General features: G+C 73.0%; 59 protein-coding genes and 1 pseudogene (2 of these 60 running past the window's edge). 25 read left to right on the top strand and 35 right to left on the bottom strand.

Annotated elements, in window-relative coordinates:
- Positions 1–250 carry the start of a DUF2125 domain-containing protein gene (locus tag EDD54_RS13405; protein ID WP_126539963.1) on the bottom strand. 740 nt of this gene lie to the left of the window's left edge, so only the first 250 of its 990 coding nucleotides appear in the window; it begins with the start codon at positions 248–250; its stop codon lies off the left edge, out of view.
- A gap of 96 nt (positions 251–346) precedes the next feature.
- On the opposite strand from EDD54_RS13405, the gene EDD54_RS13400 reads away from it, so the two are divergent.
- Positions 347–871, top strand: a complete 525-nt coding sequence (locus EDD54_RS13400; RefSeq protein WP_126539960.1) for a gamma-glutamylcyclotransferase — start codon at positions 347–349, stop codon at positions 869–871.
- Positions 872–890: 19 nt separating this feature from the next.
- On the opposite strand, the gene EDD54_RS13395 is transcribed toward EDD54_RS13400, so the two are convergent.
- The 4 genes from EDD54_RS13395 to ftsE form a co-directional block, all read right to left on the bottom strand.
- Positions 891–1,691 carry a lysophospholipid acyltransferase family protein gene (locus tag EDD54_RS13395; protein ID WP_126539959.1) on the bottom strand — a complete coding sequence of 267 codons (801 nt, stop codon included), beginning with the start codon at positions 1,689–1,691 and terminating at the stop codon, positions 891–893.
- A gap of 37 nt (positions 1,692–1,728) precedes the next feature.
- Positions 1,729–2,472, bottom strand: coding sequence for a YdcF family protein (locus EDD54_RS13390; RefSeq protein ID WP_126539957.1), 744 nt, complete (start codon positions 2,470–2,472; stop codon positions 1,729–1,731).
- A 106-nt stretch (positions 2,473–2,578) separates the two neighbouring features.
- Positions 2,579–3,526 (bottom strand): cell division protein FtsX, encoded by a 948-nt coding sequence (locus tag EDD54_RS13385; RefSeq protein ID WP_126539955.1) that lies wholly within the window; start codon positions 3,524–3,526, stop codon positions 2,579–2,581.
- Complete coding sequence (ftsE, locus tag EDD54_RS13380; RefSeq protein WP_126539952.1) at positions 3,523–4,182, bottom strand: cell division ATP-binding protein FtsE; 660 nt, start codon at positions 4,180–4,182, stop codon at positions 3,523–3,525. Before ftsE ends, EDD54_RS13385 begins: the two co-directional genes overlap by 4 nt.
- Positions 4,183–4,371: 189 nt before the next feature.
- Between ftsE and EDD54_RS13375 the strand changes: the two genes are divergently transcribed.
- The 3 genes from EDD54_RS13375 (at position 4,372) to EDD54_RS13365 (ending at position 6,420) form a co-directional block, all read left to right on the top strand.
- Positions 4,372–5,328: a zinc-ribbon domain-containing protein gene (locus EDD54_RS13375; RefSeq protein ID WP_126539950.1), complete on the top strand. Its 957-nt coding sequence runs from the start codon at positions 4,372–4,374 to the stop codon at positions 5,326–5,328.
- A 101-nt stretch (positions 5,329–5,429) separates the two neighbouring features.
- Positions 5,430–5,972 carry a hypoxanthine phosphoribosyltransferase gene (gene hpt / locus EDD54_RS13370; RefSeq protein ID WP_126539948.1) on the top strand — a complete coding sequence of 181 codons (543 nt, stop codon included), beginning with the start codon at positions 5,430–5,432 and terminating at the stop codon, positions 5,970–5,972.
- A gap of 40 nt (positions 5,973–6,012) precedes the next feature.
- Complete coding sequence (locus EDD54_RS13365; protein ID WP_126539945.1) at positions 6,013–6,420, top strand: response regulator; 408 nt, start codon at positions 6,013–6,015, stop codon at positions 6,418–6,420.
- 237 nt (positions 6,421–6,657) lie between these two features.
- Here the strand turns inward: EDD54_RS13365 and EDD54_RS13360 are convergent, their stop codons facing one another.
- The 4 genes from EDD54_RS13360 to EDD54_RS13345 all read right to left on the bottom strand — a co-directional run bounded on the left by EDD54_RS13360 (position 6,658) and on the right by EDD54_RS13345 (position 8,885).
- Complete coding sequence (locus EDD54_RS13360; protein WP_126539943.1) at positions 6,658–7,236, bottom strand: cob(I)yrinic acid a,c-diamide adenosyltransferase; 579 nt, start codon at positions 7,234–7,236, stop codon at positions 6,658–6,660.
- A gap of 17 nt (positions 7,237–7,253) precedes the next feature.
- A complete protein-coding gene (locus EDD54_RS13355; protein ID WP_126539941.1) occupies positions 7,254–7,445 on the bottom strand; it encodes a twin transmembrane helix small protein in 192 nt (63 codons plus the stop codon).
- Between the two features lie 90 nt (positions 7,446–7,535).
- Entirely contained in the window at positions 7,536–8,195 is a 660-nt protein-coding gene (locus EDD54_RS13350; RefSeq protein ID WP_126539939.1) for an alpha/beta hydrolase, read from the bottom strand.
- A 45-nt stretch (positions 8,196–8,240) separates the two neighbouring features.
- Complete coding sequence (locus tag EDD54_RS13345; RefSeq protein ID WP_245515763.1) at positions 8,241–8,885, bottom strand: DNA-3-methyladenine glycosylase family protein; 645 nt, start codon at positions 8,883–8,885, stop codon at positions 8,241–8,243.
- 51 nt (positions 8,886–8,936) lie between these two features.
- On the opposite strand from EDD54_RS13345, the gene gluQRS reads away from it, so the two are divergent.
- Positions 8,937–9,848: a tRNA glutamyl-Q(34) synthetase GluQRS gene (gene gluQRS / locus EDD54_RS13340; RefSeq protein ID WP_245515762.1), complete on the top strand. Its 912-nt coding sequence runs from the start codon at positions 8,937–8,939 to the stop codon at positions 9,846–9,848.
- A gap of 16 nt (positions 9,849–9,864) precedes the next feature.
- Here gluQRS and EDD54_RS13335 read toward each other — a convergent pair whose 3' ends face one another.
- Both EDD54_RS13335 and EDD54_RS13330 read right to left on the bottom strand, forming a co-directional pair.
- Entirely contained in the window at positions 9,865–10,812 is a 948-nt protein-coding gene (locus EDD54_RS13335) for an AEC family transporter (RefSeq protein WP_126539935.1), read from the bottom strand.
- A gap of 107 nt (positions 10,813–10,919) precedes the next feature.
- On the bottom strand, positions 10,920–11,378 hold the full coding sequence (locus EDD54_RS13330; protein WP_126539933.1) for a tautomerase family protein: 459 nt from the start codon (positions 11,376–11,378) through the stop codon (positions 10,920–10,922).
- 153 nt (positions 11,379–11,531) lie between these two features.
- Here EDD54_RS13330 and EDD54_RS13325 point away from each other — a divergent pair, with 153 nt between their 5' ends.
- Positions 11,532–12,401, top strand: coding sequence for a LysR family transcriptional regulator (locus EDD54_RS13325; protein WP_165645003.1), 870 nt, complete (start codon positions 11,532–11,534; stop codon positions 12,399–12,401).
- A gap of 140 nt (positions 12,402–12,541) precedes the next feature.
- Here EDD54_RS13325 and ureG read toward each other — a convergent pair whose 3' ends face one another.
- The 12 genes from ureG to EDD54_RS13265 form a co-directional block, all read right to left on the bottom strand.
- Positions 12,542–13,168: an urease accessory protein UreG gene (gene ureG / locus EDD54_RS13320; RefSeq protein WP_126539929.1), complete on the bottom strand. Its 627-nt coding sequence runs from the start codon at positions 13,166–13,168 to the stop codon at positions 12,542–12,544.
- The gene (locus tag EDD54_RS13315; protein ID WP_245515761.1) at positions 13,165–13,860 is read right to left on the bottom strand and encodes an urease accessory protein UreF; all 696 of its coding nucleotides are present in this window, start codon (positions 13,858–13,860) and stop codon (positions 13,165–13,167) included. Before EDD54_RS13315 ends, ureG begins: the two co-directional genes overlap by 4 nt.
- Positions 13,853–14,686 (bottom strand): urease accessory protein UreE, encoded by an 834-nt coding sequence (locus EDD54_RS13310; RefSeq protein WP_126539925.1) that lies wholly within the window; start codon positions 14,684–14,686, stop codon positions 13,853–13,855. The genes EDD54_RS13315 and EDD54_RS13310 overlap by 8 nt, the downstream gene beginning before the upstream one ends.
- Positions 14,683–15,921, bottom strand: coding sequence for an MFS transporter (locus EDD54_RS13305; protein WP_126539923.1), 1,239 nt, complete (start codon positions 15,919–15,921; stop codon positions 14,683–14,685). The genes EDD54_RS13310 and EDD54_RS13305 overlap by 4 nt, the downstream gene beginning before the upstream one ends.
- 17 nt (positions 15,922–15,938) lie before the next feature.
- Positions 15,939–16,412, bottom strand: a complete 474-nt coding sequence (locus EDD54_RS13300; protein ID WP_126539922.1) for a DUF29 domain-containing protein — start codon at positions 16,410–16,412, stop codon at positions 15,939–15,941.
- A gap of 9 nt (positions 16,413–16,421) precedes the next feature.
- On the bottom strand, positions 16,422–18,158 hold the full coding sequence (gene ureC / locus EDD54_RS13295; RefSeq protein ID WP_126539920.1) for an urease subunit alpha: 1,737 nt from the start codon (positions 18,156–18,158) through the stop codon (positions 16,422–16,424).
- 18 nt (positions 18,159–18,176) lie between these two features.
- Complete coding sequence (locus tag EDD54_RS13290) at positions 18,177–18,575, bottom strand: type II toxin-antitoxin system VapC family toxin (RefSeq protein ID WP_126539918.1); 399 nt, start codon at positions 18,573–18,575, stop codon at positions 18,177–18,179.
- The gene (locus tag EDD54_RS13285; RefSeq protein ID WP_165644733.1) at positions 18,572–18,850 is read right to left on the bottom strand and encodes an AbrB/MazE/SpoVT family DNA-binding domain-containing protein; all 279 of its coding nucleotides are present in this window, start codon (positions 18,848–18,850) and stop codon (positions 18,572–18,574) included. Before EDD54_RS13285 ends, EDD54_RS13290 begins: the two co-directional genes overlap by 4 nt.
- Before the next feature lie 77 nt (positions 18,851–18,927).
- Positions 18,928–19,233, bottom strand: a complete 306-nt coding sequence (locus EDD54_RS13280) for an urease subunit beta (RefSeq protein ID WP_126539914.1) — start codon at positions 19,231–19,233, stop codon at positions 18,928–18,930.
- Entirely contained in the window at positions 19,230–19,490 is a 261-nt protein-coding gene (locus EDD54_RS13275; RefSeq protein WP_126539912.1) for a DUF1272 domain-containing protein, read from the bottom strand. The genes EDD54_RS13280 and EDD54_RS13275 overlap by 4 nt, the downstream gene beginning before the upstream one ends.
- A 7-nt stretch (positions 19,491–19,497) precedes the next feature.
- The gene (locus EDD54_RS13270; protein WP_126539910.1) at positions 19,498–19,800 is read right to left on the bottom strand and encodes an urease subunit gamma; all 303 of its coding nucleotides are present in this window, start codon (positions 19,798–19,800) and stop codon (positions 19,498–19,500) included.
- A 22-nt stretch (positions 19,801–19,822) separates the two neighbouring features.
- Positions 19,823–20,674 carry an urease accessory protein UreD gene (locus EDD54_RS13265; RefSeq protein WP_245515782.1) on the bottom strand — a complete coding sequence of 284 codons (852 nt, stop codon included), beginning with the start codon at positions 20,672–20,674 and terminating at the stop codon, positions 19,823–19,825.
- Positions 20,675–20,988: 314 nt separating this feature from the next.
- Between EDD54_RS13265 and EDD54_RS13260 the strand changes: the two genes are divergently transcribed.
- From EDD54_RS13260 to EDD54_RS13245, 4 genes are all read left to right on the top strand, one after another.
- Entirely contained in the window at positions 20,989–22,167 is a 1,179-nt protein-coding gene (locus EDD54_RS13260; protein WP_126539908.1) for a D-alanyl-D-alanine carboxypeptidase family protein, read from the top strand.
- A 107-nt stretch (positions 22,168–22,274) separates the two neighbouring features.
- The gene (locus tag EDD54_RS13255; RefSeq protein WP_126539906.1) at positions 22,275–23,495 is read left to right on the top strand and encodes a CobW family GTP-binding protein; all 1,221 of its coding nucleotides are present in this window, start codon (positions 22,275–22,277) and stop codon (positions 23,493–23,495) included.
- Between the two features lie 68 nt (positions 23,496–23,563).
- Entirely contained in the window at positions 23,564–23,767 is a 204-nt protein-coding gene (locus tag EDD54_RS13250) for a hypothetical protein (protein WP_126539904.1), read from the top strand.
- A gap of 210 nt (positions 23,768–23,977) precedes the next feature.
- Positions 23,978–24,214 carry a hypothetical protein gene (locus EDD54_RS13245; protein WP_126539902.1) on the top strand — a complete coding sequence of 79 codons (237 nt, stop codon included), beginning with the start codon at positions 23,978–23,980 and terminating at the stop codon, positions 24,212–24,214.
- Between the two features lie 34 nt (positions 24,215–24,248).
- Here the strand turns inward: EDD54_RS13245 and tlpA are convergent, their stop codons facing one another.
- Positions 24,249–24,938: a thiol:disulfide interchange protein TlpA gene (gene tlpA, locus EDD54_RS13240; protein WP_425374998.1), complete on the bottom strand. Its 690-nt coding sequence runs from the start codon at positions 24,936–24,938 to the stop codon at positions 24,249–24,251.
- Between tlpA and argH the strand changes: the two genes are divergently transcribed.
- From argH to EDD54_RS13200, 8 genes are all read left to right on the top strand, one after another.
- A complete protein-coding gene (gene argH, locus EDD54_RS13235; RefSeq protein WP_126539898.1) occupies positions 24,937–26,316 on the top strand; it encodes an argininosuccinate lyase in 1,380 nt (459 codons plus the stop codon). The genes tlpA and argH overlap by 2 nt on opposite strands.
- A 99-nt stretch (positions 26,317–26,415) precedes the next feature.
- Complete coding sequence (lptM, locus tag EDD54_RS13230; RefSeq protein ID WP_126539896.1) at positions 26,416–26,637, top strand: LPS translocon maturation chaperone LptM; 222 nt, start codon at positions 26,416–26,418, stop codon at positions 26,635–26,637.
- 27 nt (positions 26,638–26,664) lie between these two features.
- Positions 26,665–27,936 (top strand): diaminopimelate decarboxylase, encoded by a 1,272-nt coding sequence (lysA, locus tag EDD54_RS13225; protein WP_126539894.1) that lies wholly within the window; start codon positions 26,665–26,667, stop codon positions 27,934–27,936.
- Positions 27,937–28,036: 100 nt separating this feature from the next.
- Positions 28,037–30,658 carry a TIGR02302 family protein gene (locus tag EDD54_RS13220; RefSeq protein ID WP_126539892.1) on the top strand — a complete coding sequence of 874 codons (2,622 nt, stop codon included), beginning with the start codon at positions 28,037–28,039 and terminating at the stop codon, positions 30,656–30,658.
- 89 nt (positions 30,659–30,747) lie between these two features.
- Positions 30,748–31,440, top strand: a complete 693-nt coding sequence (locus tag EDD54_RS13215; RefSeq protein WP_126539890.1) for a rhomboid family intramembrane serine protease — start codon at positions 30,748–30,750, stop codon at positions 31,438–31,440.
- A 181-nt stretch (positions 31,441–31,621) separates the two neighbouring features.
- Positions 31,622–32,371: an electron transfer flavoprotein subunit beta/FixA family protein gene (locus EDD54_RS13210; protein ID WP_126539888.1), complete on the top strand. Its 750-nt coding sequence runs from the start codon at positions 31,622–31,624 to the stop codon at positions 32,369–32,371.
- A 20-nt stretch (positions 32,372–32,391) separates the two neighbouring features.
- A complete protein-coding gene (locus EDD54_RS13205) occupies positions 32,392–33,324 on the top strand; it encodes an electron transfer flavoprotein subunit alpha/FixB family protein (RefSeq protein WP_126539886.1) in 933 nt (310 codons plus the stop codon).
- A gap of 79 nt (positions 33,325–33,403) precedes the next feature.
- Positions 33,404–34,282 carry a 3-hydroxybutyryl-CoA dehydrogenase gene (locus EDD54_RS13200; RefSeq protein WP_126539884.1) on the top strand — a complete coding sequence of 293 codons (879 nt, stop codon included), beginning with the start codon at positions 33,404–33,406 and terminating at the stop codon, positions 34,280–34,282.
- Between the two features lie 85 nt (positions 34,283–34,367).
- Here the strand turns inward: EDD54_RS13200 and EDD54_RS13195 are convergent, their stop codons facing one another.
- From EDD54_RS13195 to EDD54_RS13185, 5 genes are all read right to left on the bottom strand, one after another.
- A complete protein-coding gene (locus EDD54_RS13195; protein WP_126539881.1) occupies positions 34,368–34,619 on the bottom strand; it encodes a sulfurtransferase TusA family protein in 252 nt (83 codons plus the stop codon).
- A complete protein-coding gene (locus EDD54_RS23025) occupies positions 34,616–34,777 on the bottom strand; it encodes a hypothetical protein (protein WP_165644501.1) in 162 nt (53 codons plus the stop codon). Before EDD54_RS23025 ends, EDD54_RS13195 begins: the two co-directional genes overlap by 4 nt.
- A 9-nt stretch (positions 34,778–34,786) precedes the next feature.
- Positions 34,787–34,933: a hypothetical protein gene (locus EDD54_RS23020; protein WP_165644502.1), complete on the bottom strand. Its 147-nt coding sequence runs from the start codon at positions 34,931–34,933 to the stop codon at positions 34,787–34,789.
- A 68-nt stretch (positions 34,934–35,001) separates the two neighbouring features.
- Positions 35,002–35,616, bottom strand: coding sequence for an SCO family protein (locus EDD54_RS13190; protein ID WP_126539879.1), 615 nt, complete (start codon positions 35,614–35,616; stop codon positions 35,002–35,004).
- On the bottom strand, positions 35,613–36,137 hold the full coding sequence (locus EDD54_RS13185; RefSeq protein ID WP_126539877.1) for a copper chaperone PCu(A)C: 525 nt from the start codon (positions 36,135–36,137) through the stop codon (positions 35,613–35,615). The genes EDD54_RS13190 and EDD54_RS13185 overlap by 4 nt, the downstream gene beginning before the upstream one ends.
- Positions 36,138–36,384: 247 nt before the next feature.
- Here EDD54_RS13185 and EDD54_RS13180 point away from each other — a divergent pair, with 247 nt between their 5' ends.
- Both EDD54_RS13180 and EDD54_RS13175 read left to right on the top strand, forming a co-directional pair.
- Complete coding sequence (locus EDD54_RS13180) at positions 36,385–38,181, top strand: long-chain-acyl-CoA synthetase (RefSeq protein WP_126539875.1); 1,797 nt, start codon at positions 36,385–36,387, stop codon at positions 38,179–38,181.
- A 155-nt stretch (positions 38,182–38,336) separates the two neighbouring features.
- Positions 38,337–38,879, top strand: a complete 543-nt coding sequence (locus EDD54_RS13175; protein ID WP_126539873.1) for a DUF924 family protein — start codon at positions 38,337–38,339, stop codon at positions 38,877–38,879.
- Positions 38,880–38,898: 19 nt separating this feature from the next.
- Here EDD54_RS13175 and EDD54_RS13170 read toward each other — a convergent pair whose 3' ends face one another.
- The 3 genes from EDD54_RS13170 to EDD54_RS13160 all read right to left on the bottom strand — a co-directional run bounded on the left by EDD54_RS13170 (position 38,899) and on the right by EDD54_RS13160 (position 41,444).
- Positions 38,899–39,414: a disulfide bond formation protein B gene (locus EDD54_RS13170; RefSeq protein WP_126539871.1), complete on the bottom strand. Its 516-nt coding sequence runs from the start codon at positions 39,412–39,414 to the stop codon at positions 38,899–38,901.
- 270 nt (positions 39,415–39,684) lie between these two features.
- Positions 39,685–40,944: a TadE/TadG family type IV pilus assembly protein gene (locus tag EDD54_RS13165; RefSeq protein WP_126539869.1), complete on the bottom strand. Its 1,260-nt coding sequence runs from the start codon at positions 40,942–40,944 to the stop codon at positions 39,685–39,687.
- 284 nt (positions 40,945–41,228) lie between these two features.
- On the bottom strand, positions 41,229–41,444 hold the full coding sequence (locus tag EDD54_RS13160; RefSeq protein WP_126539867.1) for a DUF1674 domain-containing protein: 216 nt from the start codon (positions 41,442–41,444) through the stop codon (positions 41,229–41,231).
- Between the two features lie 142 nt (positions 41,445–41,586).
- On the opposite strand from EDD54_RS13160, the gene htpX reads away from it, so the two are divergent.
- The 5 genes and pseudogenes from htpX to purH all read left to right on the top strand — a co-directional run bounded on the left by htpX (position 41,587) and on the right by purH (position 49,064).
- Positions 41,587–42,555 carry a zinc metalloprotease HtpX gene (gene htpX / locus EDD54_RS13155; RefSeq protein ID WP_126539865.1) on the top strand — a complete coding sequence of 323 codons (969 nt, stop codon included), beginning with the start codon at positions 41,587–41,589 and terminating at the stop codon, positions 42,553–42,555.
- A gap of 614 nt (positions 42,556–43,169) precedes the next feature.
- Positions 43,170–44,507: pseudogene (locus EDD54_RS13150) on the top strand (RsmB/NOP family class I SAM-dependent RNA methyltransferase); the annotation flags it as partial.
- A 69-nt stretch (positions 44,508–44,576) separates the two neighbouring features.
- Complete coding sequence (locus tag EDD54_RS13145) at positions 44,577–45,422, top strand: alpha/beta hydrolase (RefSeq protein WP_126539861.1); 846 nt, start codon at positions 44,577–44,579, stop codon at positions 45,420–45,422.
- Positions 45,423–45,615: 193 nt separating this feature from the next.
- Entirely contained in the window at positions 45,616–47,355 is a 1,740-nt protein-coding gene (locus EDD54_RS13140; RefSeq protein WP_126539859.1) for a heparinase II/III family protein, read from the top strand.
- A 116-nt stretch (positions 47,356–47,471) separates the two neighbouring features.
- Complete coding sequence (gene purH, locus EDD54_RS13135) at positions 47,472–49,064, top strand: bifunctional phosphoribosylaminoimidazolecarboxamide formyltransferase/IMP cyclohydrolase (protein ID WP_126539856.1); 1,593 nt, start codon at positions 47,472–47,474, stop codon at positions 49,062–49,064.
- A 138-nt stretch (positions 49,065–49,202) separates the two neighbouring features.
- Here purH and EDD54_RS13130 read toward each other — a convergent pair whose 3' ends face one another.
- The 3 genes from EDD54_RS13130 to EDD54_RS13120 form a co-directional block, all read right to left on the bottom strand.
- Positions 49,203–50,588 carry an MFS transporter gene (locus EDD54_RS13130; protein ID WP_126539854.1) on the bottom strand — a complete coding sequence of 462 codons (1,386 nt, stop codon included), beginning with the start codon at positions 50,586–50,588 and terminating at the stop codon, positions 49,203–49,205.
- A gap of 80 nt (positions 50,589–50,668) precedes the next feature.
- Positions 50,669–51,664 (bottom strand): D-erythronate dehydrogenase, encoded by a 996-nt coding sequence (gene denD / locus EDD54_RS13125; RefSeq protein WP_126539852.1) that lies wholly within the window; start codon positions 51,662–51,664, stop codon positions 50,669–50,671.
- Between the two features lie 51 nt (positions 51,665–51,715).
- Positions 51,716–53,903, bottom strand: the final stretch of a protein-coding gene (locus tag EDD54_RS13120) for an NAD-glutamate dehydrogenase (RefSeq protein ID WP_126539850.1). 2,594 nt of this gene lie beyond the right edge of the window; the window shows 2,188 of its 4,782 coding nt (coding positions 2,595–4,782); its start codon lies beyond the right edge, outside the window; the stop codon is at positions 51,716–51,718.

Genomic DNA, 53,903 nt, shown 5'->3' with positions numbered 1-53,903 from the left:
AGCGCGCCGCGGTCAGCGTCGAGCCGTCCGGCAGCGTGGCGGTCGGCCGCTCGCAGGTGACTTCCATGCGGAACGGGAAGCCGCCGATCGCCCGGTCCGGGCAGGTGACGACGACGCCGTCGGCGGCGAGGCGGTCCAGCGCCCGGTCCATCTCGCTGCCGACCTTGCCGGCGAGCCAGTACCAGCCGCCGGTCCAGCCCGCCGCCACCACCGCCACGGTGGCCGCCAGTGCGATGATCCTGCCGCTCATGCCGTCCTCCGTGCGCGCCGTCCGAATCGGGGCCGCCGGGGCTTGCCCGGGGCGCGAGCCCTCTGCTAACCGCAGATCCTGGCGAGGGGAAGGACGATGGACGACGCGCTCTGGGTGTTCGGCTACGGCTCGCTGATGTGGAATCCGGGCTTTGCCCACCGGCGCGCGGAGAAGGCCCGGCTCGTCGGCGCCCACCGCTCGCTCTGCGTCTATTCCTGGGTCCACCGCGGCACCGAGGCCCGGCCCGGCCTCGTCTTCGGCCTCGACCGCGGCGGCGCGTGCACCGGCCTCGCCTTCGAGGTCGCGCTCGCCGACCGGGACGCCGTTGTCGCCTACCTGCGCGAGCGCGAGCAGGTCACCGCGGTCTACCGGGAAGTGGTCCGCCCCGTCCGCCTCGCCGACGGCACGGTCGTCCGGGCCATGACCTACGTCGCCGACCGCGCCCACCCGCAATATGCCGGCCGCCTCGGTCACGCCGCCATGGTCGAGATCGTCCGCCACGCCGCCGGCCGCTCCGGGCGCAATCCCGACTACGTCCGCGCCACCGCCGCCCATCTCGCCGACCTCGGCATCCGCGACCGCGGCGTCGAGGCGCTGGTCGCCGAGCTCGATGGCTGGTGAGGGGGGCCGTCCCCGGCCGTCAGGCGACCCGGCCCTCGGTGATCCGGGTGCCGGCGCCGGCGCGCAGTTCGGCGACGCGCCTGGCCGCCGTCGGCGACAGTTCGTCGCCGCGGTCGGCCGCCTCCAGCAGCAGCTGGTCGCAGGCCTCCTCGATCGAGAGCTGCAGGCGCAGGAAGGCGGTCTTCGGGTCGAGCCCGGCCGGGATCGGCTCCAGCACCTCGGCGACAATGGTGCCGCGGCGGTGGACGCCGCGGCGCGGCCACACCAGTCCGGCGTTGAGCGCCACCGGCACGATCGGCACGTCGAGGTCGCGGTAGAGCACGGCGACGCCGAACTTGTAGGCCGGTTCGGCGCCGGCCTCGCGGCGGGTGCCCTCGGGGAAGATCGCGATCTGCCGGCCCTCGTCCACGGCCTTCTTGGCGCGCTCGGTCATGGCGCGCAACGCGTCGCGGCCGCGCCCGCGGTCGACCGGGATCATCTTGGCGCGCGCCGCCCACCAGCCGAAGAACGGGATCCACATCAGCTCGCGCTTCAGGATGAAGGCGGGATCCTCGAGCAACGGGATCATCGCGATCGTCTCCCAGGTCGACTGGTGCTTCATCGCGACGATGCAGCCGGTCTTCGGCATCCTTTCGAGGCCGCGGATCTCGTGGCGGGCCCCGACGATGGCGCGGTGCAGCGCCATCTGGATCCGCGACCACAGCCGCACGAAGGCCATCTCGGTGCGCCGGCCGGGGATCATCGTCGGCGCGCCGACGATCATCATGACCAGCGTGGAGACGTAGAAGACGACGTTGTAGACGAGGGTGCGGAAGACCATTCTGGACCCGGGCGGTGGCGGCCCGGGCGGCCGGGCGTCATTGCGCCAGGCTGGCGAGGATGGACGAGCCGCCGTCGTCCGTAAGCGCCAGCCGGGCGCGCGTCGCCATATACTTCATGTACTCCTCGAGCAGAAGCGAGACCGTTTCGCCGCTGGCGTACCAGCGGTCGAGGTCGAGCTCCGGTCGGGCGACGGGATAGGGGATCAGCGTCATCTCAGGCATCGCCGAGCGCAACTCCGCCATCGAGCGCGGCATGTGGTAGGCGCTGGTCACCACGATCACCGAGCCGAAGCCGTTCTGGCGCGCCCACTTCGCCGCCTCGGCGGCGTTGCCGATGGTGTTGGCGGCGCGGCGGTCGAGGTCGACGCAGCAGTCGAACAGCGAGGGGCCGGCGTCGACCAACCGGCCGATCTGGCGGGCGCTGGTGTCGGGATGGACGCCGGAGATCAGCAGGCGGCGGGCGCTGCCGCGGGTCAGGAGGTCGACCGCCCCGGCGATGCGGTCGGCGCCGCCGGTCAGCACCACGATGCCGTCGGCGACGATGCCGTCCGGCGCCCGGCCGCGGGCGATGCCGTCGGCGAACACCAGGAAGCCCCCGAAGAACAGGCCGGCGGAGGTGAGGCCGAGGGCGATCGCCATGACCGCGAGCGCGCGCAGGCGCCGCATCCGCCGGGCGAAGGCACTCGGCGGCGAACGGTCGCGCGGAAGGGCGGCGCGGTCCGACCGGACGGTGTCGGCGCCGCGGTCTCCGGCCGGTGCGATCGACGGACTCGGCTTCATCACCGGATCATCCTATCCGATTGCGGCACGGGGGCGGCAAGTCCCCTTCCACCCGGATGCCCCCGGTCGCGGCCCGTCCGCCGGCGCGGACGGCACCCGGGCGGCCTCACTCGATCGCCGCCAGCGAGCGCCGCACCGCGAGGCGCGAGGTCGCGGCGGTCAGGCCGGCGACCGCGACCACCAGGACCGCGACGCCGGCGTAGGCCTGCCAGCCGATCTCGACGGCGCCGGCGAGGCCCTCGATCTGGTCGGCGCCGGGCAGGCCCGCAGAACCGCGGAACCACCAGGACGCCGCCGCGAACACCAACGCGGCGAGGCCGCCGCCGATCGCGCCGCCGCGGACGCCGAGCACCAGGAAGTGGCGCTGGAACTGACCGGCGACGAAGCGATCCTCGGCGCCGCAGAAGTGCAGCACCTCGATGATGTGGCGGTTGCCGGCCATGGCGGCCCGGGTCGCGAACACCACCGACAGCGTCAGTGCCACCAGCACCAGTGCCAGCACGGCGAGGCCTGCCAGCACCATCGACTGTGCCATCGCGCGCAGCCGGTCGATCCAGGCGGCGTGGTCGTCGACGGCGCCGCCGCGGATCTCGCGCTTGACCGAGGCGGCGAGCGCGGCGACGTCGAAGGCGCCGGGATCGTCGATGGTGACCACCACCAGCCGCGGCACCGGCAGGGCCGCGAGGTCGACGCCGGCACCGAGCCAGGGTTCGAGCAGTCGGCGCGTCTCGGCGTCGGTGAGGGCGCGCGCGCCGCCGACCCCGGGGAACTCCTGCGCCAGCGCCGCCGCCTTGTCGAGTTCGCCGGCGATGGCGACGCCGTCGAGCGGGCGCACTTCGATCGTCACTTCGCGGCCGATGTCGGACTGCCAGGCCCGCGCCGCCGCGTCGACCATGGTGACCGCGCCGATGGTGAGGCCGGCGAGGAAGGTCATGATCGCGACCACCAGCGCCAGCGTGCGGCCGGCGATGCTCTGCGGCGGCACGATCGGCGTCGTCCGCCGCCGGCCCTCGCCGTCGTCCCCGGCGGGATGCGGGGCGTCGGCCCGGCTCATTCGTAGATCTCCATCCGGCCGTCGACCAGCACCATGCGGCGGGAATCGACGAGGTCCATCAGGGCGATGTCGTGGGTGGCGACCACCACGGCGGTGCCGAGCCGGTTCATCTCGAGGAAGAGGCGCAGGAGCCGGCGGGCGAGCGGCGGGTCGACGTTGCCGGTCGGCTCGTCGGCCAGCAGCACCTCCGGCTTGGTGATCAGCGCCCGCGCGATCGCCGCGCGCTGCTTCTCGCCGCCCGACAGGATCGGCGGATAGACGTGGGTGCGGTCGCCGAGCCCGACCCATTTCAGGAGGTCGATCACGTCGGCGCGGTAGTTGGCCTCGTCCCAGCCCTGGACCCGGTAGGGCAGGGCGACGTTCTCGTAGGTGGTCAGGTGGTCGAGCAGGCGGAAGTCCTGGAACACGATGCCGATCCGCCGACGCAGCTTCGGCAGCTCCGCCGGCGCGATCCGGCTGGTGTCGCGCCCGAACAGGTTGATGAGGCCGCGCGTCGGTTTCAGCGACATGAACAACAGCCGCAGCAGCGAGGTCTTGCCGGCGCCGGACGGGCCGGTCAGGAACTGGAACGACTGCGGCGCGATCTCGAAGGTGAGGTCGCTCAGCACCTCCGGTCCCATCCCGTAGCGCAATCCGACGTTCTCGAAGCGTATCACGGCCGTCCTCGTCTCACCTTGCCGGGAGAACCTCGCCGGGGTGTTCGGCAGGATGATGGTGGTGCGCCGTTAACGTCGCATTAAGCACCCGCGTTAACCGATCGTTAACGGCGCCGGGCGTCCGCTGGAAGGGGTGCCCCCGCCGGGGGCGACCTTGATTCGATCGACCACGGCGAGCCGAACCGCGGCATGAAACTGACGTGCCCGTCCTGCGAGAGCAGCTACCAGCTGGCCGACGGCGCCCTCGGGGCGACCGGCCGCAAGGTCCGCTGCACGCGCTGCGGCACGGTCTGGCACGCGCGGCCCGGCGCCGACATGGACGCGGAGGACGACGACCCGGTCGCCCGCGCCGCCGCCCGGTTCCCCGAACCCACCGAGGACGACTGGAAGGCCGCCCTCGCCGAGGACGCCCCCGTCGGCCGTGCCGCCGAACCCGGCGCGGACGACGACTGGGCCGCCGCCGCGGCGGAGACCGTCGAGTCCGCCGGCGACGCCGCGGCGGACGACGTGGCGGCCGGCGGCGCCGTCGTCCCGTTCCGCCCGCGCGAGGAGACCGCCGGCGCGGCCCCGACCGCCGACGCGTCCCCGGGTCCCGCCGGCCCCACGATCGAGGCCGAGACCCCGTCCTTCGCCGAGAAGCGGCGCGACCGCCGCAAGGCCAAGCCGGCGCCGAAGACGAAGCCGAAGAAGCGTCGCGGCGCGCTCGGCGGCGAGTCCAACTCGACCATGGTCGGCGTCGCCGCCGCCTTCGTGTTCTTCTTCGCCGTCGGCGTCCTGTTCGGCCGCGAGCAGGTGGTGCGGCTGTTCCCGGACTTCGCCGGTCTCTACGCCGCGGTCGGGCTACCGGTGAATCTCCGCGGCCTCGAGTTCGGCGACGTCCAGACCTCGCGCGAACTCGACGGCGCGACGCCGGTCCTGGTCGTCGAGGGCACCATCACCAACGTCACCACCGGGGTGCGCCCGGTGCCGTCGCTGCGCTTCTCGCTGCTTTCCGCGCTCGACCGCGAGGTCTACGCCTGGACCATGGAGGCGCCGAAGGACCGCATCGGCGCCGGCGAGACGATCCGCTTCAAGTCGCGCCTGCCGGCTCCGCCGGACGCGGCCGTCGACGCCCAGGTCCGCTTCGTCGACCGGCGTGGACCATGAGTGCGCTTCGTGAAAAGATGGTGTCCGAGGGCCGGGTCCTCGCGGCGCCGGCGGTGTCGGACGACCGGCCGCGGGTGGGCCACGCAGCGGCAGGGGTATCGATGTCGGGCAGGAAGATCGACGTTCTCTATTCGGAAGACGCCATCGCCGGGAAGGTCGACTGGATCGCGGGCGAGGTGGCCGGTCGGGCGCCGCGCCGGCTGCTGGTGATCGCCATCCTGAAAGGCAGCTTCATGTTCGCCGCCGATCTCCTGCGCGCGCTGCACCGCCGCGACCTCGCCCCGGAGGTCGAGTTCATGATGCTGTCGAGCTACGGCACCGGTACGGTGTCCTCGGGCACCGTCCGCGTCGTCCGCGACATCGACACCGACGTCGCCGGCCGCGACGTGCTGATCATCGACGACATCCTGGAGTCGGGCCGCACGCTGGCCTTCGCGCGGGCGCTGATGATCGAACGCGGCGCCGCCCGGGTCGACGTCGCGGTGCTGCTCGAGAAGCCCGGCAAGCGCAAGGCCGAGATCGAGGCCGACCTGGTCGGTTTCGTCTGTCCGGACAAGTTCGTCGTGGGCTACGGCATGGATGCCGCCCACGCCTATCGTGAACTGCCCTTCGTCGGCGTCGTCCGCGAGGACGGCGACGGCTGAGGCCCGAGGAGCCCCCGGCGGGGCGAGGCGAGGAAAGGCCATGGCCCACATCCTGCTCACCGAGGACGACGACAGCGTCCGCGTCTTCGTCAAGCGCGCGCTGGAACTCGACGGGCATTCCGTGGATACCGCCGGCGACGGCGGCGAGGCGCTGGAGATCCTCGCCGATCCCGCCGCCGCCTACGACCTCCTCGTCTCCGACATCATGATGCCGGTGCTCGACGGCATCGCGCTCGCCCTCGCCGTGGCGCGCGACCGTCCCGAGCTGCCGATCCTGCTGATGACCGGCTATGCCGACCAGCGCGAGCGCGCCCACGGCCTCGACCAGCTGGTCGAGGACGTGCTGCCGAAGCCCTTCACCCTCGCCGAGATCCGCCGCGCGGTCGGAGACGCCATGCGCAACGGCCGCGCCCGCCGCGACGGGGACAGCCGACGCCTCGCCGGCTGACGGCGGCGCGCTCGACCGACGCCGGCGCCGTGCGTCGGCGTAGGCTTTTCCACCAGCATTTCGACGACTTGGTCCGCGCAGGCGGACCATCCACGTCCCTGCGGTCTGCGCCGCGGTCGACGCATCGGAGGCCGGCTCGGTCCGTCCCCTGCCGTGGAGAGTCCGCCGCCGCGGACCAAGGCCGTGGAGGGAGAGGTCCGGGGTGCGTGCCCGAACCGGCTCCCCGCCCCGCCGCCCTCAGCGGTTCTGGCCGGGCACCCAGAGCACGTCGGCGGCGCCGCGGTCGTTGATCCAGCGGGCGGCGACGAACAGGAAGTCCGAGAGCCGGTTGAGGTACTTCACCGTCTCCGGGTTGACGGTCTCCGCCGGATCGGCGGCGAGTTCCACCACCAGCCGCTCGGCGCGCCGGCAGACGGTGCGGGAGAGGTGCAGGTGCGCGGCCGCGGCGCTGCCGCCCGGCAGCACGAAGGAGCGCAACGGCGAGAGCTCGGCGTTGAGCGTGTCGATCTCGCCCTCGAGCCGTGCCACCTGGGCGGCGACGATGCGCAGCGGCTCCCAGCCGAGCGGCTCGGGGCGCTCCGGGGTGGCGAGGTCGGCGCCGAGGTCGAACAGGTCGTTCTGGATCCGCCCGAGCATCGGGTCGAGCACGGCCTCGTCGCGGGTGTGCAGGCGGACGAGCCCGATCGTGGCGTTGGTCTCGTCGACCGTGCCGTAGGAGGCGACCCGGAGGTCGTATTTCGCCCGCCGCTCGCCGGTGGAGAGGGCGGTGGTGCCGGCGTCGCCGGTGCGGGTGTAGATCCTGTTGAGGACGACCATCGCGATGTCTCCGAGGTTCAGCCGCCGCGGAACCAGATCGCCGCCATGATGACGACGATGGCGAGGAACTGCAGCGCGACGCGCCAGCGCATCAGCTTCTGCGACAGGTTGGGATTGCCGCCGCGCATCATGTTCCTGAGGCCGGCGAGCAGCACGATGCCGACGACGCCGACGGCGATCGGCACGGCGAAGCGGAAGAAGGTGTCCACGTCCGTCGAGACTCCGGGAGCTGGGTGGCGGGGCGGCGTGCGCCGACCCGACCGATCTGGGGCGGCGCGGGCGCCGGTCGAGGGCGGGCCTCAGCGCCGCGGCAGGGCGATGCCGAGCGCGCCGGCGACGGTCTCGAGGCCGAGCACGAGGCCGCGCTGGTCGATGCCGTGGCCGATGCCCTTGGAGACGTGGAATTCCGCCGGGATGCCGGCGGCGCCGAGGGCGCTGGCCGCTGCGAAGGTGAACTGGACGGGCAGCACCTGGTCCTGGTCGCCGTGGATCAGCGTGACCTTCGGCCGCGCCGTCGCCTCGTCGAGGTGCTCGGGGCCCGCGAGCAGGCCCGAATAGCCGACGATCGCCGCCAGCGCCGGCCGGCGCAGCCCGACGTGCAGCGCCATCATCGTGCCCTGGCTGAAGCCGACCAGCACGATGCGGTCGTCGGTGACGCCGAGCCGGTCGCGTTCGGCGTCGAGGAAGGCGTCGAGGGCGGGGCGGGCGTGGACGACGCCGCGCCAGCGTTCCGTGTCGTCCCGCAAGGTCAGCGGGAACCACTGACGGCCCATCGGCGACATCGCGCAGGGCTCCGGCGCGTGCGGGCTGACGAAGGCGACGCCCGGCAGGTGCGGCTGCCAGGCGGCGCCGATGTCGATCAGGTCGTTGCCGTCGGCGCCGTAGCCGTGCAGGAACACCACCAGCGCGGTGGCGGGTCCGCCGGTGGCGGGGAGGCGGGGGCCGTCGATGCGCGTCATGTCGTCGGGGATCCCTCGGGGTTCGGGCGCCGGCGCCGCGGACGGTCAGACCGGCAGCGCGGTGCGGCCCTCGCGGACGGCCTTGTAGTAGGCCCAGAGCAGCTTGGCGGCGACGCCGCGCCAGGGCGCCCAGGCGGCGGCGATCGCGCGCATGTCCTTCTCCTTCGGCCGCGCCGCCAGTGCAAGGCCCTCCATGGTCGCGACCTGGAGCGCGAGGTCGCCGGCCGGGAACACGTCGGCGTGGCGGGCGCAGAACAGGAGGAAGATCTCGGCGGTCCAGACCCCGATCCCCGGCAGCGCCGTCAGGGCCGCCGTCGCCTCCGCGGGCGGGGCGTCGGCGAGGGCGACGAGGTCGAGCCCGCCGACCGCCGCCTCGGCGACCGCCGTCAGCGTCCGGACCTTGCCGCCGGAAAGGCCGACCGCCCGGAGCCGCTCCGGCGCCGCGGCCAGGAAGGCCGGCGCGGTGACGGTGCCGAGTTCGGCCTCGAAGCGGCGCCAGATCGCGTCCGCGCTCGCCACCGACAGCATCTGCGCCACCACGATCCGCGCGACGCCCTCGAAGCCCGGCGGCCGGTGCCGGATCTCGACCGGGCCGGCGAGCGCCCGGATCGGCGTCAGCCGGGGATCGGCGGCGCAGAGCGCGTCGAGGCCCTCGGTCATGTCGGCATTCGAGAGCAGCAGGCGGGTCATGGGGACGATCCCTCGGCGCGTCGCGGCGGCGCGGCGCGCCGAAACCATGTAATGCTCGATCCGACCGCCGTGAACCACCTGCCGATGCCGACGCCCGTCTTCCGTTTCGCCCCTTCGCCCAACGGCGAACTCCATCTCGGCCACGCCCTGTCGGCGATCCTCAACCACGACCTCGCCCGCGCCGCCGGCGGCCGCTTCCTGGTCCGGATCGAGGACGTCGACGCAGCCCGCGCCCGGCCGGCCTTCGTCGCCGGCATCCTCGCCGACCTCGACTGGCTCGGCCTCGCCTATGAGCGGCCGCCGCGGTTCCAGTCCGACCACGTCGCCGACTACCGGGCCGCGATCGACCGTCTCGCGGCCATGGGCCTCGTCTATCCGAGCTTCGCCAGCCGCGCCGACGTCGCGGAGGCGGTCGCTGCGGCCGAGCGCGCGGTCGGCCGTCCGGCCCCGCGCGATCCCGACGGCGCGCCGCTCCATCCCGGCCTCGACCGCGACCTCGATCCCACCGACGCCGCGCGCCGCGTCGCCGCCGGCGAGCCGCACGCGCTCCGCCTCAGGATGGCCGAGGCGGCGGCGCTCGCCGGGCCGCTCGCCTGGGACGAGGCCGGCGCGGGCCCCGCCGGCGAGACCGGCACCGTCACCGCCGATCCGCTCGCCTGGGGCGACGTCGTGCTCGCCCGCAAGGACGCACCGGCGAGCTACCACCTCGCCGTGGTGGTCGACGACGCGGCAGAGGGCGTCACCGACGTGGTGCGCGGCCGCGACCTCTTCCACGCCACCGCGGTGCACCGGCTCTTGCAGACGCTGCTCGGCCTGCCGGCGCCGCGCTACCGCCACCACGGCCTCGTGCTCGGCCCGGACGGGCGCAAGCTGTCGAAGTCGCTGAAGTCGGAGGGTCTCGCCGCCCTGCGCGCCGCCGGGGCCACGCCGGCCGACATTCGCGCGCGCCTGGGTCTGGTTTGAGCCGTGCCGGCGGTGTTCAGAACCCGAGGACCCAGGCCCAGACCGTCACCGTCACGACGCCGAACAGGGTGGTCAGCGTGATCACCGACGAGGCGAGACCGTGGCCGACGCCGAAGTGGTTGGCGATCAGGTAGGCGTTGACGCCGGTCGGCACCGCCGCGGTCAGCACCATCGCCGCCGCCCAGGTCGGCTCGATGGCGACCAGCCGGGTCAGGCCGAACACGGTCGCGGGCAGCACGACGAGCTTCAGCGCCGCGATCACCGCGGCGAGGCCGAGGTTGTCGCGCACGCCGTAGCGGCGCACGGCCATGCCGATCGAGAGCAGCGCGGTCGGGCCGGCGGTGGCGGCGATCTGGTCGAGCGTGGCGCCGACCACGCCGCCGAGCGGCACGCCGAGCGTGCGCACCGCCGAGCCGAGCAGGATGCCGATCACCAGCGGATTGCGCGCCAGCGTGCCGGCGACCTGCGCCAGCACCGTCTTCAGCGGGCGCGGCGGGCGGCCCTCGGTCCGGCGGGCGGCGCGCTCCATCAAGAGCGTGCCGGTGATCATCATCACCGGCAGGTGCACCGAGATCAGGATGGCGAGCGCCGCGACACCCTTCTGGTCGAGCAGGCGGATCACCAGCGGCAGGCCGACGAAGACCGTGTTGGCGAAGGCCGACGACACCCCGGCGATCACGCCGAAACGGGCGTCCGAGGCGAAGAAGCGGGTCGCGACCAGGTGGCCCGCGGTCCAGGTGACGGCGACGCCGCCGAAATAGGCGACCCAGAGCCCCCAGGGCGAGCCGCCGGAGAAGTCGGCGGTGGCGACGGTGCGGAACAGGAGCACCGGCACCCCGATCCGGAACACGAAGTCGCCGAGGGCGTCGCCGAGTTCGGCCTTGAGGAAGCCCGACACCACCGCCGCCCAGCCGAGCGCGATGATCAGGAAGACGGGCAGGACGTCGAGGAGGATGTCGGTCACGGGCGGATACCGCGGCGGGAGGGGCCCGTTCGCTGCCTACCCGCCCGCGCCCGCCGCGGCAAGGCCGCGGCGCGGGCGGCGGCCTTGCGCCGAGCGCCGGCCGGCCGTCAGCGGATGCCCCAGCGCGCCACCGCGGCGGTGGCGAGATGCTCGCGCCGGTCGCGCTCGTCGATGTCGTCGTAAGCGCGGCGGGCCTGGGTGATGCCGGCGTAGCCGTAGGCGTCGCCGCGGGCCTCCTCGACGTGGACGTAGCTCTCCGGGTGCAGGGCCCCGAGGATCTCGCCCATGCCGGCGTGGACGGCGGCCAGGAACGAGGCCTTCTCGGCCGGGGTGTTGGTGCCGTCGGTGACCTTGATCTCGAGCGCGTAGCTCGCGAGGTCGAGATCCGACAATCGCCGCCCGCCGACGTACCAGACCGCCGGGTCGACGCGGGTGACGATCACCGCAGTGAGGTCCTCGCGCTTGCGCAGCACCTTGGCGGCGAGCCGGGTGACGAGGGCGGCGATCGCCGGCGCGCGGTCGGGAGCGTCGGCGCGGGTGGCGTGGTGAACCTGGATCAGCGGCATGGCGGACGACCTCCGTCGGTGGGTGACAGCCCGGACGTTAGGCTCGCCCGATCGATGACGGAAACGAATTGCCGGAATATCATTCATGCCATATCGTCATGATCAGGAGCCGCCGCTTTGGCCGGCTCGGACCTGCCCCGGGGAGATGCGCCGGTGAGCCTCGACATCGACCTGCTGCGTTCCTTCGTCGCCGTCGCCGACACCCAGAGCTTCACCGTCGCGGGCCTCCAGGTGGGCGCGACCCAGTCGGCGGTCAGCGTCCGGCTGAAGAAGCTCGAGGAGCGGCTCGGGCGCGTGCTGTTCGAACGCACCCCGCGCTCGGTCGAGCTGACGCCGGCCGGGCGCAGCTTCCTGCCGGACGCCCGCCGCATCCTCGCCGCCCACGACGACGCGCTGCGCCGCGCGATCGTCGGGGAGGCCCCGGTGTCACTGGCGATCGGCGTCGCCGAGCACGCCGGGGGCCTGACGCTGGCGCCGGCGCTGGCGCGCGTCCGCGGGCTGATGCCGCGGCTGAAGATCGAGGTTCAGTTGGGTCTGTCCGACGTGCTGCTCGCCGCCTTCGACGCCGGCCGGCTCGACGCGGTGGTGATCCGGCGCGCCCCGGGCGGCGAGCGCGGCCGCACGCTGTACCGCGACGACCTCTGCTTCTGCGCCGCGCCCGACCTCGACTGGCGGCCCGGCGAACCGGTGCCGCTGGTCGGCGTCGAGTCGCCGTGCAACACCCGCCTCACCGTCGTCCGCGCCCTCGACGGCGCCGGCATTCCCTGGACGGAGGTCTTCGTCAGCCGCGGCGTCGCCGCGGTGCAGGCCGCCGCCGCCGCCGGCCTCGGTATCGCCTGCCTCGGCCGGCGCTTCCGTCCGGCCGGCACGGTGATCCTCGGCCGCGAGTCGGGCCTGCCGGCGCTGCCGTCGAGCGAGGTCGTCCTGCTCGAATCCGCGCGCGATCCCGCCGCGCGCATGGCCGTCGCCGGCATCGCCGACGCCCTGGTCGCCGCCGTCGCCGAGGAGGCGGTCGGGGCGTGAGGACCGGGAGGCTCGAACCGAGCTCGCAAAGTTCCGACCCGTGGTCGGAGCATTGCGGGCGAGAAGCGCCCGACCGCGCGCCGGCCGAAAGGCCGAAGTCTCGTGAAGTCCCGACGAGTCGGGACTTTGCCGGGCATGTCTCAGCCTCCGGCCGCCAGCCCGCCGGCCTCCTCGATGAAGGCGACGACGCGGTCGACGTTGTGGCCGGCGCGCACGTTGGTGAACACGAACGGCCGGCTGCCGCGCATCTTGCGGGCGTCGCGGTCCATCACCTCGAGCGAGGCGCCGACGTGGGGGGCGAGGTCGATCTTGTTGATCACCAGGAGGTCGGAGCGGGTGATGCCCGGGCCGCCCTTGCGCGGGATCTTGTCGCCGGCCGAGACGTCGATGACGTAGATCGTGAGATCGGCGAGCTCGGGCGAGAAGGTGGCGGCGAGGTTGTCGCCGCCCGATTCGATCAGCACCACGTCGAGACCCGGGAATTTCTCGGTCATCTCGGCGACTGCGGCGAGGTTGATCGAGGCGTCCTCGCGAATCGCGGTGTGCGGGCAGCCGCCGGTCTCGACGCCGGCGATCCGCTCGGGCGGCAGCGCGCCCGACCGGGTCAGGAACTCGGCGTCCTCCTTGGTGTAGATGTCGTTGGTGATCGCCGCGATGTCCCAGCGCTCGCGCAGCACCTTGCAGAGCGCGTCCATCAGCGCCGTCTTGCCGGAGCCCACCGGCCCGCCGACGCCGACGCGCAGCGGCCCGTTCGTCACCTTGGTCATGAGCGGAACAGCCTCGTGTACTGGGTTTCGTGTTTCATGGAGGCGATGTCGGCCCTGAGCGCCGCACCGCCGACGTCGTCGGGATCGGCCGCCAGCGCCTCTGCGGCCACCGCCGCAACCACCGGCGCGAGGTCGCGCACCACGCGCTGGCCGTCGGTCTGGCCGAGCGGCACGGCGCGTACCGCGGCCGACACCAGGTTGGCGACGAAGGCGGCGAGGAAGGCCTCGGCCACCGCGGGCAGCGCCAGGCCGTGGTCGGCCGCAGCGACGCCGACGGCGACCGCGTAGGCCACCGGCGTCGGCTTCACCGCCGCGGCGAGCGCCGTCAGCGTCGGTGCGCCCCAGGTCGCCTCGATGGCGCCGACGAAGGCCTTGCCCTGCGCCCCCGCCTCCAGCCGCCGTTCCCTGGAGGGTTGCAGCGCGAAGGCGAGTTCGGCGGTCTCGGCGAGCTCGGCCGCGCGGCCCCCGGCGGCGGCGCGGTGGGCGCGCGCGAGCAGCACCGCGTCGGACCGGCCGGCGCCGTGCCGGACGACGTCGCCGATCCAGGCCGCGAGCCCGTCGCGGTCGCGCACCGTGCCGTCCTCGACCGCCCATTCCAGGCCGTGGCTGTAGGTGAAGGCGCCGACCGGGAAGGCCGGCGACAGCCACGTCATCAGCTTGACGAGATCCGATCCCGCCGCCGCCTCAGTCACGATGGCGCCCGTGCTCGTCGTGCCGATGGCCGCAGCCCTCGCCGTGTTCGTGGCCGTGGTGGTCGTGGCCGTGCTCGTGGTTGCCATGGGCGTGGTGCCCGTGGTCGTGGGTGTGCCCGTGGTCGTCGTGGGCGTGGTGCGCGTGCCCGTGATCGTGGCCGCAGCCGCAGCCGCAGCCCTCGCCGTGTTCGTGGTCGTGGTGTCCGTGGTCGTGTCCATGCCCGTGATCGTCGTGGGCATGGTGTTCGTGGCCGTGGTCGTGCCCGCAGCCGCAGTCCGCACCATGCTCGTCGGCATGTCCGTGCCGATGGTGCTCGTGCCCGTGATCCCCGTGCCCGTGATCATCGTGGGCATGATGGTCGTGCCCGTGGCCATGGTCGTGGCCCTGCACCGTACCGAGACCATAGGCGCCGCCTTCCGGATCGAAGGCGTCGGCGACGTGGGCGACGCCCGCGCCGAGCCGGACCAGCATGTCCTCGATGACGTGGTCCTCGCGGATCCTGAGGCGGTCGCCGAGGATCTGGGTCGGCAGGTGGCGGTTGCCGAGGTGCCATGCGACGCGGACGAGATCGTGCGGGTCGGCCGCGGTGATCTCGAGCAGCCGCTCGGCCTTGGCGCGCACCACGATCAGGCGGCCGTCCTCGAGTTCGAGCGCGTCGCCGTCCTTCATCACCTGCGCCTCCGGCAAGTTGAGCAGGAACACCGTCTTGTCGACGCAGCGCATGACGAGGCGGCGGCGATGGCGGTCGTCGCGCTCCAGCACGAGCGCGTCGGCGGGTTCGCCGGTCCATTGGCCGGCGGGGATGATGCGGGTCGCGGTGATCATGCGGGTCGGGGTCCGGTGAGGCGGTGCCGGTCGTCCCATCTCACGAGGGCGAGACCGACGAGCGCGGCGACGGTGAGGGACGAGAGGGCGAGGCAGAGATCGGCGAGCGCGTCGATCCGGCCGGCGTCCACGAAGGCGGCGAAGGCGGCCGGCGCGAGCGCGATCGTCATGTTCTGGGGAAGCGCCAGTCTGCCCATGTGCAAGCCATAGTCCTCGCGGCGGAAGAAGACCAGCGGCAGCGTCGAGCGCACCACGGCCATGATGCCGGTGCCGATCGCGTAGGCCGCGACGAAGCCGCCGGCGTGCCAGAGGTCGAGGCGTTCGAGGCCGAGGGCCACGAAGCTCACCGCCACCAGTCCGGCGGCGAGGATCGCCGAGACGATCGGACCGACGACGCCGGCGGCGGCGAAGTCGAGCGCCCGCGCCGAGACGCCGATGGCGCCGCGCGCCGTCGCGACGCCGATCGCCTGCTCGGGCGTCAAGCCCTTGGCCGCGAGCAGGGTCGGCAGCATCGGCGACAGGCCGAAGGAGACGAAGGCGGACACCGCCAGCACCGCAGCGATCAGCGCGAAGGCGAGCCGGGGCCGCTTCGTCGGCACGAAGGGCGCCGTCTTGCCGCCCGCCTTTACAGCGCCCGGGCCGGTGCGGGCGGCGCGCGGCAGCGCGAAGGCGTGCAGCGGTGCGGCGACGAGGAGCTGCACGAGACCGCAGGCCATCAGCGTCACGCGCCAGCCGACGGTGGCCTCGGCCGCCGCCAGGATCGGCAGGAACACCGTGGCGGACAGCCCCGTCAGCAGCATCAGGAGGGTGATGGTCTCGCGCGCGTCGCCCGGCCGGCGCTCGGCCACCGCCGTGTGGGCGCCGGTGGTCAGCGCCATCGCGCCGCCGAGGCCGACGACGACCCAGGCGGCGAGATGGAACGGATAGGCCGTCGCCGCCGCCATCAGGAACAGGCCGCCGGCCATGGTGATCGAGCCCACGGCGAGCACGTCGGCCGCGCCGTGGCGCACCAGCGCCCGCCCGACCGCGGGCCCAGCCAGCGCACCGGCACCCATCATCGCGGAGAGGCCGAGCATGACGCCGGAGAGCGGCACCCCGAGGTCGGCCGCCATCGCCCGTCCCAGCGCCGCCGGCATGTCGAAGGTGGTGCCCCAGCCGACGATCTGCGACAGGGCGAGCAGGCCGATCAGGGACGCGCGGCCGGAGGATCGAGAGGAGCGGGACGGGGCGAGCACCGGGGATCCGCCGCGCGTCAGCCGAAGAAGCCGTCGTCGAGGATATCGTCGATGGTGAAGGGGCAGGTCTCGGGGAAGGTTGCTTCGGGCAATTCGGTCTCGGCCGCCGCCATCAGCCGCGCGGTGCCGTACTCCTGTTCGAGCACCGCGGCCGGATGGCCCTTCAGGCTCGGGTTGTCGCGCAGGAGCTTGGTGATCGCCCGGCGCTGGACCTTGATCGAAGCCTGCCAACCGCCTTTCCAGTGTTCGGGCTGGAAGCGGGCCTTGAGGAGATGCAGCAGCAGTTGGTCGAGCCGGTTCTCGATCTCCTGCCTTTGCTGCTTGCCCACGCTCTCCAGTTCCTCGGCAATGTTCTCGACGTCCAGACCACCGACGGGCGCGAGCTTGCGGACGAGTGCGGCCTGCTCCAGCGCCCAGGCGTGGATGTCCGTCTCGTAGAGCGAAGCGGTGCGATCCGTCTTCCGGGCGGTGCGTTCGAGCGGCTCGGCCATGCCGATATCCTAGAACAGGAAGTAGCGCTGCGCCATCGGCAGCACTTCGGCGGGCTCGCAGGTCAGGAGCTCGCCGTCGGCGCGGACCTCGTAGGTTTCCGGGTCGACCTCGATCTCCGGCGTCGCCGAATTCAGCACCATCGACGCTTTGGAGATGCCGCCGCGCACGTTCTCGACCGGCAGGACGAGGCTCTCGAGGCCGAGCCGCTCCTTGATGCCGTTGTCGTAGGCCGCCTTCGACACGAAGGTGACGCGCGAGGCCGTCAGCGCCTTGCCGAAGGCGCCGAACATCGGGCGGTAGTGCACCGGCTGCGGCGTCGGGATCGAGGCGTTCGGGTCGCCCATCGGGGCCGCGGCGATGGTGCCGAGCTTGATCACGAGGTCGGGCTTCACGCCGAAGAAGGCCGGCGACCACAGCACGAGGTCGGCGAGCTTGCCGACCTCGATCGACCCCACGTGCTTGTCGAGGCCGTGGGCGATCGCCGGGTTGATCGTGACCTTGGCGATGTAGCGCCTGACGCGGAAGTTGTCCGCACCGGTGCCGACGTCCTCGGCCAGCGTGCCGCGCTGGACCTTCATCTTGTGGGCGGTCTGGAAGGTGCGGATGATCACCTCGCCGACACGGCCCATCGCCTGGCTGTCCGAGGCGATGATCGAGAAGGCGCCCATGTCGTGCAGGATGTCCTCGGCGGCGATGGTCTCCTTGCGGATCCGGCTCTCGGCGAAGGCGACGTCCTCGGGGATCGACGGGTCGAGGTGGTGGCAGACCATGAGCATGTCGAGATGCTCGTCGAGGGTGTTGCGCGTGTAGGGCCGCGTCGGGTTGGTCGACGACGGCAGCACGTTCCGCTGGCCCGCGACCTTGATGATGTCGGGCGCGTGGCCGCCGCCGGCGCCCTCGGTGTGGAAGGCGTGGATGGTGCGGCCCTTGAAGGCGGCGACGGTGTCCTCGACGAAGCCGGATTCGTTCAGCGTGTCGGTGTGGATCATCACCTGGACGTCGTAGGCGTCGGCGACCGTCAGGCAGTTGTCGATGGTGGCGGGCGTCGTCCCCCAGTCCTCGTGCAGCTTCAGGCAGCAGGCGCCGCCCTCGATCTGCTCGACGAGGGCGGCCGGCAGCGCCGCGTTGCCCTTGCCGGCGAAGGCGAGGTTCATCGGGAAGGCCTCGGCCGCGCCGATCATGCGCGAGAGGTGCCAGGGCCCGGGCGTGCAGGTGGTCGCCGCGGTGCCGGTGGCCGGCCCCGTGCCCCCGCCGAGCATGGTGGTGACGCCGCTCATGAGGGCGTCGTCGATCTGCTGCGGAGCGATGTAGTGGATGTGGGTGTCGAGCGCGCCGGCCGTCAGGATCTTGCCCTCGCCGGCGATCACCTCGGTGCCGGGCCCGACGACGATGGTCGTCGCCGGGTCCATGTTGCCGAAGCCGCCCTGGACGTCCGGGTTGCCGGCCTTGCCGATGCCGACGATGCGCCCGTCGCGGATGCCGACGTCGGCCTTGACGATGCCCCAGTGGTCGATGATCAGCGCGTTGGTGATCACCGTGTCGACCGCCCCGCCGGCGCGCGAGACCTGGGACTGGCCCATGCCGTCGCGGATCACCTTGCCGCCGCCGAACTTCACCTCCTCGCCGTAGGTGGTGAAGTCCCGCTCCACCGCCACCACGAGTTCGGTGTCGGCGAGGCGGACACGATCGCCGACGGTCGGCCCGAACATGTCGGCATAGGCGGCGCGGGAGATGCGGAAGGACATGGACGGACGGGCTCCAGGTCAGGGAACGGCGTGGAAGCGGCCGGATTTGACCGCGTCCGCATCGAAGGAAAAGACGGAATGCGCGCCTTCGCGCTCGGCATAGGCGGCGATCAGGTAGTCGGAGAAGTCGGCCGGGCCGCGCCGATAGTCGGCGACGGCGGTGACGACCACGTCGCGGTCGACGATGCGTATCGAGGGCACCGTCAGCAGTCGTTCCAAATGGGCGGCGACGTCCCGTGGCGAGAGCTTGTAGCTTCGGCGCAGGGTCCAGACGAATTCGGCGAGGACGATGGGAGAGATCACGACCTCGGACGAGGCGCCGAGGGCGTCGTCGACGACGGCCTTGGCGCGCCGCGCCTGATCCGCTTCGTCGCCGACCATGAGCCGCAGGAGGACGTTGGTGTCGATCGCGATCATGCCGGCTCGACCGCGTCGGCGTGGTCCGGCCCCTCGCCCGCCACCGCGCCCGTCGCGATGCCCTCGTCGATGTCGGCGATCGTCTTCGGCTCGCCCGTATAGGGGATCGAGCAGAAGAGGTCGTCCACCGTGCCGTTCATGGCGCGGAACACGGCGGTTCCATCCCTGAGCAGCTGGAACTCGAGCTTGTCGCCGGGCTTCAGGCCCATGCGCTCCCGAACTTCCTGGGGGACGGTCACCTGCCCCTTCGGCAGGACGACGGAGATGTAGGACATGACAGTCGGTGCTCCGACGAACATCGGGGTTATCGGAATGAGGATACCACGATCCGAGCGCCCATGCGCTGGTCGGATCACAGCGGTCCCATCACCGCCTGCCGGAAGCCGTAGACCGTGCGCTTGCCGCCGTAGGGCACCAGCGTGACGCTGCGGGTCTGGCCGGGCTCGAAGCGGACCGCGGTGCCGGAGGGAATGTCGAGGCGCATGCCGCGGGCCTTGTCGCGGTCGAAGGCGAGCGCCGGGTTGGTCTCGAAGAAGTGGTAGTGGCTGCCGACCTGGACCGGCCGGTCGCCGGTGTTGGCGACGTCGAGCGTCACCGTGGGCAGGCCGGCGTTGAGTTCGAGGTCGCCCTCGGCGGGGAAGATCTCTCCGGGGATCATGGACTTGGCCTCGAGGTTGCGGGCGTGCAGCCGCCGGGCTTGACGACGCGCGTGGTGGAGGGCGGATTGGCGGCGAGCTTGCCGTCCGGGCGCACCGGGCGGCGCACCAGTTCGCCGCCGCAGTTGGGGCAGACGCCCGCGAGGACGCCGCCGGCGCAGTCCGGGCAGAAGGTGCATTCGAAACTGCAGATGAAGGCCACGGGCGCCGGCGGCAGGTCGCGGTCGCAGCATTCGCAGTTGGGGCGCAGGGCGAGCATGCCGGCCTCAGCGGATCGGCTGGTGGACGGTGACGAGCTTGGTGCCGTCGGGGAAGGTGGCCTCGACCTGGACGTCGTGGATCATCTCGGCGACGCCTTCCATCACCTGGGCGCGCGTGATCACGCCGGCGCCCTCCGCCATCAACTGCGCCACCGTCTTGCCGTCGCGCGCGCCCTCGACGACGAAGTCGGTGATCAGCGCGATCGCCTCCGGGTGGTTCAGCTTCACGCCGCGCTCGAGGCGCCGGCGCGCCACCATCGCGGCCATGGCGATCAAGAGCTTGTCCTTTTCGCGGGGCGTCAGGTTCATGGGAGCGGTCGTCCGTCGATGGTCAGAGGGCCCAGACCCGCGGCAGCGGGCCGTCGATGAGGAAGGCGAGGAGCGGTTCGAGCCGGCGCCGGAGCGCGCGGCCGTCGGGGGCGGCGAGGCGCAGGACGAGCAGGCCGTCGAAGGCGCTCGCCCCGGCCTCGACGCCGTCGGCGCCGTCGCCGAGGATTTCGCGCGCACCGTCGAGCCGGGCCTCGGCGTCCGGCGCGGCGGCGACCACGCCGGCGATCGCCCGCGCGCCGCGCCCCGTCGCGCCGCCGGAGAGGATCGCCTTCGCGTCGCCGTGGATGCGCAGGCGGTCGGCGTAGACCAGCCGGCCGCCGCGGCGGATCCGCCAGAGGTCGTCGAGCTCGACGTCGGTGACCTCCTCGCCCATGGCGGTGCGGCCGAACAGCACCGTCTCGCAGGCGACCAGGGAGGCGTCGTCGGCCATCTCCACGGTCAGATTGCGCGACAGCGCCGAGCGGTCGAACAGGATGGTCTCCTGCGGCAGCCAGGCACCGCGCGCGCCGGCGCCGAGGGTCAGCGTGGTGTCGACGCGGGCGGTGCCGGCCGAGCGCCGGTAGACCCGCTCGGCGGCCTGCGACGTCACCGTCGCGGTGGTGCCGGCGCCCCAGGTGGCGGCGTAGTCGAGCCGGTCGCCGCCCGTGACGCCGCCGGCGGTGTTGAGCAGCACCGCGACCGGACCGCGGCCGTCGTGGACGTTGGGCAGACGGATCTTGCCGGAGCCGTCCTGCCAGAGCTCGGCGAGGCGGGTGGCGGCGGAAGGGGCGGTCGGGTCGTGGCGGAACGACACGCGCGCCGAACCGCGCGCCCGCTGCATGCGGGCCGCCGAAGCGCCGTTCTCCATCGCCACTGCCGACAAGGCGGATCCCCCGTGCGCGGACCGGCCGGAAGGGTCGACCGCCGGGCCGAGGATTGCAAGCGCAAGGCCAATGCGCATCGTCGGATTCCGTGCGTCTGCCCAAGTCCTGGGCGCCCGTTTCGTGTGCAGTCTGCACCGATTTCGGGCGCTCGGCCCACGAATCCGCCACGTTCCCGCGCTAGGCGCCGGACATTCCGACCGCCGTCGCGTCCACGGCTTTGCAGCCGGCCCGTCTTCGCGGTAGACAGGTCGGGACGCGCCCGCCCCCGTCCCGTCGCTCCGGCGACCGTCAGGAACGCCCGCCCGTGCCTCTGATCCGCTTCCTCCCGACCGGCCGCCGCCTCGCGCTGGTCGCGACGCTCGCCGCCGCGCTGATCGCCCCCGTCGCCGCCTCGGCCGGGCCCTATCTGGTGTTCGACGCCCGCACCGGCGAGGTCCTCGCCGAGAACCGCTCGTTCGACCCGTGGTACCCGGCCTCGCTCACCAAGCTGATGACGATCTACGTCACGCTCCGGGCGCTCTCGGCCGGCGAGGTCACGCTCGAAACCCCGGTGGTGATGACGGCTCACGCCGCCAAGGAGCCGCCGTCGAAGATGGGCTTCAAGCCCGGCGCCGCGGTCTCCGTCGACACCGCGCTCAAGATCCTGGTGGTGAAGTCGGCCAACGACGTCGCCATGGCCCTCGGCGAGACCGTCGGCGGCGGCGAGGCCGGTTTCGTCGCCCGCATGAACGCCGAGGCGGCCCGCCTCGGCATGGTCGGCACCCGATTCGCCAATCCCAACGGCCTGCCGGACCCGGCGCAGTTCACCACCGCGCGCGACTACGCCCTGCTCGCCCGCGCGCTGATCCGCGACTATCCCGGCACCTACGACCTCTTCCGCATCACCGGCCTCTCGCTCGGCGGCAAGGTCATCAAGACCCACAACAACCTGCTCGAGCGCTATCCCGGCGCCGACGGCATGAAGACCGGCTTCATTTGCTCGTCGGGCTTCAACGTGGTCGCCTCGGCGAGCCGCGGTGGCCGCCGGCTGGTGGCGGTCGTGCTCGGCGAGCGCACCGCCAAGGAGCGCGAGGAGCACACCGCCGAACTGCTCGAGACCGCTTTCTCGGCCGGATCCGGGCTGTTCGGCGGTGCGACGCTCGATCGCTTGCGCCCGACCGTGACGCCGCCGGTGCTGCCGGCCGACCTCAAGCCGCAGGTCTGCGGCCGCCGCGACGTCGGCGAGACCGCCGACGGTGCCGGTCCGACCGCCGCGGCCGAGTTGCCGGCGCGCTCCTACCTCGTGCCGCGCTTCAAGGTGATGGATCCGGTGCCGATCGCCATGCTCGCCCCTGCCGGCGGCGTGCCGCTGGCGGCGGCCGGTGCCGTCCCCGACGCCCTGCCGCCGCTGCCGAAGGCGCGTCCGCGCGTCGCCGGCGCCGGCGAGAGCGTCGACCCCGCGGGCGCGGCCGTGCCGCTCGCCCCCGGCGGCTCGAAGGGCTGAGCGCCCGCCAGCCTTCCGAGCCTACCCGATGGCCGGTACCTCCGCGGCGTCCAGGTCACCCGGGGCGCCTTCCGGCTCAACTCCCCGCACGAGGACCGAGACGCGTCATGGCCACCAGCGAAGCGCCGCGCGGCCCGAAGCCGCCGATCCCGGTCACCGTCCTCACCGGCTTCCTCGGCGCCGGCAAGACCACCCTCCTCAACCGGCTCGCCGGCGATCCGGCACTGGCCGGCACCGCCTTCGTCATCAACGAGTTCGGCGAGATCGGCCTCGACCACCTGTTCGTCGCGGCGGCCGACGACGGCGTCGTGCTGCTGTCGTCCGGGTGCCTGTGCTGCACCGTGCGCGGCGAACTCGTGACCACGCTCGAGGGCTTCCTGCGCGGCCTCGACAACGGCCGCATCGCCCGGCTCGACCGCGTGGTGATCGAGACCACCGGCCTCGCCGACCCCGCGCCCGTGCTCCACACCATCATGGCGCATCCCTATCTGGTGATGCGCTACCGCCTCGACGGCGTCGTCACCGTGGTCGACGCCGTCAACGGCGGCGCCACGCTCGACGCCCACGCCGAAGCGGTCAAGCAGGTCGCGGTCGCCGACCGCCTCGTCGTCACCAAGACCGACCTTCCCGAGGGCGCCGCCCGCCGCGACGGCCTGTTGCGCCGGCTGCGCACGCTCAATCCGGGCGCCCGGATCCTCGACGCCGCCGCCGGCGAGGCCACGGCCGCCGCCCTCCTCGACGTCGGCCTCTACGACGCCGCCACCAAGAGCCCCGACGTCGCGCGTTGGCTCAACGAGGAGGCCTACCGCGACCACGGCCACGGTCACCACCATCACGACCACGACCATGGCCATCACGGTCACGACCACGACCACCATCACCACGACCACCACCACCATGACGCCCGCGACGGCCAGGATCCGCACGACCCGAACCGCCACGACGCCCACATCCGCGCCTTCTCGCTGGCGACCGACCGGCCGGTGAGCGCCGGTGCGCTCGAGATGTTCCTCGATCTGATCGCCTCGGCGCACGGGCCGAAGCTGCTGCGGATGAAGGGCATCGTCCAACTCGCCGAGGATCCCGAGCGGCCGGTGGTCGTTCACGCGGTGCAGGAGGTGCTGCATCCCCCGGCGCGGCTCGAACGCTGGCCCGACGGCGACCGCCGCACCCGGCTGGTGTTCGTCACGCGCGACCTGCCGGAGGCCTTCGTCCGGCGCATGTTCGACGCCTTCACCGGCGGTCTCGCCCCGGACACGCCGGACCGCGCCGCCATGACCGACAACCCGCTCGCCCTCGGCGGCTTCGTGCCGCCTTCGCGGCGGTAACCCTTCGTTGACCGCCCGCGTCTAGGCTCGACCGGATCGGCGCCTTGGGGGCGCGAGGGGAGGCGGGCATGGACGCCGCCGGCATCGCCGCCTATCTGGTCGGCGCGCAGCAGCAGAACACCCGGATGCAGGTCGCCACCGCGGTGATCAAGCAGCAGCAGTCGCAGGACCAGGCGCTCCTGAACATCCTCGACGGTGCCCTCGCCAGCGGCGCCGCGGCCCAGGCCGCCCCGCCGCCCGGCACCGGTCTCTCCGTCGACATCACCGTCTGACGGCGCGGGCGATGCCGTTGCGGCATGCGTCCGACGATTGTGCGATGCGATATTTCATGCCGGGCCGTGCCGCATTCCCGGTGGACGATCTCCACATTTCGGCCCGCGGCTGACGAAATTCGCCACATTCCGTCCCATAACCGTCGTCGTACCGATGTTGCGGCGCGGCAGATTCGCCTCGTCGCCGGCGGGGGCGGATCGAAGGGAATCATGCGGGAAGCCTATCTCTTCACCTTCTTCGACCGCGGCGAGACCTTCGCGGTCCGCGTCGTCGCCGCCTCCCGCGAGGCTGCCGAGGCCGCCTTCGCCGCCATGTCGCCGGCCGAGAAGCGCGCCGCCGTGGTCTCGCGGCTCGGCACGCGCGAGCGCGACTGGGTCGACGAGGCGGTCCGCGGCGTCCGCCGGCTCGCCGGGCGCCTTCGCACGGGGCGTGGCGCCGCGGCCTGAGGCCGCGCGCGCAAATCCCCGGCGCCCCCCTTCGTCAGCGCGCCGCGACGACGGCGTCGACCACCGCGCCGGCGTCGGCCGAGTCCCACTCCGCCGGGCCGTGCAGCGCCGCGACCTGACAGCCCTTGCGGTCGATCAGCAGCGTGGTCGGCAGGCCGAAGGCGAGGCCGCGGCCCTTCAGGGCGTTGAACGCCGCCATGCGCGGGTCGCGCCAGTCCGGCAGACCCTTCGTGCCGATCTCGGCCAGGAAGGCGGCGGGCTTGGCCGGGTCGCCGGTGTCGACGTTGAGCGTCAGCACCTGGAAGTCGGGCCCGCCGCGCGCCGCCTGCAGGCGGTCGAGCGCCGGCATCTCGGCCCGGCACGGCACGCACCACGTCGCCCACAGGTTCAGGAGCGTCGCCTTGCCGTCGAGGAGGCTGCCGAGCGTGCGCTCGGTGCCGTCCGGCTGGCGCAGCACCAGGGTCGAGAGGTCCTGCGGCGCGTCCGCCGGCAAGAGCGCGGCGACCTCGCCGTGGGCGAGCGGCTTCAGGGAACGGGCGAGGTCGGCGGAGGCTTCGCAGCGGTCGTTTCCGTTTGCAGCGCCCCATCCGCTCACGTATACGCCAACCGAACCCGCGGCGAGGCCCGCGAGCGCGGCCGCGGCCACGAGGAAGACGGCGCGACGGCGCCTGGAAGTGGCTTCGGACATCGACGGTCCCTTCGATCCCTGGAGTGCTACGGACATGAGCAACCGCATGTGGGGTGGACGGTTCTCCACCAGCCCCGCCGCGATCATGGAGGAGATCAACGCCTCCATCGACTTCGACCGGAAGCTCTACGCCCAGGACATCCGCGGATCCAAGGCGCACGCCGCCATGCTCGCCGACAAGGGCATCATCGCCCCCGACGACGCGGCGAAGATCATCGAAGGGCTCGACGCGATCAAGACCGAGATCGACGGCGGTCGCTTCACCTTCACGCGAGCCCTCGAGGACATCCACATGAACGTGGAGTCCCGGCTGAAGGACCTGATCGGCGCAGCCGCCGGCCGGCTCCACACCGCCCGCTCGCGCAACGACCAGGTCGCCACCGACTTCAAGCTCTGGGTCCGCGACACCCTCGACCACGTCGACCGCCAGCTCGAGGACCTGATGCGCGCGCTGCTCGACCGCGCCGGCGAGCACGCGGCGACCGTCATGCCCGGCTTCACCCACCTGCAGTCGGCCCAGCCGGTCACCCTCGGCCACCACCTGATGGCCTATGTCGAGATGTTCGCGCGCGACCGCGGCCGCGTCCAGGACGCCCGCCGCCGGCTCAACGAGTGCCCGCTCGGCGCCGCCGCGCTCGCCGGCACGTCCTTCCCGATCGACCGCCACGCCACCGCCGCCGCCCTCGGCTTCGACCGGCCGACGGCCAACTCGCTCGACGCCGTCTCCGACCGCGACTTCGCGCTGGAGGCCCTCGGCGCCGCCTCGATCGTGGCGATCCACCTGTCGCGCTTCGCCGAGGAGATCGTGATCTGGTCGACGGCGCAGTTCGCCTTCGTGCGGCTGTCGGACGCCTTTTCGACCGGCTCCTCGATCATGCCGCAGAAGCGCAATCCCGACGCCGCCGAGCTGGTGCGCGCCAAGGCCGGCCGGATCATCGGCGACCTCAACGGTCTCCTGATCGTCATGAAGGGGCTGCCGCTCGCCTACCAGAAGGACATGCAGGAGGACAAGGAGCAGGTCTTCGACGCCTTCGAGAACCTCTCCCTCTGCATCGAGGCCACCACCGGCATGGTGCGCGACATGAAGCCCGACGTCGACCGGCTCGCCGCCGCGGCCGGTTCCGGCTACGCCACCGCCACCGACCTCGCCGACTGGCTGGTCCGCGTGCTCGGCCTGCCGTTCCGCGAGGCCCACCACGTCACCGGCCGCATCGTCGCGATCGCCTCCGAGCGCGGCGTCGAGCTCTCGGCCGTCCCGCTCTCCGAGATGAAGGCGGTGCACGCCGGCATCACCGAGGCCGTCTACGGCGTCCTCACCGTCGACGCCTCGGTGCGCAGCCGCGTCAGCTACGGCGGCACCGCGCCCGACAACGTCCGCGCCCAGGTGGCGCGCTGGATCGCCGCGCTCGGCTGAGATCCCGCGGCCGCGACGTTCCGTCCGGGCGGGACGGCGCGGGACTGGCGGGCGATCCTGCGCTAGGATCGCCCGCGTTCCGGCCCGAGGGGATGATCGATGAGCCGACAGGGGACGAAACGGACGGTTGCGGCGGTGCTGGTGCTCGCGCTCGCCCTCGCCACGGCGGCCTGCGGGCGCAAGGGCGGTCTCGAGACGCCGGGTGCGCCGCCGCCGGCGGCGATGTCGCCGGCCACCGTGATCGGCGCGACGCCGCGCCAGCCCGAGTCGGCGCCCGCGCCGAAGCCGGACCGCCCCATCTTCCTCGACGTGCTGATCTGACGGCCGCCGCCGTCCCGGAGCCCGACCTTGCACCATTTCGCCTACAGGAACGGCGTCCTCCACGCCGAGGACGTCCCCGTGCCGGCGCTCGCCGCCGCGGTCGGCACGCCCTTTTACGTCTATTCGACCGCGACGCTGGTCCGGCACTACCGTGTCTTCTCCGAGGCCTTCGCCGGCTTCGACGGCCACGTCTTCTACGCCATGAAGGCGAATTCCAACCAGGCGGTGATCCGCACCCTCGCCCGGCTCGGCGCCGGCGCCGACGTGGTGTCGGAGGGCGAACTGCGCCGCGCCCTCGCCGCCGGCGTGTCGGCCGGCAAGGTGGTGTTCTCCGGTGTCGCCAAGACCGCGCGCGAGATGGCCTTCGCCCTCGACGTCGGCATCAAGTGCTTCAACGTCGAGAGCGAGCCGGAGCTGCGCCGGCTGTCCGAGGTCGCGAGTGCCCGCGGCGCCGTGGCGCCGGTGTCCTTTCGCATCAACCCCGACGTCGACGCCCGCACCCACGCCAAGATCTCGACCGGCAAGTCCGAGAACAAGTTCGGCATCCCCTGGGTCGACGCCCCGCGCGTCTACGCCGAGGCGGCCCGGCTGCCCGGCATCCGCGTCACCGGCATCGACATGCACATCGGCTCGCAGATCACCGAGCTCGAACCTTTCGACGCCGCCTTCGCCCGCCTCGGCGAACTGATCGGACGACTGCGCGCCGACGGCCACGCCATCGACCACATCGACCTCGGCGGCGGTCTCGGCATCCCCTACCGCGACGACAACGACCCGCCGCCGGACCCGCGCGCCTATGCCGAGGTCGTCAAGCGCCACACCGACGCGCTCGGCTGCGCCGTGCTGTTCGAGCCCGGCCGGCTGATCGTCGGCAACGCCGGCATCCTGGTTTCGGAGGTGGTCTACGTGAAGCGCGGCGCGGCGAAGACCTTCGTCATCGTCGACGCCGGCATGAACGACCTGATCCGCCCGACCCTCTACGAGGCCCACCACGAGATCCGTCCGGTCGTCGAGCCGGCGCCGGGCGCCCCGCGCGAGGAGGTCGACGTGGTCGGCCCGGTCTGCGAAACCGGCGACTATCTGGCCCTCGCCCGGCCGATGCCGTCCGTCGCCGCCGGCGACCTCGTCGCCGTATTCTCGGCCGGCGCCTACGGTGCCGTCCAGGCCTCGACCTACAACACCCGGCCGCTGATCCCCGAGGTCCTGGTCGACGGCGCCGACTGGCACCTCGTCCGCCCGCGCCCGAGCTACGACGCCATGATCGGCGAGGACAGCCTGCCGCCCTGGCTCGCCGACTGACGCGCGACCGACGCGGCCGCGACCCCGCCGCCCTTGGCGGACGGGGTCCGTGTGCTATCCTCTCCCCGGTTGGGGGCGATCCTCGCTCCGGGAGATCAGGGTGGCCGACGTCGGCAAGGACTCGAGCGGCCGCGCCACCGGCGCGGCGAAGGACATGAGCGACCGCGGCGCCGGCGCGGCGGCCCTCGATCCGCTCGCCCCGGTCGCGGGGCGTCTCCGCCTCGCCCGTCTGGCGCTGACCTGGGAACGGCTGTGGCCGCGGCTGGTGCCGCCGCTGGTCGTCGTCGCGCTGTTCCTCGCGGCGGCCTGGCTGCGCCTCCTGGCGCCGCTGCCCGACTGGCTCCGCCTCGCCTTGGTCGCCGCCGCCGCGCTCGCCTTCCTCGCCGCCCTCGTGCCGGCGGTCCGCGTCCGTCTGCCCTCCGGCGCCGACGCCCTTGGCCGGCTCGAGCGCGATTCCGGCTTCGCCCACCAGCCGCTGTCGACGCTCGCCGACCGTCAGGCCACCGACACCGGCGACCCCGTCGCCGCCGCGCTCTGGCGAGCCCATCTCGCTCGCGTCGCACGCAGCCTCGCCGCCGTCCGGGTGCGTGCGCCGTCGCCCCGCGTCGACCGGCTCGACCCCTACGCCCTCCGCTCTCTGGTGGTGCTGGTCTTCGCGATCGGACTCGTCGCCGGCCGCGGCGACTATCTGGGCCCGCTGCGCGACGCCGTCCGCCTGCCGGTGGTGCCCGGCCCCGACGTCCGCGTCGACGCCTGGGTGACGCCGCCCGCCTACACCGGCCGCGCCCCGATCTTCCTCACCACCGCGACCCCGGCGGGCGCCGAAGCGCCGGACGGGGCCGCGCCCGCCGGCGCGGTGACCGTGCCGCAGGGCAGCGTGGTGTCGCTGCGCGTCTCCGGCGTCGCCGCCCCGTCGGCCGCCTTCCGCCCCGCCGACGCCGGCGCGCCGGCCGAGCCGATCGCCGCCGCCCCGCAGGCCGGCGCCGCGACCAACCCGGCCGCGGCCGACGACGCCGGCCTCACCCGCCCGACCGCCTTCCAGCACGCGCTCGCCGGCTCCGGCACGGTGGTGCTCGCCGCCGCCGACGGCGAACTGCGCAGCTTCGCCTTCGCCGTCGAGCCCGACCGCCCGCCGTCGATCCGGCTGGTCGAGGACCCCGGCGCGACGCTGCGCGGCGCCCTCCGCCTCGCCTACGAGGTCACCGACGACTACCGCGTCGCCGGTGCGAGGGCCGTGTTCTCCGAGCCGAAGACGCCGCTCGACGCCGCGATCGGCCCGCGCGCCGAGGCGCCGCGGCCGCTGGTCGGCGCGCCGGAACTGCCGCTGTCGTTGCCGCGTCGCAACGCCGCCAAGCCGACCGCCGAGACCATCCGCGACCTCTCGGCCCACCCCTGGGCCGGCGGCACCGTCACCATGCGCCTCGAGGCGCGCGACGACGCCGGCGCGACCGGCCTGTCGGCGCCGGTGGACGTGGTGGTCCCGGCACGGCCGTTCCGCAACCCGCTCGCCCGCGCCCTGGTCGAGCAGCGCCGCATGCTGGCGCTCGACGCCGGCAGCGCCGGTTTCGTCGCCGGCCTCCTCGACGATCTCACCACCTACACGCCCGAGTTCGTCGACGATGCCTCGGTGCACCTCGGCCTGCGCGTCATCCGCGCCCGCATCCTCGACGCCCGCTCCGACGACGACCTGCGCGCCGTGCTCGACCTGATGTGGCAGATGGCGCTCGCCATCGACGGCGGCGACGCCTCGCTCGCCGAACAGGCGCTGCGCGAGGCTCGCGAGCGGCTGCGCGAGGCGCTGCAGAACGGCGCCTCGCCCGAGGAGATCGCGCGGCTGACCGAGGAACTGCGCAAGGCGATGCAGGAGTACATGCAGGCGCTGCAGCAGCAGATGCGCGACAATCCGGATCTGGCGCAGTCCCAGCCGCCGCCCGACGAGAACGCGCAGACGGTCTCGCCGGAGGACTTCCAGAAGATGATCGACCGCATCGAGGAGATGTCGAAGCTCGGCGACCGCGAGGCGGCCGAGCAGCTGCTGTCGCAGCTCGACCGGATGCTCGAGAACCTCCAGACCGCCCAGCCGCGCCAGGGCCAGCCGCAGAAAGGGCAGCAGGGTCAGGGCCAGCAGATGATGAACGAGCTGGCGGACATGATCCGCCGCCAGCAGGAGCTGATGAACCAGACCCACAAGCTGACGCCGGACGGCCGCCCGCAGGACGGCCAGGGCATGTCGAGCGAGGAGATGCAGCAGGCGATGCGCGACCTGCAGCAGGGTCAGCAGGACCTCGAGAAGCGCCTCCAGGACCTGATGAAGCAGATGGAGAAGAACGGCATGCAGCCGGGCGGCGAGCTCGGCGAGGCCCAGGGCTCCATGAAGGGCGCGCAGGGTTCGCTCGGCGACGGCGAGCCGGACGACGCCCTCGGCCAGCAGGGCCGCGCCCTCGACCAGCTGCGCAAGGGCGCCCAGCAGCTCGCCGACCAGATGGGCGAGCAGGACGGCGAGGGCCGCGGCCGGCGCGGCGAGAGCGCCCGCGGCGAGGATCCGCTCGGCCGGCCCGAGCGCCGCGACGGGCCGGATTTCGGCGACAGTGTCAAGGTGCCCGGCGAGATCGAGGTGCAGCGCGCCCGCCGCATCCTCGAGGAACTGCGCCGCCGCTTCTCCGAACCCGACCGGCCGGCGATCGAGCTCGACTATCTCCAGCGGCTGCTGAACCCGTTCTGAGGCCGCGTTCGCGACGCTCCGGCCCGCGTTCCGGACGGCGCGGCGCTCTGCTATGACGGGGCTCCCGCCCCGCCGGACGCCGCCCGCCCATGTTCGTGCCGCTCTACGACCACAACCCGCTGGAACACGTCCGCCGGCCCTACGTGAACTGGGCGCTGATCGTCGTCACCTGCCTCGTCTGGCTGGTGGTCGAGAGCCCGGTCGGCTTCGGCGCCCTCGCCGGCGCCGCCTACGGCTACGGCCTGACGCCGGCGGTGCTCTTCGGCGACATGCGCCCGTTCGCCCCGTCGGCGCTGCCGGAATGGACGACGCTCGTCACCTACGCCTTCGTCCACGCCGACCTCTGGCACCTCCTCGGCAACGTCGTCTTCCTCTGGGTGTTCGGCGACAACGTCGAGGACGCCATGGGGCACCTGCGCTACCTCGTGTTCTACCTCGTCGCGGCCGTGGCCGCCGGCCTGTTCCACGCCGTGATGATGCCGACCGCCGACGGCCCGCTGGTCGGCGCCTCCGGGGCGATCGCCGCTGTGGTGGCGGCCTATCTGGTGCTGCACCCGCGCACCAAGCTCTGGATTCTCGCCTTCGGCCGCATCCCGCTGCGCCTGTCGGCGCGCTGGCCGCTGCTGATCTGGGTCGCCACCCAGTTCGTTTCGATCTTCTCCGGCGGCGACGAGCCGATCGGCTGGTACGCCCACGTCGGCGGCCTCGTCACCGGCGCCGTGCTGATCCTGGTGATGCGCCGGCCGGACGTGCCGCTGTTCGATCGCGGGCTGGCGGCGTAGACACGGTCTTGACGCGCACGTCACCGTGGTGCATCGCAATGCGACTTCCGGCCCGTTGACGGGAACCGGGGCCGCAACTACGGTCCCGCCCCGGACGTGTTGCCGCAGTGCAAAAACCGGCGCGAGGCCGGTGCCCGGGTCCCGCCGGCGTGCGGGTCCGGACCTCGGGAGGTTCCAACCGATGAAGATCCTGGTGCCCGTGAAGCGGGTGGTCGACTACAACGTCAAGATCCGGGTCAAGCCCGACGGTTCGGGCGTCGACCTCGCCAACGTGAAGATGTCGATGAACCCCTTCGACGAGATCGCCGTCGAGGAGGCGCTGCGGCTGAAGGAGGCCGGCAAGGCGACCGAGGTCGTCGTGGTCTCGATCGGCCCGGCGCAGGCGCAGGAGACGCTGCGCACCGCCCTCGCCATGGGCGCCGACCGCGGCATCCTGGTCCAGACCGACGCCACCGTCGAGCCGCTCGCCGTCGCCAAGATCCTGAAGGCGGTCGCCACCGCCGAAGGCCCGGGCCTCGTGATCCTCGGCAAGCAGGCGATCGACGACGACTGCAACCAGACCGGCCAGATGCTGGCCGCGCTGACCGGCTGGGGCCAGGGTACCTTCGCCTCCAAGGTCGAGATCGGCGAGGGCTCCGTCGACGTCACCCGCGAGGTCGACGGCGGTCTGCAGACGGTGAAGCTGGCGCTGCCGGCGATCGTCACCACGGACCTGCGCCTCAACGAGCCGCGCTACGCCTCGCTGCCCAACATCATGAAGGCGAAGAAGAAGCCGCTCGACACCAAGACCCCGGCCGACTTCGGCGTCGACGTCGCCCCGCGCCTGACGGTGGTGAAGACGACCGAGCCGAAGGGCCGCTCCGCGGGCGTCAAGGTGGCCTCGGCCGCCGAACTCGTCGCCAAGCTCAAGACCGAAGCCGGCGTGCTCTGACCGCAGGGGAAAGACGAACCATGGCCATCCTCCTCCTCGCCGAGCACGACGGCACCGTCGTCAAGGACTCCACCCACAAGGCGCTGACCGCCGCCGCCGCGATGGGCGGCGACGTCCACGTGCTGGTCGCCGGCGCCGGCGTCTCGGCCGCGGCCGCCGCCGCGGGCAAGCTCTCCGGTGTCGCCAAGGTGCTGGTCGCCGACGACGCTTCGCTCGCCCACCAGCTCGCCGAACCGCTGGCGGCGCTGATCGTCTCGCTCGCCAAGGGCTACGACGCCGTCGTCGCCCCGGCGACCTCGGTCGCCAAGAACGCCCTGCCGCGCGCCGCCGCGCTGCTCGACGTCATGCAGATCTCCGACGTCACCGCGGTGGTCTCGGCCGACACCTTCGAGCGCCCGATCTACGCCGGCAACGCCATCCAGACCGTCAAGTCCAACGACCCGGTCAAGGTCGTCACCGTGCGCACCGCCTCCTTCAAGGCGGCGGACGAAGGCGGTTCGGCCCCGGTCGAGGCGGTCGCCGTGCCGGCCGATCCGGGCGTGTCGTCCTTCGTCGGCGAGGCGCTGTCGAAGAACGACCGCCCCGAGCTGACCTCGGCGAAGATCATCGTCTCCGGTGGTCGCGCGCTCGGCTCGGCGGAGAAGTTCCAGGCCGTGGTGGTGCCGCTCGCCGACAAGCTCGGCGCCGCGGTCGGCGCCTCGCGCGCCGCGGTCGACGCCGGCTACGCCCCGAACGACTGGCAGGTCGGCCAGACCGGCAAGGTCGTGGCGCCGGACCTCTACGTCGCCCTCGGCATCTCCGGCGCGATCCAGCATCTCGCCGGCATGAAGGACTCCAAGGTGATCGTCGCCGTCAACAAGGACGAGGAGGCCCCGATCTTCCAGGTGGCCGACTACGGACTTGTCGGCGACCTCTTCGACGTCGTACCAGAACTCACCAAGGCTCTCGGCTGACGCCGTCAGGGCCGGGCGCACCCGCTTCGGGCGGGCGCCCGTCCTTCCGGCTCCGGGGGCGCAGCGATCCGAGGATAGGATGGTCGAGATCAAGACGATCGGCGTGATCGGCGCCGGGCAGATGGGCAGCGGCATCGCGCACGTCTCCGCGCTGGCCGGGTTCGAGGTCAGCATCGCCGACGTGTCGCCGGAGCGCATCGAGGCCGGCCTCGCCACGATCAACGGCAATCTCGCCCGTCAGGTCGCCGGCAAGAAGATCACCGAGGAGCAGCGCGCCGCCGCCCTCGCGCGCATCAAGGCGATCCCGTCCTACGACGGCTTCGCGGACACCGACCTCGTCATCGAGGCGGCGACCGAGAACGAGACCGTCAAGCGCAAGATCTTCCAGCAGCTCTGCCCGTCGCTGAAGCCCAAGGCGATGGTCGGCACCAACACCTCGTCGATCTCGATCACGCGCCTCGCCGCCTCGACCGACCGGCCCGAGCGTTTCATCGGCATCCACTTCATGAACCCGGTGCCGGTGATGCAGCTCGTCGAGCTGGTCCGCGGCATCGCCACCGAGGACGAGACATTCGACGCCGCCAAGGTCTACGTCGCCAAGCTCGGCAAGACCATCGCCGTGTCCGAGGACTTCCCGGCGTTCATGGTCAACCGCATCCTGCTGCCGATGATCAACGAGGCGATCTACACCCTCTACGAGGGCGTCGGCAGCGTGGACGCCATCGACACCGCCATGCGGCTCGGCGCCAACCACCCGATGGGCCCGCTGCAGCTCGCCGACTTCATCGGCCTCGACACCTGTCTGTCGATCATGCAGGTGCTCTACGAGGGCCTCGCCGATTCCAAGTACCGGCCCTGCCCGCTCCTGGTGAAATACGTCGAGGCCGGCTGGCTCGGCCGCAAGACCCAGCGCGGCTTCTACGACTACCGCGGCGAGCACCCGGTCCCGACCCGCTGAGGACCCGCTCTTCGTGGACGTCTCACGGCCCGGACCCGCTCCGGGCCGTTTCGTTTTCGTGTGGGGGCCTCGCTTCGCAGGCGCCTCACGCCCCCCGTTCGATTTCGAATTCAAGCACGCCGTCGTCGCGGCGACGCTGCCCGAGCAGGACGTGCCCGGCTTCGGCGCAGTGGTGCGGAATGTCGATCGCGGCCATCGGGTCGGTGGCGAGCACAACGATCCGCGTCCCGGCCGGACGATCGGCGAGCCGCTTGCGTGTCTTCAGCACCGGAAGGGGGCAGAGGAGACCGCGCAGGTCGAGCGTCTCTGCACCGTCGCCGCCGCGCGCCGCGCTCACTCCAACGCCGTCCGGCAGAGTTCGAGGAAGGCCGCCCCGGCGCCGCCGGCCGAGAGGGCCACGCCGAGGCCGATCACGGCGAGCGGCAGCAGCACCGACAGCACGAGGTCGGACCGACGCGGTGCCGGCGCGCGGGGCGGGGGAGGGGAGGCGTCCATCGCGGCCCTTCAGAGGCAGCCGGCGAGGCCGGCGACGAGGCGGGCGGCGTAGACGGCGTCGCCGCGGGCGACCGTCAGCACCAGCGTCGCCGCCGCAGCGGCGGCGATCGCCGCGCCTCCGGTCCAGACGACGATGCGAGCGGTGGTCGGGTTCATGTCGGCCATCCTAGCGCGCCGGTGGCCGCGCCGCCATCGGGACGACGCGGGATGGGGGACGGGTGCGCTCAGCCCGCCGCCAGCCGCTTCAGCTTGGCGAGCGCGTCCTCCTGCTTCTCGCCGTAGGAGATCGTGCCCTTGAAGCTTCCGGCGGCGTCGAACAGGTAGACGGCGGCGGTGTGGTCCATGGTGTAGTCCGCTCCGCCGTCCGGGGCCGGCACCTTGCGCCGGTAGACGCGGTAGGCGGCCACCATGTCGGCGACCTCCGCCTCGGTGCCGGTCAGGCCGACGATGCGGTCGGAGAAGGCCGAGAGATAGTCCTTCATGCTCGCCGCGGTGTCGCGCTCGGGGTCGACCGTGACGAAGTAGACGTCGAGCTTCGAGGCCTCCGCGCCCATGTCGGCGAGCATCACGCTCATCTCGCCGAGCGTGGTCGGGCAGACGTCGGGGCAATGGGTGTAGCCGAAGAAGATCGCGTGCGGCCGGCCGGCGAAGCGCGCCTCGGTGACGCGCGCGCCGGTGGTGTCGGTCAGCGTGAACGGCCCGCCGATCGCCGCCGCGTCGGTCACGGTCGAGGTCGTCGTCGGCCGCGTCTCCGCCTGCCAGATCACGTAGCCGGTGGCGCCGGCGAGGACGGCGATCAGCAGCCAGGTGGCGAGGCGGACGACGCGGACGGTGTTCATGGCTTCCTCGTTCGGATCAGGCCGACGTCCCACACCACCATGTCGACGGTGGTGGTGGCGCCGTCGGAGAAGTTCAGCGTCAACGGATAGACCTTGCCCACCCGGATCGAGCGGCCGACGCCCACCATCATCAGATGGGAACCGCCCGGCTTGAGTTCGATCTCGCCACCCGGCGGGATCGTGAAGCCGCCCTCGTGGGGCAGCATCTGCATGAAGCCGTCCTTGACCCCGGTGTCGTGGAAGACGACCGACTGCGCCACCGGCGTCGAGGCCGACACCAGCGTGACCGCGCTCGTGCCGGTGTTGTGCAGGACCATGTAGGCGGCGGCGATCTTCTGGCCGGGCTGGGTCGCCCGCGACCACGGCGACAGGATCTCGACGACACCCGCGGAGAACCGGGTCGTTTCGGTCGGCGCGGTGGTCACCGCCTGCGCCGGCACGACCGGCGGCACGGGGCGGACCGGCGCGGGCGCCAGCACGGCGAGGGCGGCGGCGAGGAGGGGGACGGCGGCGTTCGGCATGTGGGCTTCTCGAAATTCCGGACCAGCGCTCTCCGGCGGAGGCGGCCGCCGATCCTATCCACGGACGCGCCGGCCCCTCGACACGCCGATGGTCGCAGTATCCGAGTGCGCCGGAGGCGACAAGCCGGTAAAAACAGCCAAGGCGGTGGTGGCGTGTTGACGTTTACGTTCACGTCACGTACGACGGTCGGGTGCCCCGAGAGGACGGGGTGCGACGCCGGTGCCGCCACGCGGGAGGACGCGACGGATGGGTTTCGTCGAGCGACTGAGGAGCGAGTACGCCTATCTGAGCGGCGCGATCCGCGCGCTGCGCCGGACCACCGCGATCGCGCGCAACCCCGATCGGGTCTATCCCGACGTGGTCGCCGATCTTGCCGCCCGCTTCGGCGAGCGCCCGGCCCTGATCTCGGACTGCGAGACCTTCACCTATTCCGACTACCACCGCCGCGGCAACCGCTACGCCCGTTGGGCGCTGGCGAACGGGATCGGGCGCGGCGACACCGTCGCGCTGCTGATGCCGAACCGGCCGGAGTATCTGGCGGTCTGGCTCGGCGTCGCGCGCGCAGGCGGCGTCACCGCGCTGCTCAACACCAATCTCGCCGGCGCCTCGCTCGCCCATTGCGTCAACATCGTCGCGCCGAAGATCGTGATCGTCGCCGCCGAACTGGCGGACGTCTTCGAGACCGCGCGCCCGCACCTCACCGGCGCACCGGCGATCTGGGGCTACGGCGCGGGCGCCCCCGGCGCGCGGCTCGACCTCGCGCTCGCCGATCTCGACGACGCCGACGTCCCCGCCGCCGAGCGACCGAAGCTGACCACCTCGGACCGCTGCCTGTGGATCTACACCTCGGGCACCACCGGCATGCCCAAGGCGGCGAACATCAACCACTACCGCGTCCAGGCGATCATGAACGGCTTCTCCGCCGCCATGAACGCCACGAAGGACGACCGCATGTACGTGGCGCTGCCGCTCTACCACACCTCCGGCGGCGTGCTGGCGACCGGCACCGTGCTCACCGTCGGCGGAGCCGTGGTGATCCGCGAGAAATTCTCCGCCCGCGAGTTCTGGGACGACCTGGTGCGCTACGACTGCACCCTGTTCCAGTACATCGGCGAGCTCTGCCGCTACCTGCTCAACACCCCGCCGCATCCGAAGGAACGCGCCCACCGGGTCCGCCTCGCCAGCGGCAACGGTCTGAGGCCGGACATCTGGACCGCGTTCCAGGAGCGCTTCGCCATCCCGCAGATCCTGGAATGGTACGCGGCGACGGAGGGCAACGCCGTCCTGTTCAACTTCGACGGCAAGCCAGGCTCGATCGGCCGGGTGCCGAAATGGGCCGAGCGCAAGTTCCTGCTGAAGGTCGTGCGTTTCGACGTCGCCCGCGAAGAGGTCGTCCGCGGTCCCGACGGCCGCTGCGTCGCCTGCGGCCCCGACGAGGTCGGCGAGTTGATCTCCGAGATCGTCGACGACCCGAAGAAGCCGAGCCAGCGCTTCAACGGCTACGCCGACGCCGAATCGACCCGCCGCAAGATCCTGGAGAACGCCTTCTCCGAGGGCGACCGCTGGTTCCGCACCGGCGACCTCGTCCGCCGCGACCGGCTCGGCTACTACTACTTCGTCGACCGCATCGGTGATACCTTCCGCTGGAAGGGCGAGAACGTCGCGACCTCCGAGGTCGCCGAGGCGATCGGCGTCTTCCCCGGCGTCCACACCGCCAACGTCTACGGCGTCGCCGTGCCCGATCGCGACGGCCGCGCCGGCATGGCCGCACTGGAGGCCGACGACGGTCTCGACCTCGCCGCCCTGTCGCGCCACCTCGACGAGCGGCTGCCGGCCTACGCCAAGCCGGTGTTCCTGCGCCGCCAGGGCGAGATCGAGACCACCACCACCTTCAAGTTGAAGAAGGTCGACCTCAAGACCGAGGGCTTCGACCCCAACCGAATCGCCGACGAGCTGTTCTATCTCGATCCGGCGAGCGGGACCTACGTCCGGCTCGATCCAGCGACCTACGACCGCATCGTCGCCGGTACGGTCAGGCTCTGAACTGCGTCCCCGACCGGTCCGGACGGGCGGGACCGTCGGGGGCAGGCATGCGGCCGGCGCAAGGTCCGGCAAAGCATGGTAGTGTTTTCCCTGATCGGGATCGCCCACCCGCTCCCGGAGGGGGAGGCGTCCCTTCCAACAGGGAGGACACCGCGATGATCCCGACCGCCGCCGAGGTACTGTCGTTCTGGTGGGACGCCGGGCCCGCCGCCTGGTTCTCGGCCGATCCGGCCTTCGACGCCCGCGTCGCCGCCGAACTCGGCCGCGCCCACGAGGAGGCCGCGGCCGGGCGACTCTCCGCCTGGGCCGACACGCCGGACGGCGCGTTGGCGCTGATCCTCCTCACCGACCAGGTGCCGCGCAACGCCTTCCGCGGCACCGCGCGCGCCTTCGCGACCGATCCGATCGCGCTCGCGACAGCCCGGCACGCGCTCGACGCCGGTTTCCCGAGGGTGTTCCCGCCGGTGGCGCGCGCGTTCTTCTACCTGCCCTTCGAGCATGCCGAGGACATGGGCGCGCAGGCGCTGTCGGTCGATCTGTTCCGGGCGCTCGGCGACCGCGAGACCTATTTCTACGCCCTCGTCCACCTCGACGCGATCAGGCGATTCGGCCGTTTCCCGCATCGCAACGCCGTGCTCGGCCGCGTCTCGACGCCCGAGGAGGAGGCCTATCTCGCCTCCGGCGGCTTCCGCGGCTGAGCGGTCGGAGAGAGGTCGGTCAGAGCGGGGCGGCGGGCGAGGCGGTGGCGGCGCGCAGCGACAGGAGCGCCACCGCGGCCGACGCGACGGCGTTCCAGCCGGCGAAGGACAGGCCGAACATCCGCCACGTCGCCTCGGTGCAGGAGACCAACCGCGTCCCCTGGATCTGCTTTAGGAGGTCGGCGGCGTTGGTGGTGACCGCCGCGCCGCCGCCGCAGTCGCTCGGGCCGGCCCAGAAGCCCCATTCGGCGCCGGCGTGATAGGCGCCGAGGCCGAAGCCGGCGAGGAAGACGAGGCCGGCGAGGAGATATAGCCCGCGCGCCGGTTTCGGCGCCCGCGCCGCCAGGACGAGCCCGAGCAGCAGGATCGGCAGGCCGACGTAGTAGGGGATCCGCTCCTCGAGGCAGAGCTTGCAAGGCACGTAGCCGCCGATGAGCTGGAAGCCCCAGGCGCCGAGGATGGTGGCGAGACCGATCGCGAAGGCGAGCGCCGCGGCGCGCACGGGGGCTCGGACGGCGGGGTTCGGGCTGGTCATGGGGGCGGAAACCGGTTCGGCTGGGGCTGCGGCCCCCTGCCTAGCACCGCCGCGGCGGTCCCGGCAATCGGGGGAGACCGCGGAGGGCGGGGCGATCCGGACCGGCACGTCGCCCCGGGGGGCTGGGGGGCTGAAGAACCGGCGCGGCGGCCGATCCGGACGAGGGCGAGACTGCCCCCGCCCTCGGGCCGCCGCGTGGCGTCATCCGGGCGAAACCGCGGCGGCGCGCGGGTTTCTTGCGGGCGGCGGGCGTCGGGCCCTCGCTCGGCCTCAGGACGACAGCCGCAGCGTCAGGATGCGGCGGGTGATGTCGGCATAGGCGGCGGTCAGCGCCGCGGCGTCCTCGGCGTCGTAGAAGGCCGGCGCGCCGGCGATCTCGGAGGCGCAGGCCCGCAGCGTGTCTTTGGCGGCCGGTTCTCCGGCGAGGGCGAAGCCGACGGTGTAGACCGTGACGCCGTCGGCCTTCATGGCGTCGCAGACGGCGAGCGCCGCGTTGGCCGAGCGCGCCTCGTTGACGCCGCTCATGCTGCCGAGGAAGGTGTTGAACTTGCCGTCGGTCATCAGGATCGCGATCTTGCGGGTCTCCGGCGCTCCGAAGGCGGCGCCGGTATGGTCGGCGCCGAACACGTCGCGCCAGCGCGGCGAGAGCAGCCAGTAGGCCCAGGACGCGCCGAGATGGCCGGCGGTGGTGCCGCCGGTCTTCAGCCCCTTGATCGCCGCGCGCACGGCGGCGCTGTCGGTCGTCAGCGGCACCACGGCGGTGGTCGGGCAGGTGGTGGCCGCGCGCAGCCGGGCGGCGGTGGCGCTGGCGTCGCTGTCGGCGGTGGTGAGGTCGGCCCGCTCCATCACGCAAGCGGTGCTCTTGTTCGCCGAGACGGTGCGGGCGTAGGCGCCGGCGTTGACGCCGGCGGCGAAGGGCGCCAGCGCCACCTTGACCCGCGACGAACCCGACGGCGCCGAGGCGTAGACCTTGTCGACGAGGTCGGTCGCGGCGGTGCGCAGCGCGGCGATCTTGACCTTGCCGTCGGTGGTGTACTCGTCCATCGACCCGGTGGTGTCGAGCATCATCGAGAGCTCGATGGTGTCGGCGTCGAGCTGCGACGACGAGGTCGAGCGCACGGTGATGCTGTCGAAGCCGAACACGGTCAGGAAGGCGGTCGGCACTGTCGCGGTGGTGGTGACGCTGACGCGGCCCTTGGCGGGGTCGGTCACGACCGTCGGGGTCGCCGCGGAGAAGCCGCGGGCCGCCTCGGCGGCGTAGTTCGCCTCGAAGTTCCGCGTCGCCTCGTCGGCGATCCGTTTGGTGTCGGTGATGCCGGAGACGTAGAGCTTGGCACCGGCCAGCGAGGCGGCGTCGACCGCGCCGTCGAGCCGCGACTGCACCTTCAGCGCGACGCCGTAGTCCACCGCGCCGCCGACCGCGAGGCCGAGCACCGACATCGTGCAGGCGAACACGACCGCCAGGGTGCCGCGGTCGTCGCGGCGGAAATCGGCGGGGCGGCGGGACGGGTGGACGCGGAGCGGGAACATCGGTGGCCTCCGACGAACCGGTCGGGATGCCGGTTCGCCGCAGCTACCGCAGGATGCGTGCCGACCCCGCCCATCCGCCCGCGTTAACGGTTCGGCAACCGCCAAGCCCTTGACACGTCGGATTCGTGTCGAATGCCGCGGAGCCTGTTCACCACGCGTTAGGCATGTCTCTTGAGACCTTGTTTACGAAGACCCGCCCGGCCTCGCACGCCCGGCCGTTCGCCGTGCCCGCGCCGTCCCGGAATGGCACGCTCCGTTCCGGGTCCGGCGAGACGCGGAGTCGGTCAGAAGTCGGCGGCGAGGCCCTTGATCTCCCAGTCGCCGTAGCGCACCGGCTCGAGGCCGCCGCGGCCCCGGATCTCGCGCGGTGCCGGCTCGGCGGCCGCGGCGGCACGGCGCGCCTCGGCCTCCTCGAGGGCGCGGCGGGCGGCGGGCGAGAGTTCGCGCGGCGCGGCGGGCGTCGCGTCGGCGGTCGTGGCGGTGTCGGGCGTGTCGGTCATGGCCTCGTGGTTCCCCTGGGAACGGTGGTCGGGCGCCTCTTCGCTTGATGCACCGGCGCCGGCTTCCCATCATATAGGTCGTTCGGCGGATCTCCGCCGCGGGCGTGCGGCCCGCCCGTTCCCGGCCGCCACCGGGACCGCCATGAACGTCTTCCGCACCGCCCTGCTCCTCGCCGCCATGACCGCGCTGTTCATGGGTGTCGGCTATCTGGTCGGTGGCCAGGGCGGCATGGTGGTCGCCTTCCTCGTCGCCGCGGCGATGAACCTCTTCAGCTACTGGAACGCCGACAAGATGGTGCTGCGGATGCACGGCGCCGTCGAGGTCGACGCCGCGACGGCGCCGCGCTACCACGCCATCGTCCGCGAGCTCGCCGCCCGCGCCGGCCTGCCGATGCCGCGGGTCTACCTGATCGACAACCCGCAGCCGAACGCCTTCGCCACCGGCCGCAATCCGGAGAACGCCGCGGTCGCCGCCACCACCGGCCTCCTCGACATGTTGACCCCCGACGAGGTCGCGGGCGTGATGGCGCACGAACTCGCCCACGTGAAGAATCGCGACACGCTGACGATGACGATCACCGCCACCATCGCTGGCGCAATCTCGATGCTGGCGAATTTCGGGCTGTTCTTCGGCGGCAGCCGCGACGAGCGCAATCCGCTCGGCTTCGTCGGCGTCCTCGTCGCGGTGATCGTGGCGCCCTTCGCGGCCATGCTGGTGCAGATGGCGATCTCGCGCACCCGCGAATACGCCGCCGACCGGCTCGGCGCGGAGATCTCGGGCCGTCCGGACGCGCTCGCGTCCGCGCTTTCCAAGATCGCCGGCGGCGCGGCGCACATTCCCAACATGACGGCCGAGGCGAATCCTGCTACGGCCCATCTCTTCATCATCAATCCGCTCTCCGGCGAGCGCATGGACAACCTCTTCTCCACCCACCCGGCCACCGAGAACCGCATCCGCGCGCTGATGGACTACGCGCGGTCCGCGGGGCTTTCGGCCGGCCCCGCCTACGGCGGCGGCGCCCCCGGCGCCGCGCCGCGCGGGCCGTGGGGCGGGCGGGAGGACGGCGGTTCGGCGCCCGGCCGTGGCGGCAGACGTGGGCCTTGGGGATGACGCCTCCGAGCGGTGGGAACGGACCCGGGGGCGATCGTCCCGGGGGTGGTGGTGCCGGCGGCAAGGGCCGCCGGCCCGGCGGCGAATTCGGCGGCCGCGGACCGCGTGGCGGTCACGGCGGCGGTCCGAAGGGCGGACCCGGCGGTGATCGCGGCGGCCGTGGTGTGGGCCCGCGCGGGCCCGGTCTCGACGGCGGCCGTTCGCCCGGCGCCGCGGGAGACGGGCCGCGACCGCCCCGGCGCGACCGTCCGGCCGAGGCCGGCGCCGGCTTCGCCGGGCCGCGCGGCCCGCGGTCCGAGTCTTTCGACCGTCCACCGCGCGCGGATCGTCCAGACCGTCCGCCGCGCGCCGAGCGTCCCGCCGGTGCCGACGGCGGTCCGCGCCGCCGCGACGAGGCCGGCGCCCCCCGTCCGTACCGCCCCGCCGGCGACGACCGCCGCGGTCCGCCGCGCGGCGAGGGCCAGGGTCCGGCCCGCGGCCCGCGTGCCGAGGCCGGCCAGGGTCCACGCGGCCCCCGCCCCGAAGGCGGCCGCGGCCCGCGTCCCGAAGGTGGCCGTGGTCCGCAGGGCCGTGGCGACGATCGCCGTGGTCCGCCGCGCGACGACCGCCGCGGCCCGCCGCGCGGGCGGCCGCCGCAAGGCCGCACGCTCGGCCTCGAGGCCCGCAAGCTCGCGGTCGACCTCGTCGTCGGCGTCCGCAAGGGCCGTCTGCTCGACCAGTTGCTCGACGAGGGCTTCCTCGCCCGCCGCTACCAGACGCTCGACGCCCGCGACCGCGCCCTGGTGCGTGCCGTCGTCGGCGTGGCGCTGCGCCGCCACGGCCAGATCGAGGACGCGATCGGGCGCTACCTGCAGCGTCCGCTGCCCGACAAGGCCCTGACGCTGAAGGCGATCCTCGAGGTCGCCGCCGCGCAGATCCTGTTCATGGACGTCGCCGACCACGCCGCCGTGGCGATCGCGGTCGACCTCGCCGGCGCCGATCCCGACGCGGCGCCCTACAAGGGCCTCGTCAACGCCGTCCTGCGCCGCATCGGCGCGGAGAAGGGCGACATCCTGCGTGCGCAGGACGCCGTCGCCCTCGACACCCCGGCGTGGCTCTTGGAGCGCTGGACCGCCGCCTACGGCGCCGAGACCGCGCGCGCCATCGCCGCCTCGCACCTCGTCGAGCCGAGCCTCGACCTCACCGTCAAGTCCGACCCCGAGGGCTGGGCCGCCCGCCTCGGCGGCATCGTGCTGCCCACCGGCAGCGTGCGTCTCGTCTCCTCCGGTTCGATCGACAAGATCGAGGGCTACGACGAGGGCGCGTGGTGGGTCCAGGACGCCGCGGCGACCATCCCGGTGCACCTGCTCGGCGACGTCGCCGGCCGCAAGGTCGCCGACCTCTGCGCCGCCCCCGGCGGCAAGACCGCCATGCTCGCCCACCGCGGCGCCGACGTCACCGCCGTCGACCAGTCCGAGCACCGGCTCGGCCGGCTGCAGCGCAACCTGTTCCGGCTCGATCTGAAGGCCTCGGTCGAGGTCGCCGACGTCGCCGAGTGGCTGCGCGGGCCGTTCGACATGATCCTGCTCGACGCGCCCTGCACCGCCACCGGCACGCTGCGCCGCCATCCCGACGGCGCCCTCTCCAAGGGCCCGGAGGACGTCGCCAAGCTCGCCGCGCTGCAGCGCCGCCTCCTCGACCAGGCGATCCGGCTGCTCCGCCCGGGCGGGCTGATCGTCTATTCGGTGTGCTCGCTGGAGCCGGAGGAGGGCCCCGACCAGATCCGCCGGCTGATGCTGATCGACGCCCCGGTCGAGCGCGTCCCGGTGACGGCGGACGAGGTGTTCGGCCTCGCCGAGATCGTCACCGAGGAGGGCGACGTCCGCACTCTGCCGTCGCACCTGCCGAATGCCGATCCCCGCCTCGCCGGCCTGGACGGCTTCTTTGCTGCACGTTTGCGCAAGAAGATCTGAGATAGGTCGCTTTTGCCACTTGCCGTTGGCGTAAGCCGCCGGCACGATCCGGGCCCGACGGAGGACGGCATGGCGAGCGCGGACAGGGACGACGACTGGTACGAGCGCGAGTACAATCCGCGGGTCACGGTTGCCGAAACGGCCGCCCTGCTCGCGGCTTGGCCGGTGCGCTCGGCCGCCGTGACGGCCCGCCGGCGGCCGACCGCCGCCGACGTCGCCTACGGCCCGCATCCGCGCGAGATCTTCGACTTCCACCGCGCCGAGCACGCCCGCGGCGTGCTGGTCTTCGTCCACGGCGGCTACTGGCGCGCCTTCACCAAGGCCGAGACCGCGTTCCTGCTCGACGGCTTCCTCGACCAGGGCGTCTCGGTGGCGCTGGTCAACTATCCGCTCTGCCCGGAGGTGACGATCGCCGCCATCGCCGAGAGCGTGCGCCGCGCCTTCGCCGTCCTCTACGCGGACGTCCTCGACGCCGCCGAACGCGCCGCCGTGGTGGTCTCCGGCCATTCCGCCGGCGGCTATCTCGCCGCGGACCTGATGACCGTCGACTGGACGGCCGTCGGCCTGCCCGCCGACCCGATCCGCCTCGTGCTGCCGATCTCCGGCCTGTTCGAGCTCGAGCCGCTGATCCGCACCTCGATGAACGCGGCGTTGCGGCTCGATGCGGCGAGCGCGCGCGACTGGAGCCTCGTCGACCGTGCGCCGCGGGTCCGTGCCGCCTTGGCGCTCGCCGTCGGCGGCGACGAGAGCGCCGAGTTCCACCGCCAGTCCGCCGCCCTCGCCGCCGCCTGGAGCGGACGGACGCCGCGGCTGATCTCGGTGCCCTCCGCCAATCATTTCACCGTGCTCGATTCCCTCGCCACCCCCGGCGCGCTGCTCAACACCCTGGCGCTCGACGGCTTCAGCATCGGCTGAACCCTCCGGGACGCCCCCTCGCCGGAATCGCTTTTTCCGCGTTCCGGAAACACTCTGGTAACCACGGGTCGCCTTCAATCGTCGAGCGTGGCAGACGCACATCCCGCCGCGGGTGATTCGCGCCCGCTCGAGGCGGCGGCGCGACCAGGGTCGCGAAGGGGTGGATCGAGGTAGGGCGCGAAGGGGCCGAGGGATGGCGTGGGAGTCGGTCAGCGGCACCGCCCGGCTCCTGTCGCATGCGGCAGGGGTGTCGCTCCGCCGTGCCGTCGTCGCGCTCGAGGCCGGCCCGTTCGCCCGCTGGCGCTGGCCGGGGCCGACGCCCGAGCGCCTCGTCATCGCCCCCCAGGACATCCGCACTGCCGATCCCACCCAGGCCGCCGACATCTACGCCGGCCTGTTCGCCTTCGCCGGCAAGTCGGTGCAGACCGGCGGGCGCTCGCCCTTCGAGGTCGAGGCGCCGTCCGAGGCGTGGACGCGCGACCTGCACGGCTTCGGCTGGCTGCGCCACCTGCGCGCCGCCGACGGCGCCCTGACCCGCCAGAACGCCCGCGCCCTCGTCGCCGACTGGATCGCCCAGGAGACCCGCGCGCCGCGCCCCGCCTTCGAGGCCGAGGTGCTGGCCCGCCGCGTGCTCGCCTGGATCACCCAGTCGCCGCTGATCCTCGAGGACGCCGACCGCGGCTTCTACCGGCGCTTCCTGCGCTCGCTGGTGCGGCAGGTCCGGCGCCTGCGCGTCGGCTTCCTCGGTGCGCCCGACGGCTATCCGCGCCTGCTCTCGGCCATCGCCGTCGCCGAGGCGGCGCTGTCGATGGAGGGTCAGCAGCGCCTCGTTCGCCAGGCGACCCACCGGCTCGACCAGGAACTGCTGCGCCAGGTCCTCGCCGACGGCGGCCACGTCGGCCGCAACCCCGGCGTCGTGCTCGACCTCCTCGCCGACCTCCTGCCGCTGCGGCAGGCCTACACCGCCCGTGGCCTCAGCCCGACCGCGCCGCTGCTGACCGCCATCGACCGCATGATGCCGATGCTGCGCTTCTTCCGGCACACCGACGGCGCCTTCGGCCACTTCAACGGCATGGGCTCGACCTCGGCCGACCTGCTCGCCACCGTGCTCGCCTACGACGACACCCGCGGCCGGCCGGTGCAGAACGCCTCCTGGTCGGGCTATCAGCGCCTCGAGGCCGGCGGCGCCGTGGTGCTGATGGACACCGGCACCGCGCCGCCGCTGCCGCTGAGCCGCAACGCCCACGCCGGCTTCCTGTCCTTCGAGCTGTCGTCCGGTCAGCACCGCTTCGTCGTCAACTGCGGCGCCAGCGCCGACGAGCGCTGGCACGCCGCCGCGCGCTCGACGCCGGCCCATTCCACCGTCACCGTCGCCGACGCCTCGTCGGCGCGCTTCCTCGGATCGTCGGCGCTGCGCCGCCGCTTCGGGGCGCTGGTGGTGGCCGGCCCGAGCGCCGTCCCGGTCGAGCGCGAGGACCGCGCCGACGGCATCCTCGTCACCGCCCGCCACGACGGCTACGTCCGGCCCTTCGGCATCGTCCACGAGCGCAGCGTCCTGCTCTCCGCCGACGGCGACCAGTTGCTCGGCGTCGACCGCCTCTCCGGCGCCCGCCGCGGCGGGCCGGACCGCTTCGCCGTCCGCTTCCACCTCCACCCGGCGATCCGCGCCACCCGCACCTCCGGCGGCGAGGTGCTGCTGGTCGCCCCCGACGGCGAGGCCTGGGTGTTCTCCTCGCCGATGATCGAACCCGAACTCGCCGAGAGCATCTACCTCTCCGACGTGCTCGGCCGCCGCCGCGCGGTGCAGATCGTCGTCGCCGGCCGCGTCGGTCTCACCCCCGAGGTCAACTGGACGCTGACCCGCACCGCCCTCGGCCAGCGCGGCCGCCCCGCCCGCGGCCGCGTCGTCGGCGGCGCCGACCTGTTCGACTGAGCAGGCACCCGACCCCTCCGATTTGCGGTGGTCCGCTCGTCCTCCGCGCGGGTTCCGCGGGCGGGCCTTTCGTGCTATCGGCCGCGCCGAGCACGATCCCCTGGCGGAGACCTTCCATGACCGCGCATCCCAACCGCATCCTGCCGAAGCGGGCGCTCCTCTCGGTGTCGGACAAGACGGGGCTGGTCGACTTCGCCCGCGCCCTTGTCGAGCGCGGCGTCACGGTGCTGACCACCGGCGGCTCCAAGGCGATGCTGGCCGAGGCCGGCGTGCCGGTCACCGAGGTCGCCGACGTCACCGGCTTCCCGGAGATCATGGACGGCCGGGTCAAGACGCTGCACCCGAAGGTCCACGGCGGCCTGCTCGCCGTCCGTCACGAGCCGGCCCACGCCGCCGCCATGGCCGAGCACGGCATCGAGGGCATCGACATCCTGGTGGTCAACCTCTACCCGTTCGAGGCCACGGTCGCCCGCGGCGCCGGCGTCGACGAGACCATCGAGAACATCGACATCGGCGGCCCCGCGATGATCCGCGCCGCCGCCAAGAACCACGCCTACCTGACCGTCGTGGTCGAGCCGGCCGACTACGGCCGCGTCCTCGCCGAACTCGACGAGGGCGGCGTCTCCTTCGAGACGCGCCGCCGCCTCGCCTTCAAGGCCTTCGCCCGCACCGCCGCCTACGACGCCGCGATCTCGACCTGGTTCGCCCGCTTCCTCGGCGGCGAGACCGGCGACTTCTTCGCCGTCGGCGGCCGCCTCGCCGAGGCGATGCGCTACGGCGAGAACCCGCACCAGTGGGCGCGCTTCTACCGCACCGGCGAGACCCGGCCGGGCGTCGCCACCGCGCGCCAGCTGCAGGGCAAGCAGCTCTCCTACAACAACATCAACGACACCGACGCCGCCTACGAACTCGTCGCCGAGTTCGACCCGGCGGAGGCGCCGGCGGTGGTGATCGTCAAGCACGCCAACCCCTGCGGCGTCGCCACCGGCGCGACGCTGGCGGAGGCCTACGAGAAGGCGCTCGCCTGCGACCCCGTCTCGGCCTTCGGCGGCATCGTCGCCCTCAACGGCCGGCTCGAGGCCGACGCCGCCGCGAAGATCGTCGAGATCTTCACCGAAGTGATCATCGCCCCGGACGCCAGCGACGAGGCGATCGCCATCGTCGCCGCCAAGAAGAACCTCCGCCTGCTGCTCGCCGGCGGCCTGCCCGACCCGACCGCCGAGGGCCTGTCGGTCCGCACCGTTTCCGGCGGCCTCCTGGTGCAGTCGCGCGACAACGGCCGCGTCGACGTCAACGACCTCCGGGTGGTGACGAAGCGCCGGCCGACCGAGGCCGAACTCGCCGACATGATCTTCGCCTTCCGCGTCGCCAAGCACGTCAAGTCGAACGCCATCGTCTACGTCCGCGGCGGCGCCACCGTCGGCATCGGCGCCGGCCAGATGAGCCGGGTCGACTCCTCGCGCATCGCCGCCCGCAAGGCCGAGGACGCCGCCGCGGCCGCCGGCTCGGCCGAGCCGGCGACCCGCGGCGCGGTGGTCGCCTCCGACGCCTTCTTCCCCTTCGCCGACGGCCTCGAGGCCGCGGTCGCCGCCGGCGCGACCGCGGTCATCCAGCCGGGCGGTTCGATGCGCGACGACGAGGTGATCGCCGCCGCCGACGCCGCCGGCCTCGCCATGGTCTTCACCGGCATGCGCCACTTCCGGCACTGACGTCGGTCTCGCGACGACCCGACTCGTCGGGCCGTCGCGAGGTATCGGCCATCCGGCCGGCGCCCGGTCGGGCGCTTCTCGCGCGCAACGCTCCGACCGGAGGTCGGCGCCCTGCGCGCTCGATACGTTTGCCCAGCGTCACCGCGGCGTCCGCACGCCGGCGAGCAGCACCGCCCCCACCACGAAGAAGGCGACCAGCGGCGCGACGCCGAGCCGCTGGCTGCCCGAGAGGTCGGTGGCGAGGCCGACCATGATCGGCCCCATGAAGCTGGTGATCTTGCCGGTGAGGGCGAACAGGCCGAAGAACTGCGCCGTGCGGTCGGGTGGCGCGAGCCGGCAGAGCAGCGTGCGCGAGGCCGCCTGCACCGGCCCGGCGGCGAGCCCGATCAGGCAGCCGAGCGCCACGTAGACCTTTTCCGGCAGGCTCGCCCACAGCCCGTCGCCCGGCACCGGCCCGGCCGCCGGTAGCACGAACAGCACCGTGTCGCGGGTGGTGCCGAGGATGCCGAGCGCGGCGAGCGTCAACAGCGCCAGCGACCCCGTCACCACCGCCTTCGGCCCGAGCCGGTCGTCGAGCCGGCCGCCGGCGAGGGCGCCGATCGTGCCGGTGACGGTCAGGAGGATGCCGAACACGCCGATCTCCACCGTGGTCCAGCCGAAGGCGCCGGCGGCGTAGACGCCGCCGAAGGCGAACAGCGCGATCAGGCCGTCGGTGTAGATCATGTTGGCGATCAGGAAGCGCGCCGCAGCCGGGTGGTGGCCGAGTTCGGCCAGCGTTCCCCGGAGCGTGCCGGCGGCGCCGCGGACCGCGGCGCCGAGAGGACGGCCCGAGCGCGGCCGGTCGGGCGTCCACAGCACGAAGGGCAGGATGAACAGGCAGAACCACAGCGCCGAGAACGGCCCGCTGGCACGGTCGCCGGCGCGGGTGGCGGGGTCGAGGCCGAGGATCGGGTCGAGCCCGGCCAGCGTCCGCCCGGTCTCGGGCGAGGCGGCCATCAGCGCCAGCGTCGCCGCCAGCGAGACGAGGCCGCCGACGTAGCCGATCGCCCAGCCGCGCCCCGACAATCGGCCGAGCCGCTCCGGCGGCACGAGGTCCGGCATCATCGCGTTGTTGAAGACGGTGGCGTATTCGACGCCGACGGTGCCGACCGCGAAGGCGACGAGCGCGATCGCCACCGCGTGCGGCGTCCCGGGCGCTGTCCACCACAGCGCCGAGGCCGCCAGCGCCATCATCAGGCCGAAGCCGATCACGAAGGGCTTGCGCGGGCCGGCAGCGTCGGCGACCGCGCCGGCGAGCGGCGCCGTCAGCGCGATCAGGAGGCCGGCGGCGCCGGTGGCGTAGCCCCACCAAGCCTGCCCCGACACCGGGTCCGGCGCCACCGCGGCGACGAAATAGGGCGCGAAGACGAAAGTGGTCACCAGCGTGAAGAACGGCTGGGTCGCGCAGTCGAACAGCAGCCAGCCGAGGATGCCCCGGGGCGGCGTCTCCGGCCGCCCCGTCCCGTCGCCCCGTCCCGTCGCCATGCCGCCCCTCTCCGTCCGCCGGACCGAAACCCGGAGAAGAGCGGACCGACGACGCCCTGGCAAGCCCGCCGAGGGCGCGGTCAGAACGGCAGGCGGCCGCCGCGTTCGTCGTCGACGTGGGCGCGGACGATGGCGTCGAAGTCGGCGTCGGCGGTGAAGCCGAGGTCGAGGGCGCGGCGCGCGTCGAAAGCCGAAGGCCATACCGAGACGATCCGCCGGATCGTCGGGTCTGGCTCGCGCCGGATCAGCGCCACCGCCTTCGGCCCGGCGATCCGCTCCAGGGCGGCGATCTCCTCGGCCACCGTCGCCGAGACGCCGGGCATGGTCAGCGTGCGCCGCGCCCCGAGCAGGCCGGTGTCGAGCGCGGCGGCGTGCAGCAGGAATCCGACCGCCGCGCGCGGGCTGGCGAACCAGTGCCGAACGTCGTCGTCGACGGGGAGCACCGCCTCCAGCCCGGCGAGCGGTTCGCGGACGATGCCGGAGAAGAAGCCGGATGCCGCCCGGTTCGGCTTGCCCGGGCGCACGCAGATCGTCGGCAGGCGGATGCCGACGCCGTCGACGAAGCCGCGGCGCGAATAGTCGTCGAGCAGCAGTTCGCCGATCGCCTTCTGGGTGCCGTAGGAGGTCTGCGGCGTGGTGTGGAAGTCGTCCGGGATCGGCAGCGTGCCGTCGCCGGGGAATGGTGGGCCGAACACGGCGATCGACGAGGTGTAGACGAGGCGCGGACGCCAGCCGCCGCCGGCGGCGCGGATCGCCTCGAGCAGCATCCGCGTGCCGTCGAGGTTGACGGCATAGCCGCGCTCGAAGTCGGCCTCGGCCTCGCCGGAGACGATGGCGGCGAGGTGGACGATCAGGTCGTGCCGCCGCTCCACCAGCCGCTCCGCCTCGCCGGGCGCCGCGAGGTCGCAGGCGACGCTCTCGACCGCGAGCCCCGCACCGGCCGGCACCGCCGGTGCGGCGACGTCGGCGAGCGTCAGCCGGTCGATCGGCCGGCCGGCGATCTCGCCGGCGGCGAGCAGCCGGTCGGTCAGCTTGCGGCCGATCATCCCGCCGGCGCCGATCACGAGCACGTCCATGGCCTCTCCTCCGAATCCCCCCTCGGAGCGCCACGCTACACGAAACCGCGCTCAGCCGGCGACGTCGGCGACGAGACCGGCGGCGACGATGAAGCGCGTCACCGACGGCTCGCCGCGGGCGAGGTCGGCGATCCCCGCCCGGATCCGCTCGGCGTCGACGCCGCGGCCGGCGAGCCAGCCGTCGAGGCCGCCGCCGGCGGCCGCGGTGGCGATCCGCCGGAACGCGTCGGCGAGCATGCGCCGGCCGCGGTCGAGCGCGAGGCCGTCGACATAGTCGCGCGGGGCGAGCCGGCGGGCGAAGCCGTCGAGGAGGTCGAGCGCGAAGGCCTCGGACACCGCCCGTGCCGCCGCCGCCGCCTGCTCCACGGAGGCGCCGGACGCCTCCGAGACCGCGACGACGTCGAGGGCGACGAGGTCGTGGTCGAGCATGGCGATCCGCCGCGCCACCTCCTCCGGCACGCCGGCGGCGATCAGGGCCGCCTCGGCGGGGTCGACGGCGTCGCCGCGTCGGTCGGCGACCACGGCACGGTGGCGGCGGATGCCCTCGGAGAGCCGGCGTGCCACCGCGCCCGGATCGCCGGCGGTGCGACCCGCCCGGAGCAGCCACAGCGCCGCCGCGGTCAGGGCATCCTGGATCCGGGTGTAGAGGTCGAGCTGAACGGTGCCCGGCACCAGCGTGTCGAGGGCGTCGACCGCGGCCTCGAGATGGCCGAGGCCGAAGGCGTCGAAGCCGATCAGGAAGGCGCGGACGATCGTTTCGGTGTCGGCGCCGGTCTGGTCGGCGAGGCGGACGACGAAGGTCGGGCCGCCGCGGTTGACCACGGCGTTGGCGAGCCGGGTCGCCACGATCTCGCGCCGCAGCCGGTGGCCGCGGATGTCGTCCGCGAAGCCCTCGCGCATCGCCGCCGGGAAATAGGCGAACAGCTCGTCCTCCTGCGACGGTTCGTCGGGGACGTGGCCGGCGAGCAGGTCATCGTAGAGCACGATCTTGGCGTAGGCCATCAGCACGCCGATCTCAGCGCGCGTCGCCGGTTTGCCGGCGGCCTCGCGGCGGGCGAGCGCGGCGTCGTCGGGCAGGAACTCGACGGCGCGGTCGAGCCGGCCGCGGCCCTCCAGCACGTGCATCAGCCGGCGCAGCTGGCCGAGTTCGGCGACGCCGCGCCGCTCGGCGAGCGAGACGCAGAGGCTCTGGCGGTAGTTGTTGGCGAGCACCAGCCGGGCGACGTCCGGCGTCATCGTCTCCAAGAGGGCGTTGCGGTCGGGCAGCGTCAGGCGGCCGTCGCGGACGGCACGGCCGAGCGCGATCTTGAAGTTGACCTCGACGTCGGAGGAGTTGACGCCGGCGGAGTTGTCGACGGCGTCGGAGTTGCAGCGCCCGCCGGCGAGACCGTAGGCGATGCGCGCCTTCTGGGTCATGCCGAGGTTGGCGCCCTCGCCGACCACCTTGGCGCGGAGTTCGCCGGCGACGACGCGGATGGCGTCGTTGGCACGGTCGCCGACCTCGGCGTCGCTCTCGTCGGCCGCCTTGACGTAGGTGCCGATGCCGCCGAACCACAGGAGGTCGACCGGCGCCTTCAGGATCGCCGCCATCACCTCCTGCGGCGTCGCGCGCGGCTTGTCGAGGCCGAGCAGCGCCTGCACCTCCGCCGACAGCGGGATCGCCTTCAGGCTGCGCGAGAACACCCCACCGCCGGCCGAGATCCGGCCGGTGTCGTAGTCGGCCCAGGACGAGCGCGGCAGCGCGAACAGCCGGGCGCGCTCGGCAAAGGAGGTCGCGGGGTCGGGATCGGGATCGAGGAAGATGTCGCGGTGGTCGAAGGCGGCGACGAGGCGGATCGCCGGCGACAGCAGCATGCCGTTGCCGAAGACGTCGCCCGACATGTCGCCGACGCCGGCGACGGTGAACGGGCTGGTCTGGATGTCGCGGTCCATCTCGCGGAAGTGCCGCTTCACCGCCTCCCAGGCGCCGCGGGCGGTGATGCCCATCTTCTTGTGGTCGTAACCGGCCGAGCCGCCGGAGGCGAAGGCGTCGGACAGCCAGAAGCCGTGGGCGTCGGCGATGGCGTTGGCGGTGTCGGAGAAGGTCGCGGTGCCCTTGTCGGCGGCGACCACCAGATAGGGATCGTCGCCGTCGTGGCGCACCGTGAGGGCCGGCGCCACCACGTGGTCGCCGTGGATGTCGTCGGTGAGGTCGAGCAGGGCCGAGACGAAGCGGCGGTAGGCCGCGGTGCCGGCGGCG

Origin of the sequence: Oharaeibacter diazotrophicus (assembly GCF_004362745.1) — a bacterium.
Lineage (GTDB): Bacteria > Pseudomonadota > Alphaproteobacteria > Rhizobiales > Pleomorphomonadaceae > Oharaeibacter > Oharaeibacter diazotrophicus.
This window is presented reverse-complemented; position numbering and strand designations above follow the sequence as displayed.

Bases quoted from the DNA above. Each gene is read 5' to 3' on its own strand.
- EDD54_RS13400 (WP_126539960.1), top strand. From the start codon at position 347: ATGGACGACGCGCTCTGGGTGTTCGGCTACGGCTCGCTGATGTGGAAT.
- EDD54_RS13395 (WP_126539959.1), bottom strand. From the start codon at position 1,691: ATGGTCTTCCGCACCCTCGTCTACAACGTCGTCTTCTACGTCTCCACG.
- EDD54_RS13390 (WP_126539957.1), bottom strand. From the start codon at position 2,472: ATGAAGCCGAGTCCGTCGATCGCACCGGCCGGAGACCGCGGCGCCGAC.
- EDD54_RS13385 (WP_126539955.1), bottom strand. From the start codon at position 3,526: ATGAGCCGGGCCGACGCCCCGCATCCCGCCGGGGACGACGGCGAGGGC.
- EDD54_RS13375 (WP_126539950.1), top strand. From the start codon at position 4,372: ATGAAACTGACGTGCCCGTCCTGCGAGAGCAGCTACCAGCTGGCCGAC.
- hpt (WP_126539948.1), top strand. From the start codon at position 5,430: ATGTCGGGCAGGAAGATCGACGTTCTCTATTCGGAAGACGCCATCGCC.
- EDD54_RS13365 (WP_126539945.1), top strand. From the start codon at position 6,013: ATGGCCCACATCCTGCTCACCGAGGACGACGACAGCGTCCGCGTCTTC.
- EDD54_RS13360 (WP_126539943.1), bottom strand. From the start codon at position 7,236: ATGGTCGTCCTCAACAGGATCTACACCCGCACCGGCGACGCCGGCACC.
- EDD54_RS13350 (WP_126539939.1), bottom strand. From the start codon at position 8,195: ATGACGCGCATCGACGGCCCCCGCCTCCCCGCCACCGGCGGACCCGCC.
- EDD54_RS13345 (WP_245515763.1), bottom strand. From the start codon at position 8,885: ATGACCCGCCTGCTGCTCTCGAATGCCGACATGACCGAGGGCCTCGAC.
- gluQRS (WP_245515762.1), top strand. From the start codon at position 8,937: ATGCTCGATCCGACCGCCGTGAACCACCTGCCGATGCCGACGCCCGTC.
- EDD54_RS13330 (WP_126539933.1), bottom strand. From the start codon at position 11,378: ATGCCGCTGATCCAGGTTCACCACGCCACCCGCGCCGACGCTCCCGAC.
- ureG (WP_126539929.1), bottom strand. From the start codon at position 13,168: ATGACCAAGGTGACGAACGGGCCGCTGCGCGTCGGCGTCGGCGGGCCG.
- EDD54_RS13310 (WP_126539925.1), bottom strand. From the start codon at position 14,686: ATGATCACCGCGACCCGCATCATCCCCGCCGGCCAATGGACCGGCGAA.
- EDD54_RS13300 (WP_126539922.1), bottom strand. From the start codon at position 16,412: ATGGCCGAGCCGCTCGAACGCACCGCCCGGAAGACGGATCGCACCGCT.
- ureC (WP_126539920.1), bottom strand. From the start codon at position 18,158: ATGTCCTTCCGCATCTCCCGCGCCGCCTATGCCGACATGTTCGGGCCG.
- EDD54_RS13290 (WP_126539918.1), bottom strand. From the start codon at position 18,575: ATGATCGCGATCGACACCAACGTCCTCCTGCGGCTCATGGTCGGCGAC.
- EDD54_RS13285 (WP_165644733.1), bottom strand. From the start codon at position 18,850: ATGTCCTACATCTCCGTCGTCCTGCCGAAGGGGCAGGTGACCGTCCCC.
- EDD54_RS13280 (WP_126539914.1), bottom strand. From the start codon at position 19,233: ATGATCCCCGGAGAGATCTTCCCCGCCGAGGGCGACCTCGAACTCAAC.
- EDD54_RS13275 (WP_126539912.1), bottom strand. From the start codon at position 19,490: ATGCTCGCCCTGCGCCCCAACTGCGAATGCTGCGACCGCGACCTGCCG.
- EDD54_RS13270 (WP_126539910.1), bottom strand. From the start codon at position 19,800: ATGAACCTGACGCCCCGCGAAAAGGACAAGCTCTTGATCGCCATGGCC.
- EDD54_RS13255 (WP_126539906.1), top strand. From the start codon at position 22,275: ATGGCCACCAGCGAAGCGCCGCGCGGCCCGAAGCCGCCGATCCCGGTC.
- EDD54_RS13250 (WP_126539904.1), top strand. From the start codon at position 23,564: ATGGACGCCGCCGGCATCGCCGCCTATCTGGTCGGCGCGCAGCAGCAG.
- EDD54_RS13245 (WP_126539902.1), top strand. From the start codon at position 23,978: ATGCGGGAAGCCTATCTCTTCACCTTCTTCGACCGCGGCGAGACCTTC.
- argH (WP_126539898.1), top strand. From the start codon at position 24,937: ATGAGCAACCGCATGTGGGGTGGACGGTTCTCCACCAGCCCCGCCGCG.
- tlpA (WP_425374998.1), bottom strand. From the start codon at position 24,938: ATGTCCGTAGCACTCCAGGGATCGAAGGGACCGTCGATGTCCGAAGCC.
- lptM (WP_126539896.1), top strand. From the start codon at position 26,416: ATGAGCCGACAGGGGACGAAACGGACGGTTGCGGCGGTGCTGGTGCTC.
- EDD54_RS13215 (WP_126539890.1), top strand. From the start codon at position 30,748: ATGTTCGTGCCGCTCTACGACCACAACCCGCTGGAACACGTCCGCCGG.
- EDD54_RS13210 (WP_126539888.1), top strand. From the start codon at position 31,622: ATGAAGATCCTGGTGCCCGTGAAGCGGGTGGTCGACTACAACGTCAAG.
- EDD54_RS13205 (WP_126539886.1), top strand. From the start codon at position 32,392: ATGGCCATCCTCCTCCTCGCCGAGCACGACGGCACCGTCGTCAAGGAC.
- EDD54_RS13200 (WP_126539884.1), top strand. From the start codon at position 33,404: ATGGTCGAGATCAAGACGATCGGCGTGATCGGCGCCGGGCAGATGGGC.
- EDD54_RS23025 (WP_165644501.1), bottom strand. From the start codon at position 34,777: ATGGACGCCTCCCCTCCCCCGCCCCGCGCGCCGGCACCGCGTCGGTCC.
- EDD54_RS23020 (WP_165644502.1), bottom strand. From the start codon at position 34,933: ATGAACCCGACCACCGCTCGCATCGTCGTCTGGACCGGAGGCGCGGCG.
- EDD54_RS13190 (WP_126539879.1), bottom strand. From the start codon at position 35,616: ATGAACACCGTCCGCGTCGTCCGCCTCGCCACCTGGCTGCTGATCGCC.
- EDD54_RS13185 (WP_126539877.1), bottom strand. From the start codon at position 36,137: ATGCCGAACGCCGCCGTCCCCCTCCTCGCCGCCGCCCTCGCCGTGCTG.
- EDD54_RS13180 (WP_126539875.1), top strand. From the start codon at position 36,385: ATGGGTTTCGTCGAGCGACTGAGGAGCGAGTACGCCTATCTGAGCGGC.
- EDD54_RS13175 (WP_126539873.1), top strand. From the start codon at position 38,337: ATGATCCCGACCGCCGCCGAGGTACTGTCGTTCTGGTGGGACGCCGGG.
- EDD54_RS13170 (WP_126539871.1), bottom strand. From the start codon at position 39,414: ATGACCAGCCCGAACCCCGCCGTCCGAGCCCCCGTGCGCGCCGCGGCG.
- EDD54_RS13165 (WP_126539869.1), bottom strand. From the start codon at position 40,944: ATGTTCCCGCTCCGCGTCCACCCGTCCCGCCGCCCCGCCGATTTCCGC.
- EDD54_RS13160 (WP_126539867.1), bottom strand. From the start codon at position 41,444: ATGACCGACACGCCCGACACCGCCACGACCGCCGACGCGACGCCCGCC.
- htpX (WP_126539865.1), top strand. From the start codon at position 41,587: ATGAACGTCTTCCGCACCGCCCTGCTCCTCGCCGCCATGACCGCGCTG.
- EDD54_RS13145 (WP_126539861.1), top strand. From the start codon at position 44,577: ATGGCGAGCGCGGACAGGGACGACGACTGGTACGAGCGCGAGTACAAT.
- EDD54_RS13140 (WP_126539859.1), top strand. From the start codon at position 45,616: ATGGCGTGGGAGTCGGTCAGCGGCACCGCCCGGCTCCTGTCGCATGCG.
- purH (WP_126539856.1), top strand. From the start codon at position 47,472: ATGACCGCGCATCCCAACCGCATCCTGCCGAAGCGGGCGCTCCTCTCG.
- EDD54_RS13130 (WP_126539854.1), bottom strand. From the start codon at position 50,588: ATGGCGACGGGACGGGGCGACGGGACGGGGCGGCCGGAGACGCCGCCC.
- denD (WP_126539852.1), bottom strand. From the start codon at position 51,664: ATGGACGTGCTCGTGATCGGCGCCGGCGGGATGATCGGCCGCAAGCTG.